This is a genomic window from Cryobacterium sp. PH31-L1 (assembly GCF_030063145.1).
Classification (GTDB): domain Bacteria; phylum Actinomycetota; class Actinomycetes; order Actinomycetales; family Microbacteriaceae; genus Cryobacterium.
Genome location: NZ_JASISM010000009.1, coordinates 1 through 55272 on the forward strand (window position 1 = coordinate 1; position 55272 = coordinate 55272).

Annotated in this window: 49 protein-coding genes and 2 pseudogenes; 24 read left to right on the forward strand and 27 right to left on the reverse strand. The window is 66.1% G+C overall.

Annotated features, from left to right (window positions below; translation table 11 throughout):
* Positions 1-321: 321 nt before the first annotated feature.
* A complete protein-coding gene (locus tag QMF22_RS15555; protein ID WP_283455267.1) occupies positions 322-1101 on the reverse strand; it encodes an SDR family NAD(P)-dependent oxidoreductase in 780 nt (259 codons plus the stop codon).
* A gap of 29 nt (positions 1102-1130) precedes the next feature.
* Between QMF22_RS15555 and QMF22_RS15560 the strand changes: the two genes are divergently transcribed.
* The 6 genes from QMF22_RS15560 to QMF22_RS15585 all read left to right on the forward strand — a co-directional run bounded on the left by QMF22_RS15560 (position 1131) and on the right by QMF22_RS15585 (position 8229).
* On the forward strand, positions 1131-2231 hold the full coding sequence (locus tag QMF22_RS15560) for an acyltransferase family protein (protein WP_283455269.1): 1101 nt from the start codon (positions 1131-1133) through the stop codon (positions 2229-2231).
* Positions 2232-2345: 114 nt separating this feature from the next.
* Positions 2346-3677, forward strand: a complete 1332-nt coding sequence (locus tag QMF22_RS15565) for a bifunctional o-acetylhomoserine/o-acetylserine sulfhydrylase (protein WP_283455271.1) — start codon at positions 2346-2348, stop codon at positions 3675-3677.
* 71 nt (positions 3678-3748) lie between these two features.
* Positions 3749-4951, forward strand: coding sequence for a homoserine O-acetyltransferase MetX (gene metX, locus QMF22_RS15570; protein WP_283455273.1), 1203 nt, complete (start codon positions 3749-3751; stop codon positions 4949-4951).
* Positions 4952-5023: 72 nt separating this feature from the next.
* Positions 5024-6193, forward strand: a complete 1170-nt coding sequence (locus QMF22_RS15575) for a sensor histidine kinase (protein WP_283455275.1) — start codon at positions 5024-5026, stop codon at positions 6191-6193.
* Complete coding sequence (locus QMF22_RS15580; RefSeq protein WP_283455277.1) at positions 6190-7527, forward strand: hypothetical protein; 1338 nt, start codon at positions 6190-6192, stop codon at positions 7525-7527. The genes QMF22_RS15575 and QMF22_RS15580 overlap by 4 nt, the downstream gene beginning before the upstream one ends.
* 45 nt (positions 7528-7572) lie before the next feature.
* Positions 7573-8229 carry a response regulator transcription factor gene (locus QMF22_RS15585; RefSeq protein WP_092111590.1) on the forward strand — a complete coding sequence of 219 codons (657 nt, stop codon included), beginning with the start codon at positions 7573-7575 and terminating at the stop codon, positions 8227-8229.
* A gap of 52 nt (positions 8230-8281) precedes the next feature.
* On the opposite strand, the gene QMF22_RS15590 is transcribed toward QMF22_RS15585, so the two are convergent.
* Both QMF22_RS15590 and QMF22_RS15595 read right to left on the reverse strand, forming a co-directional pair.
* Complete coding sequence (locus QMF22_RS15590; protein WP_283455282.1) at positions 8282-9559, reverse strand: MFS transporter; 1278 nt, start codon at positions 9557-9559, stop codon at positions 8282-8284.
* 38 nt (positions 9560-9597) lie between these two features.
* A pseudogene (locus QMF22_RS15595) lies at positions 9598-9771 on the reverse strand (thiamine-binding protein); the annotation flags it as partial.
* Positions 9772-9792: 21 nt separating this feature from the next.
* Here QMF22_RS15595 and QMF22_RS15600 point away from each other — a divergent pair.
* Complete coding sequence (locus tag QMF22_RS15600) at positions 9793-11232, forward strand: recombinase family protein (RefSeq protein WP_283455284.1); 1440 nt, start codon at positions 9793-9795, stop codon at positions 11230-11232.
* Between the two features lie 356 nt (positions 11233-11588).
* Here the strand turns inward: QMF22_RS15600 and QMF22_RS15605 are convergent, their stop codons facing one another.
* The gene (locus tag QMF22_RS15605; protein ID WP_283455286.1) at positions 11589-12302 is read right to left on the reverse strand and encodes a DUF2511 domain-containing protein; all 714 of its coding nucleotides are present in this window, start codon (positions 12300-12302) and stop codon (positions 11589-11591) included.
* A 113-nt stretch (positions 12303-12415) separates the two neighbouring features.
* On the opposite strand from QMF22_RS15605, the gene QMF22_RS15610 reads away from it, so the two are divergent.
* Both QMF22_RS15610 and QMF22_RS15615 read left to right on the forward strand, forming a co-directional pair.
* Positions 12416-13096, forward strand: coding sequence for a recombinase family protein (locus tag QMF22_RS15610; protein ID WP_283455289.1), 681 nt, complete (start codon positions 12416-12418; stop codon positions 13094-13096).
* 207 nt (positions 13097-13303) lie between these two features.
* The gene (locus tag QMF22_RS15615; RefSeq protein WP_283455291.1) at positions 13304-14008 is read left to right on the forward strand and encodes a hypothetical protein; all 705 of its coding nucleotides are present in this window, start codon (positions 13304-13306) and stop codon (positions 14006-14008) included.
* On the opposite strand, the gene QMF22_RS15620 is transcribed toward QMF22_RS15615, so the two are convergent.
* Both QMF22_RS15620 and QMF22_RS15625 read right to left on the reverse strand, forming a co-directional pair.
* Positions 13991-15016 carry a hypothetical protein gene (locus QMF22_RS15620; protein ID WP_283455293.1) on the reverse strand — a complete coding sequence of 342 codons (1026 nt, stop codon included), beginning with the start codon at positions 15014-15016 and terminating at the stop codon, positions 13991-13993. The genes QMF22_RS15615 and QMF22_RS15620 overlap by 18 nt on opposite strands.
* A gap of 122 nt (positions 15017-15138) precedes the next feature.
* Positions 15139-15981, reverse strand: coding sequence for a serine/threonine protein kinase (locus tag QMF22_RS15625; RefSeq protein WP_283455295.1), 843 nt, complete (start codon positions 15979-15981; stop codon positions 15139-15141).
* 227 nt (positions 15982-16208) lie between these two features.
* On the opposite strand from QMF22_RS15625, the gene QMF22_RS15630 reads away from it, so the two are divergent.
* Positions 16209-16514 carry a thiamine-binding protein gene (locus QMF22_RS15630; RefSeq protein ID WP_283455297.1) on the forward strand — a complete coding sequence of 102 codons (306 nt, stop codon included), beginning with the start codon at positions 16209-16211 and terminating at the stop codon, positions 16512-16514.
* A 47-nt stretch (positions 16515-16561) separates the two neighbouring features.
* Here QMF22_RS15630 and QMF22_RS15635 read toward each other — a convergent pair.
* Both QMF22_RS15635 and QMF22_RS15640 read right to left on the reverse strand, forming a co-directional pair.
* Positions 16562-16705 (reverse strand): annotated as a pseudogene (locus QMF22_RS15635) (thiamine-binding protein); the annotation flags it as partial.
* 9 nt (positions 16706-16714) lie between these two features.
* Positions 16715-17980: a glycosyltransferase 87 family protein gene (locus QMF22_RS15640; protein WP_283455300.1), complete on the reverse strand. Its 1266-nt coding sequence runs from the start codon at positions 17978-17980 to the stop codon at positions 16715-16717.
* Between the two features lie 57 nt (positions 17981-18037).
* On the opposite strand from QMF22_RS15640, the gene QMF22_RS15645 reads away from it, so the two are divergent.
* Positions 18038-18217 (forward strand): hypothetical protein, encoded by a 180-nt coding sequence (locus QMF22_RS15645; RefSeq protein ID WP_283455302.1) that lies wholly within the window; start codon positions 18038-18040, stop codon positions 18215-18217.
* Positions 18218-18311: 94 nt separating this feature from the next.
* Here QMF22_RS15645 and QMF22_RS15650 read toward each other — a convergent pair whose 3' ends face one another.
* The 5 genes from QMF22_RS15650 to guaB1 all read right to left on the reverse strand — a co-directional run bounded on the left by QMF22_RS15650 (position 18312) and on the right by guaB1 (position 23913).
* Positions 18312-19178, reverse strand: coding sequence for an ADP-dependent NAD(P)H-hydrate dehydratase (locus QMF22_RS15650; RefSeq protein ID WP_283455304.1), 867 nt, complete (start codon positions 19176-19178; stop codon positions 18312-18314).
* Between the two features lie 128 nt (positions 19179-19306).
* Positions 19307-19744, reverse strand: a complete 438-nt coding sequence (locus tag QMF22_RS15655; RefSeq protein WP_283455306.1) for a VOC family protein — start codon at positions 19742-19744, stop codon at positions 19307-19309.
* A gap of 152 nt (positions 19745-19896) precedes the next feature.
* Positions 19897-20973 carry a hemolysin family protein gene (locus tag QMF22_RS15660; protein ID WP_283455308.1) on the reverse strand — a complete coding sequence of 359 codons (1077 nt, stop codon included), beginning with the start codon at positions 20971-20973 and terminating at the stop codon, positions 19897-19899.
* Positions 20970-22307, reverse strand: a complete 1338-nt coding sequence (locus QMF22_RS15665) for a hemolysin family protein (RefSeq protein ID WP_283455383.1) — start codon at positions 22305-22307, stop codon at positions 20970-20972. Before QMF22_RS15665 ends, QMF22_RS15660 begins: the two co-directional genes overlap by 4 nt.
* A gap of 166 nt (positions 22308-22473) precedes the next feature.
* On the reverse strand, positions 22474-23913 hold the full coding sequence (gene guaB1 / locus QMF22_RS15670; protein ID WP_283455310.1) for a GMP reductase: 1440 nt from the start codon (positions 23911-23913) through the stop codon (positions 22474-22476).
* 181 nt (positions 23914-24094) lie between these two features.
* Between guaB1 and QMF22_RS15675 the strand changes: the two genes are divergently transcribed.
* A complete protein-coding gene (locus tag QMF22_RS15675; protein WP_283455312.1) occupies positions 24095-27895 on the forward strand; it encodes a multifunctional oxoglutarate decarboxylase/oxoglutarate dehydrogenase thiamine pyrophosphate-binding subunit/dihydrolipoyllysine-residue succinyltransferase subunit in 3801 nt (1266 codons plus the stop codon).
* A 180-nt stretch (positions 27896-28075) separates the two neighbouring features.
* A complete protein-coding gene (locus QMF22_RS15680; RefSeq protein ID WP_283455314.1) occupies positions 28076-28861 on the forward strand; it encodes a VOC family protein in 786 nt (261 codons plus the stop codon).
* Positions 28862-28867: 6 nt separating this feature from the next.
* On the opposite strand, the gene QMF22_RS15685 is transcribed toward QMF22_RS15680, so the two are convergent.
* Together QMF22_RS15685 and QMF22_RS15690 are read right to left on the reverse strand one after the other, a co-directional pair.
* Positions 28868-29110 carry a zf-HC2 domain-containing protein gene (locus tag QMF22_RS15685; RefSeq protein WP_105035826.1) on the reverse strand — a complete coding sequence of 81 codons (243 nt, stop codon included), beginning with the start codon at positions 29108-29110 and terminating at the stop codon, positions 28868-28870.
* Positions 29107-29787 (reverse strand): sigma-70 family RNA polymerase sigma factor, encoded by a 681-nt coding sequence (locus QMF22_RS15690; RefSeq protein ID WP_283455317.1) that lies wholly within the window; start codon positions 29785-29787, stop codon positions 29107-29109. The genes QMF22_RS15685 and QMF22_RS15690 overlap by 4 nt, the downstream gene beginning before the upstream one ends.
* Positions 29788-29892: 105 nt before the next feature.
* Between QMF22_RS15690 and aroA the strand changes: the two genes are divergently transcribed.
* The 3 genes from aroA to bcp are packed head-to-tail and all read left to right on the forward strand — an operon-like array spanning position 29893 to position 32902.
* Positions 29893-31254, forward strand: coding sequence for a 3-phosphoshikimate 1-carboxyvinyltransferase (gene aroA, locus QMF22_RS15695; protein ID WP_283455320.1), 1362 nt, complete (start codon positions 29893-29895; stop codon positions 31252-31254).
* Positions 31255-32397 (forward strand): ribosome small subunit-dependent GTPase A, encoded by a 1143-nt coding sequence (gene rsgA, locus QMF22_RS15700; RefSeq protein ID WP_283455322.1) that lies wholly within the window; start codon positions 31255-31257, stop codon positions 32395-32397.
* A gap of 25 nt (positions 32398-32422) precedes the next feature.
* Positions 32423-32902, forward strand: a complete 480-nt coding sequence (gene bcp, locus QMF22_RS15705; protein WP_283455323.1) for a thioredoxin-dependent thiol peroxidase — start codon at positions 32423-32425, stop codon at positions 32900-32902.
* 41 nt (positions 32903-32943) lie between these two features.
* On the opposite strand, the gene QMF22_RS15710 is transcribed toward bcp, so the two are convergent.
* Positions 32944-33327 carry a hypothetical protein gene (locus QMF22_RS15710; RefSeq protein WP_283455326.1) on the reverse strand — a complete coding sequence of 128 codons (384 nt, stop codon included), beginning with the start codon at positions 33325-33327 and terminating at the stop codon, positions 32944-32946.
* A gap of 259 nt (positions 33328-33586) precedes the next feature.
* Here QMF22_RS15710 and QMF22_RS15715 point away from each other — a divergent pair, with 259 nt between their 5' ends.
* Positions 33587-33835: a WhiB family transcriptional regulator gene (locus QMF22_RS15715; protein ID WP_035837005.1), complete on the forward strand. Its 249-nt coding sequence runs from the start codon at positions 33587-33589 to the stop codon at positions 33833-33835.
* A gap of 206 nt (positions 33836-34041) precedes the next feature.
* Here QMF22_RS15715 and QMF22_RS15720 read toward each other — a convergent pair whose 3' ends face one another.
* The 4 genes from QMF22_RS15720 to QMF22_RS15735 all read right to left on the reverse strand — a co-directional run bounded on the left by QMF22_RS15720 (position 34042) and on the right by QMF22_RS15735 (position 38149).
* Complete coding sequence (locus tag QMF22_RS15720; protein ID WP_283455347.1) at positions 34042-35535, reverse strand: sensor histidine kinase; 1494 nt, start codon at positions 35533-35535, stop codon at positions 34042-34044.
* A 28-nt stretch (positions 35536-35563) separates the two neighbouring features.
* Positions 35564-36826, reverse strand: a complete 1263-nt coding sequence (locus tag QMF22_RS15725; RefSeq protein WP_283455348.1) for a MinD/ParA family ATP-binding protein — start codon at positions 36824-36826, stop codon at positions 35564-35566.
* Positions 36826-37461 (reverse strand): hypothetical protein, encoded by a 636-nt coding sequence (locus QMF22_RS15730; protein WP_283455349.1) that lies wholly within the window; start codon positions 37459-37461, stop codon positions 36826-36828. The genes QMF22_RS15725 and QMF22_RS15730 overlap by 1 nt, the downstream gene beginning before the upstream one ends.
* An 88-nt stretch (positions 37462-37549) precedes the next feature.
* Entirely contained in the window at positions 37550-38149 is a 600-nt protein-coding gene (locus QMF22_RS15735; RefSeq protein ID WP_283455351.1) for a hypothetical protein, read from the reverse strand.
* 132 nt (positions 38150-38281) lie between these two features.
* On the opposite strand from QMF22_RS15735, the gene QMF22_RS15740 reads away from it, so the two are divergent.
* Positions 38282-38737 carry an Rv3235 family protein gene (locus QMF22_RS15740; RefSeq protein ID WP_283455353.1) on the forward strand — a complete coding sequence of 152 codons (456 nt, stop codon included), beginning with the start codon at positions 38282-38284 and terminating at the stop codon, positions 38735-38737.
* 83 nt (positions 38738-38820) lie between these two features.
* On the opposite strand, the gene secA is transcribed toward QMF22_RS15740, so the two are convergent.
* The 6 genes from secA to mtrA all read right to left on the reverse strand — a co-directional run bounded on the left by secA (position 38821) and on the right by mtrA (position 47442).
* Positions 38821-41628 carry a preprotein translocase subunit SecA gene (gene secA, locus QMF22_RS15745; protein WP_283455355.1) on the reverse strand — a complete coding sequence of 936 codons (2808 nt, stop codon included), beginning with the start codon at positions 41626-41628 and terminating at the stop codon, positions 38821-38823.
* 137 nt (positions 41629-41765) lie between these two features.
* Positions 41766-42470, reverse strand: coding sequence for a ribosome hibernation-promoting factor, HPF/YfiA family (gene hpf / locus QMF22_RS15750; protein WP_283455357.1), 705 nt, complete (start codon positions 42468-42470; stop codon positions 41766-41768).
* A gap of 122 nt (positions 42471-42592) precedes the next feature.
* Positions 42593-43282: a ComF family protein gene (locus QMF22_RS15755; RefSeq protein ID WP_283455359.1), complete on the reverse strand. Its 690-nt coding sequence runs from the start codon at positions 43280-43282 to the stop codon at positions 42593-42595.
* Between the two features lie 91 nt (positions 43283-43373).
* Positions 43374-45071: an LpqB family beta-propeller domain-containing protein gene (locus tag QMF22_RS15760; protein WP_283455361.1), complete on the reverse strand. Its 1698-nt coding sequence runs from the start codon at positions 45069-45071 to the stop codon at positions 43374-43376.
* Positions 45064-46704, reverse strand: a complete 1641-nt coding sequence (mtrB, locus tag QMF22_RS15765; protein WP_283455363.1) for an MtrAB system histidine kinase MtrB — start codon at positions 46702-46704, stop codon at positions 45064-45066. Before mtrB ends, QMF22_RS15760 begins: the two co-directional genes overlap by 8 nt.
* A 57-nt stretch (positions 46705-46761) precedes the next feature.
* Positions 46762-47442 (reverse strand): MtrAB system response regulator MtrA, encoded by a 681-nt coding sequence (gene mtrA / locus QMF22_RS15770; protein ID WP_283455365.1) that lies wholly within the window; start codon positions 47440-47442, stop codon positions 46762-46764.
* Between the two features lie 156 nt (positions 47443-47598).
* On the opposite strand from mtrA, the gene QMF22_RS15775 reads away from it, so the two are divergent.
* Genes QMF22_RS15775 through QMF22_RS15795 form a run of 5 tightly spaced genes read left to right on the forward strand, consistent with a single transcriptional unit; the run spans position 47599 to position 53081 of the window.
* Positions 47599-48765: a hypothetical protein gene (locus QMF22_RS15775; RefSeq protein ID WP_283455367.1), complete on the forward strand. Its 1167-nt coding sequence runs from the start codon at positions 47599-47601 to the stop codon at positions 48763-48765.
* Entirely contained in the window at positions 48762-49466 is a 705-nt protein-coding gene (locus QMF22_RS15780) for a DUF4129 domain-containing protein (protein ID WP_283455369.1), read from the forward strand. The genes QMF22_RS15775 and QMF22_RS15780 overlap by 4 nt, the downstream gene beginning before the upstream one ends.
* Positions 49466-50773: a DUF4350 domain-containing protein gene (locus QMF22_RS15785; protein WP_283455371.1), complete on the forward strand. Its 1308-nt coding sequence runs from the start codon at positions 49466-49468 to the stop codon at positions 50771-50773. The genes QMF22_RS15780 and QMF22_RS15785 overlap by 1 nt, the downstream gene beginning before the upstream one ends.
* Positions 50770-51771, forward strand: coding sequence for an AAA family ATPase (locus tag QMF22_RS15790; protein ID WP_283455373.1), 1002 nt, complete (start codon positions 50770-50772; stop codon positions 51769-51771). The genes QMF22_RS15785 and QMF22_RS15790 overlap by 4 nt, the downstream gene beginning before the upstream one ends.
* Before the next feature lie 2 nt (positions 51772-51773).
* Complete coding sequence (locus tag QMF22_RS15795) at positions 51774-53081, forward strand: DUF58 domain-containing protein (protein WP_283455375.1); 1308 nt, start codon at positions 51774-51776, stop codon at positions 53079-53081.
* A gap of 1 nt (position 53082) precedes the next feature.
* Here QMF22_RS15795 and QMF22_RS15800 read toward each other — a convergent pair whose 3' ends face one another.
* Positions 53083-54078 carry a stage II sporulation protein M gene (locus QMF22_RS15800; RefSeq protein ID WP_283455377.1) on the reverse strand — a complete coding sequence of 332 codons (996 nt, stop codon included), beginning with the start codon at positions 54076-54078 and terminating at the stop codon, positions 53083-53085.
* A gap of 17 nt (positions 54079-54095) precedes the next feature.
* On the opposite strand from QMF22_RS15800, the gene QMF22_RS15805 reads away from it, so the two are divergent.
* Entirely contained in the window at positions 54096-54950 is an 855-nt protein-coding gene (locus QMF22_RS15805) for an RDD family protein (protein ID WP_283455379.1), read from the forward strand.
* Positions 54951-55272: the final 322 nt, after the last annotated feature.

The window sequence follows — 55272 nt, forward strand, 5'->3', positions numbered from 1 at the left end:
CCCCCCCCCCCCCCCCCCCCCCCCCCCCCCCCCCCCCCCCCCCCCCCCCCCCCCCCCCCCCCCCCCCCCCCCCCCCCCCCCCCCCCCCCCCCCCCCCGCTTTTTAATGATCCGGCGACCACCGCGATCTACCCGGAGGATGTCGTCGGCAGCGTCAGAGGTGTATAAGAGACAGCGATGTTCGGTGCTGACGTGAACTTCGCGATCTTCCCACTGAGCAACCCCGGAACACCCCGATGTCTGAGCGAGGAGCGGATGACCCGCCGACGCCGCGGGACGCGCTGGTAGCCGCGGGACGCGCTGGTAGCCGCGGAACGCGCTGCTACTCGCGCACCGTCAGGGGGCCACGGGCGATCCGCGTCGGGGCCGCCTGGGCGACCGGCTTGATCACGATCAGGTCGAGGTTCACGTGCGCGGGGCGCTCAACACTCGACACGATCGTCTCGGCGATGTCCTCGGCCGAGAGCGGATCGGGAACGTTGTCGTAGGCCGCGAACGCCTTGTCGACGTCGCCGTCGAAGCGAACCAGACCGAACTCATCCGTTTTGACCATGCCCGGCGCGATCTCGATCACCCGAATCGGCTCCCCCGACAGCTCGAGACGCAACACCTCGGTCATCGCATGAGCGGCGAACTTGGCGGCGTTGTACCCGCCGCCACCGAGGTAGGCCACGTGCCCGGCAATCGACGTGACGGTCACGATGTCGGCCGACCCCGCGCCGGAGTCGATGCCGGCGCGCAGCAGCGGCAGGATGGCCGTGGTGACTCGCTTGACAGCGAGCACGTTGATCTCGAACATCCAGGACCAGTCGGCGATACTGCCGGCCTCGACGGTGTCGAGTCCCTTGGCGCCGCCCGCATTGTTGACCAGGGCGTGCACCGGGCCGGTCTCGGCCAAGTAGTCGCGCAGGGCATCGACATCCGCTTGCACCGTGAGGTCGGCGGTGAAGACATCCGCTCCCGTTTCTGAATGCAGCGCAGCGAGGCGGTCGGCTCGCCGCGCGACGCCCACCACATCCCAGCCTCGAAGCCGGAACAGACGAACTGTCGCCGCTCCTATTCCTGAACTTGCTCCGGTCACAACCACGCGTCGAGTACTCATTTGTCCATTCTGGCGGGAGAATGGATTCAATGAGCGCATTGGACCCGATCACCACTGACCCGCCGAAGCGTCGCCTTCCCCTCTGGGACAACGCTCGCTGGCTCGCGATCACCCTCGTTGTGGTCGGGCACGCCATTCTCAAACTCATCGGTGAAGCGGATGCCGCATACACGCTGTATCTGTTTATTTACGCCTTCCACGTTCCCGTTTTCGTCGCCGTGAGCGGCTACTTCGCGAAGTCGGGCCCGCCGGGCGCGAAGCAGATGCACCGGTTGCTCACCGACCTCGTCATTCCGTACATCATCTTCGAAACAGTCTGGACTTCAATCCGCTGGATTCTCGGCGGAAAATTCGTGCTCGATTACTCCACCGCGAGCTGGACGCTGTGGTTTCTGCTCGCGCTGCTGGTGTGGCGCATCGCGCTGCCCTACCTCGTGCTGCTGCGGTATCCCCTCACGATCAGCATCCTGATCTCGATCGGGGCCGGCTACATCTCCTCCATCGACGGAACCTTCACCCTGGCCCGCACGCTCGGGCTCCTTCCGTTTTTCGTGTTCGGCTGGAAGCTGCGCCAGTGGCTGCTGACCGATACCTGGCTGGAGTTGCGCACCGCCATGGTGTGGCGCTGGCGGGCCGGGGCGTTGGGATTGTTCGCCGTGCTGTACCTGCTGATCGCGCTCAACATCGATACCCTGCGCGCCCTGCAGGTGCGACGCTTCCTGCTGTACGACGAGTCGTATGCCACGTTCGACTATTCCTCGTGGTGGGCCGGCGGCATCCGCTTAGTCGTCATGGTGCTCGCCTTTGCCCTCATCATGGCGTTTCTGATGCTGATTCCGCGGCGCACCACCTGGTTCACCAGCCTCGGCAGCGCGACCATGTACATCTATCTCCTGCACACCTTTGTGCTCTACCCGCTGCGCGAGTCCGGCCTGCTCGACGGGCCCCAGCCCGGGTGGGTGCTGCCGGGCATGATCGTGCTCAGCGTGGCCATCGGGGTCGTGCTGTCGCTGCCCCCGGTGCGGAGGCTGTTCCGGCCATTGGTCGAGCCGCGGGCACGCTGGCTGTTCCGGCCGAGGGAAGCGACGCCGACCGGCACGATCGTGTTGCCGCAGCGCGATCGCACGTAGCCGCCCGTGAGAACATGACGTTGTGTTTCGCCCGCTCTTGCACGGCCATTCGGGCATCTTTATGCTCGGGGCCAGAGCGCTGGAGAGTCCGCGCTGAATGACCCGGAGGCTATCGTGACCGACAATTCTTCATCGTGGAAGTTTGAGACCAAGCAGGTTCACTCCGGCGCTCGTCCAGACCCGGTCACCAACGCGCGGGCCACTCCGATCTACCAGACCACCTCGTACGTGTTCAACAGTGCAGAGCACGCCCAGAACCTGTTCGCGCTGGCCGAGTTCGGCAACATCTACACCCGCATCCAGAACCCCACCCAGGCCGTCGTCGAGGAGCGCGTCGCGGCGCTCGAGGGCGGAACCGCGGCCCTGCTGCTGTCGAGCGGCCAGTCGGCATCCACTTTCGCGGTGTTGAACATTGCGCAGGCCGGCGACCACATCGTGTCGTCGAGCTCGATCTACGGCGGAACCTACAACCTGTTTAAGTACACGCTGGCCAAGCTGGGCATCGAAGTCACCTTCGTCGAAGACCAGGATGACGCAGCCGAATGGCAGCGCGCGGTGCGCCCGAACACCAAGCTGTTCTTCGCCGAGACCATCGGCAACCCGCGCATCAACGTTCTCGACATTTCCCTGGTAGCGGATGTCGCCCACGCCGCCGGTATTCCGCTGATCGTCGACAACACCATCGCCACCCCGTACTTGATTCGCCCGTTCGAGCATGGCGCCGACATCATCGTGCACTCGGCCACTAAGTTTCTCGGCGGCCACGGCACCATCATCGGCGGCGTGCTCGTTGACGGCGGCAAGTTCGAGTGGTCGAAGAACGTGGAGAAGTTCCCGGGCCTGACCGAACCCGACCCGTCGTACCACGGTGCCAGCTATACCACCGCGGTCGGCGACGGCATCGCCTACGTCATCAAGGCGCGCGTGCAGCTGCTGCGCGACCTCGGTAGTGCCATCGCCCCGGCGAGCGCCTGGCAGCTCATCCAGGGCATTGAGACGCTCAGCCTGCGCATCGAACGCCACGTGCAGAACGCCCAGGACATCGCCGAGTGGCTGGACAACCACGACGACATCGCCTCGGTGAACTATGCCGGACTGCCGTCGAGCCCCTGGTATGCCACCGCCAACAAGTACGCTCCGCTTGGTGTCGGTGCCGTGCTCTCGTTCGAACTCAAGGGCGGTGTCTCGGCCGGCCGCGCCCTGGTCGACAACCTGAGCCTGTTCAGCCATCTCGCCAACATCGGCGATGTGCGCTCCCTGGTGATCCACCCGGCGTCGACGACGCACGCGCAGCTCACCCCGGAGCAGCAGCTCACCGCCGGAGTCACTCCCGGCCTGGTGCGTCTCTCGGTGGGGATCGAGAACGTTGTCGACCTCAAGGCCGACCTCGAGGCCGGCCTGGCCGCTGCCCGCGCGGTCGTCAAGCGCGACCGCGCCGACGCCTAGAGACGATCCAGCCCGGGCGTACGACGTAACATGCGCCCGGGCGGTTCATTCGACCGACAGAATGGACCTGTATGGAATGGCAATCGTCAGCAGACACGGTCCCGTCGAGCTTCATCACCGAAGCCCAGGCGCGCTCGGTCCTTGGCAAACCCCCGGCGACCGGAGCCTGGCGCGACGGTGACCCGGTCGGCCACCGCCAGTTTCAAAACCTCGGCCCGCTCAGCTTCGAGGCCGGCGGCAGTCTGCCGGCCGCCCGCCTCGCCTACGAAACCTGGGGCGCCCTCAGCCCCGCCGCTGACAACGCCGTGCTCGTGCTGCACGCCCTCACCGGCGACAGCCACGTGGTCGGCGCTCCCGGCCCCGGTCAGGAGACCGGCGGTTGGTGGGACGGCATCGTCGGCCCCGGGCTGGCGATCGACACCGACCGGTGGTTCGTCGTGGCACCGAACATGCTCGGCGGCTGCCAGGGCAGCACCGGGCCGGCCTCGCTCGCGCCCGACGCGCTGGAGTGGGGCACCCGCTTTCCGTATCTGACCATTCGCGATCAGGTCAGCGCCCAGCGCATGTTCAGCGACCGGCTCGGCATCGACCGCTGGGCGGCCGTCATCGGCGGTTCCATGGGCGGCATGCACGCCCTCGAATGGGCGATCGAGACCCCGAACCGGGTCGAGCGCCTGATCATCCTGGCCGCGCCGCCCGTCACGACCGCCGACCAGATCGCCCTGAACTCGGTGCAGATCGAGGCCATCCGCACCGACCCGGCTTTTCGCGCCGGCAACTATTACGACGAAGCGGATGGCGACGGCCCGACCCGCGGGCTGGCCCTGGCCCGCAGAATGGCCCTGCTCAACTACCGAAGCCCGGCCGAACTGAACGCCCGCTTCGACCGGGGCTGGCAGAGCGGCATCAGTCCGCTCGGCGCCAACGGCCGCTTCGCCGTTGAGTCGTACCTCGACTTTCACGGCAACAAATTCACCCGACGCTTCGACGCCAACAGCTACATCGTGCTGGTCGAAGCAATGAACTCCCATGATGTCGGTCGCGGTCGCGGCGGCGTCGCGGCCGCCCTGGGCCGAATCACCGCCCGCTCGGTCGTCGTCGGAATCGACAGCGACCGTCTCTTTCCGGTCGATGGCCAGCGCACCATCGCCGCGCATCTGACCAACAATATTGATGGACCCACCGCGGTCGTGCTGGAATCCGGCTATGGTCACGATGGTTTCCTCATTGAGAACGAGGCAATCGGCGCCCAGATTCGACGGGTGCTGCACTAGGGCGAGTCCGCGCGTGTGTCGCCCGGTATGGTGCTGATAGAACACGTTCATTTCCAAACCGGACAGGCCCCCATGCAACGCATCCTCAAGGAGCGCGACCGCCTCCTGCGCAGAGCGGTGCAGGCGGCCGGGCTCGTGGGTACGGCCACGACGCTGGCCTGCCTTCTGGTGCCCGGCGGGCTGGAAGCAGACGCACGCCTCTGGTGTCTCGTGCTCGTGCTGTTTCTGGCCGCTGGACAATACCTGCTCGGCAGCACCGGGGCTCTGCGCTGGGCCGTTCTGACCTTGATCAGCGGGGAAGCGATCATACTCATCGTGGGCTTCGCCAACCATCCGGGTGTCCCACTGAACCTGATCGAGGAGAGCGTCATCGGCATGGTCTCCACCGCGCCGATGTGCGCGGTCGCGGCGATGCTGCTGACCAGCCCCCGCCGGATCCTTCTGCTCGTGGGGAGTTTCGCCGTGACCATCGCCAGTGTGGCCGTCGTGACCGTCGATGCGCCCGACCGCGCGGTGCTGCTGGCGCTGACCGTGAGCATGTGGCTGGCCTTCACTCTCGCTGCCTGGTGGATTGCGCAGAGCGTGCCCCGGGTGATGCACCGCATCGCCGCCATCGGTCGCGCCCACCGGGCCGAGCGTCACGCGAGCGAGCTGGAGGCGCAGCGCCGCCAGGATGCCCGCCTGCTGCACGATACGGTGCTCGCCACGCTCACCCTGTTGGCCCACTCCGGCGTGGGGGTGAGCCCGATGGCCCTGCAGAAGCAGGCCGGTGATGACGCCCGGCTGCTGCGCCAGCTGCGCCTCGGCGGTCTGCCGACGCCACGTCGCTCCGGGGTCTACAGCCTGGAACCGGCGTCGGTGCTCACCCTCGGCGACACCCTCGACGCCGTGCGCCAACGCTTTGAACGCATGGGCCTCACCGTCAACTGGCACGGAAGCGGGCAGGTGCAGCTCTCCAGTAGCGTCCTCGATTCCTTTCTGCTGGCTCTCTCTGAGTGCCTCGAAAACGTGCGCCGTCACTCCGGTGTCGACCACGCCGACGTGACTATAACGGATGACGCCAGCACCGTTCGCGCGATGGTCACCGATACCGGGGTCGGCTTCGACCTCGGCCAGGTGGGGTCGGAGCGCCTCGGCGTCGCCGAATCGGTGATTGCCCGGCTTCGGGACGTCGGCGGCAACGCTCGCCTGTTCTCCTCGCCCGGCGCCGGAACCACGGTCGTGCTCGAGGTTCCCAAGTGAGCCAGTTCAACGATACCGCCCCCATTGCCACCCACCCGCGGGCCCGCGGTGTGGGTTCGCGTCTGCTCGGCGGATCCTCCGAGCGCAGCTGGCCACCGGCATCCGCTGCGCATCGCACCCGAGCCGACCTGTTGCCGCTGCGATTTCCCCGCACGCTTCTGCGCGGAGACGGCCGCATCACCGTTTTCCGGTCGGACCAGAACGGTTTGGGCGCCCGTCACCTCGGTATCGGAATGAGCATCAGCGGAGCCTTCATCGCGCTGTTCCTGCTCGCGCGCCTGATCATTGAATGGAACCCGGCGCACGCGCCGGTGCTGAGCATTCTGGCCTGGGTCATTCTGCTGGTCACCGCGGTGGCCGTTCACCTCGCGGTGCACAAACTGGCCTCCCGCCTGCCGCTCTGGCTGTTCCTGGCCGCCCTCGGAGCCTGTGCGGTCGTGGTGGCCCTGGATCTCTCCGGAGCCTGGGGCGCGACCGGCGCGGGAGACTTCCCAACCGCAGCGCCCGCCGTCGGCGCGTTTCTGCTGTCGATCGTGACCCTGCGCGAGACCGGCGAGATCACGATGGCTACCGTGGCCCTCGGTCTGACGATGAGCGCGGCGACACTGTTCGAAACGCGCACTGACCTGCTCACCCTCGGCCCCGACATTCTCTCAATTGCTCTTGCGGTCGCGCCACCGTTGGTCGGTGCGAGCATCGTGCAGGCGTTTCGGCGCATGGTGCAGCGCGAACTCGATCTCGTTCTGGTGCAGAGCACGGTCTCCCAGCCGCGATTCGCGGTGGGGATGCTCGCCTCCGAGCAGCTGGCCCGGCTCGACCTCGACGCCGAGACCCTGCTCGACGACGTGGCCCAGGGCCGTACCGCACTGCCGCTGGCGCCCTCGACGGCGACCACTGCGGCCTCCCTGGCCACCCAACTGCGCTTGCACCTGATCGAGGGACGCACCGAAACCTGGCTGCACCACGCCATCACCGAGAGCGAATTTCTCGGCCCGGTCGTCGCGCTCAGCGATCCGGCCGGTCTCGCCGGACTGCTCTCGCCGCCGCAACGGGATGGGCTTCTGCTGACAATTTGGCTGCTGATCGGGGATACGGCCAGGTCGGGGGCATCCGTTTCGCTGCGCCTTGGACCGATTGCCCCCACACATGGGGCGGGTCAGCACCGCAAGGTGCGTTTTCCCATCGAGTTGACTACAACGGGGGTCGCCCGGCGGCGTGTCGATCCCGAAACGTGGCAGGCGATTCGTGCGGTCGGCCCACATGTGGACTCAAATCGGACCGGAAGCCTGCGGGTAGACATCGAGTGCAGTGTCGACAATCCCGCGGATGCCTAGTATTAGGGATTTAGGCGATAAGGTGCAACCAGTAGGAGGCAGAAAATGACGACAACAGACCGTCCCATCCGTTTAGCCCTGGTCGATGACCACAGGATGCTCCTGGGTGCCCTCACCGAGTGGATCCGCAGCGCCGCTGATGACATCGAGATGGTAGCGGCGGTGACCACCTGGCCCGAGCTGCTGACGCATCCCGAGTTTCCGGTGGATGTCGTGCTGCTCGACCTCGACCTCAAGGACAACATTCCGGTGTCCCTGAAAATCTCCACGCTCAAGACGACCGGCGTGAAGACGGTGCTCATGAGCACCTATTCCGAACCGGCCCTGGTGCGCGAAGCCCTCGCGGCGGGCGCACTCGGCTACCTTGTGAAGAGCGAGGAAGCCAGCATGATCGTCGACGCCATTCGCGCCGCCTACAACGGCAAGTCGTACATCTCGGCCGAGCTCGACTACGCGCTCAACTCCACTGAGAACGTCGAAGGCCCGCGCCTCAGCGCCCAGGAACGCCGGGTTATGGCGCTCTACGGTGCCGGCGAGCCGGTCAAGGCCGTCGCTTACCAGCTCGGCATCTCTGAGGAGACCGCCAAGAGCTACCTCAAGCGCATTCGCGAGAAGTACCGTCTCGCCGGATACGACGTCGGAACCAAGGTCGCGCTGCGCAAGCGAGCCATCCACGACGGCATCCTGCTGCAGACCGACTGATAGTTCGTCTGAAACCTGACCGGCCTTCTCGATGAGGGGCGGTCAGCGTTGTTTAACGCTTGCGGACCACCGGGATGAGTTGCGTTCCGTATGGCACGTGGTGGCCGAGCTGACGGCGCCGGCGGTCGATGGTGAAGGTGAGCAGGGTCAGCAGCACGCCCAGCCCGCTCAAAGTCACGCCGATCCACACCGGCGCGAGATAGCCGAACCCCGCCGCGATGGCCACACCACCGAGGGCCGCGCCGAGCGCGTTACCCACGTTGAGCGAGGAGTGGTTGAGCGCCGCCGCGAGGGACTGGCTCTCATGCGCAACATCCATCAGCCGGGCCTGAATGGTCGGTGACAAAGCGGATGCCGCCGCCCCCACCAGGAACACGCCCACCAGCAACCCGGCCAGGAATTGCGCCGACAGGCCGAGGGTGACGAGCGCCACAATGAGCACGCCGAACGAGATGTACATCGTGCGCCGCACGCTCCAGTCGGCCAGCGCTCCCCCGGCGAAGTTGCCGACCGTCATGCCGAGGCCGACCACCACCAGGATGAGGGGTACCGCCGCGGCGGGAAGCCCGGTGATTTCGATCACCAGCGGGGCGACGTAGGTGTACACGGCGAACAGTCCGCCGAAACCGATCGCACCGATCGACAGGGTGATCCACACCTGCAGTTTGCCGAACGCCCGCAGTTCGGCCCGCATGGTGGCCTTCGGGTTGCCGGTCTGAAACGGCACGAACACGGCGACGGCCGCGAAGGTGAGCGCGAAAATGGCGGCGACGACGAGGTAAGCGACGCGCCATCCGCTCATCTGGCCGATCCAGGTGATGGCCGGCACACCGATCACGTTGGAGATGGTGAGGCCGCTCAGCACGATCGCGATGCCACGGGCCCGCTTGCCCGGGCCCATCAGGTGGGCGGCGACGAGTGAGGCGATGCCAAAATAGGCGCCGTGCGGCAGTCCGGCCAGGAAGCGGGCCGCGAGCACGGTCTCAAAGGTCGGGAGCAGGGCCGAGGCGATGGTGCCGAGGGTGAATGCTGTCAGCAGCGCGAGCAGCAACTGCTTGCGCGGCCAGCGGGCCGCTGACGCCGCGATCGTCGGCGCGCCGACAACGACACCGAGGGCGTAGGCCGAGATGAGCCAGCCGGCCTGCGCGTTGGCGGCATCCGGTGCGGCCTGGTACAGGCCGGGCAGCAGATCGGCGGCGAGGTTCGGCAGCAGACCCATGGCGACGAATTCGGTCGCGCCGATGCCAAAACCACCCAGGGCGAGGGCCAACAGGGCAAGACGAATACGGGTCGACGACAGCTGCGTCGACCCGTCAGGAGTGAGGGGCATGCGTCAAGCCTAAGCCCGAGCGTGCTCGCACGAGAGAGCTACTCGTCGAGGGCGGCCTCGAGGCGCTCGAGCTTGCCGGTCAGCTCACCGCTGTGCCCGGGGCGGATGTCCGCCTTCAGCACCAGGGATACGCGCGGCCCGAAGGCGCCCACCGCCTCGGTCGCCGCCTTGATCACGGCAAAGACTTCGTCCCAGTCGCCCTCGATGGTGGAGTTAGGGGTTATCGTGGGCTCATGAGAGTTATTGGCTACACCCGCCTGTCGAGGGCCTCCCGGGAGGAAAGCACGTCAATCGTGCGACAGCGCGAGATCATTCGGAAAACGTGCGACGCCCGCGAGTTCGAGCTTGTCGATATTGTCGAAGACGTCGACGTCTCCGCAACGCGCTCCCGACTGGACCGGCCCGGCCTCAACGAGGTCCGCCGACGCATAGCCGCAGGCGAGGCTGATGCCGTCATGGTCTGGCGACTGGACCGGCTGGTCCGCTCGGTCGTCGACGTTGGCGTATTGCTCGACGACGGCCTCCAGATTATCTCGGCGACCGAGAACCTAGACACGACCTCAATTATGGGTCGGGCGATGATCGAGATTCTCCAAGTGTTCGCGAGCATGGAAGCTAAGACAATAGGTATCCGCGTCTCGGCGTCTCAAGCGCACCTGCGGCAGATCGGGCGCTGGCCCGGTGGCGTCCGCCCCTACGGCTACCGTTCAGTGCTTCACCCCGACGGAGTGGGTCGGGCACTGGAGCCCGACCCCGACGAGTCCGCCGTCGTCCGGCGAATGGCCGACGAGGTCCTCGGTGGGTCCTCCGTCTACGCCGTGGCTCAACGTTTAAACGTCGAGGGAATCGCTCCGCGCCGCTCGGAAACCTGGAGCCCCACGTCGATTCAGCGCATCCTCCGCTCCGACTCGGCTCTCGGGCGAGTGAAGATCAACGGCGAGCTACTGCGCGACGATGTGGGCCTCCCCGTCACCGCCTGGACGCCGCTACTGGCTCTCAGCGAAGTCGAGCGCCTCCGCGAAATCACAGATTGGACCCCCACGCCGGGACGATCAGCCGAAACAAAGGAGGGGCTTCGCAAGAGAGCCACGCGCCTACTATCTGGCCTACTCGCTTGCCCGGGCTGCGGCGGTCCCCTCGTAGTCAAAAGCCGAAAGGGCTCGACCGGCAAGCCAATCTATGCGTGCCAAGCCGCCGCCCGCGGCCAAGTCTGCTCGCGGGGCGTCGCGGTGGAGTGCGAGCGCGTCGAGGGCGAGGTCACGCGACAGTTCCTCGCCGTCGTCGGCACCTTTGGAGTCGTCGAGGCTCGTTCCTCAATTCGCGAGGTTGCGGGCCTAGCGGGCGTCGAGGAAGCGATCAGAGATACAACCGAACGCCTCCGCACGGCGGACGCCGACCTCCCTGTCCTATTCGAACGCCTGATGCTGCAACGCGCAGAGCGCGAGAGACTGGCAGCACTGCCCACGGAGCCAATCGTCGAAATGGTAGATACTGGCGAGACGTTCGCCGAAGCATGGGCGCGCGAGGACATTGCTGGTCGGCGGCGGGTTCTTCGCACCTCCGGCGTCGAGATCAATCTCGCCCCTGCCGCGCGCCGGGGCTATTGGGACCCGACTCGGGTAACCCTCGACTTCGCCGCCCAAGAGCGTGCTGCCGCCGAACGTGAACACTAGGCAGACCTCCGCAGGACGCTAAGCACTCCAACGTGCCCACGAGGAACGCCTCCATGGCTTCCGCAGGGCCTCACTGGGGGCGTAGAGCGACGTTCAGGCTTTCACTGTAGATATACACAGTGGAGCAACGGATGCCCCTATTGCCCGCGTGTGACCTCTCAAGCACAGAACGCCGCCGGTGACGCCGAATGGTGACGAAGTGACGGAACTTGCGTCACTTCCCTATTCCAGTATAAAGAGCTCTCTCTCTTCTAAAGAATAGTGAAGTGACGTTAGAACCGTCACTTCGTCACCGGAATGCACGCGAGCGCCCACGAGGTATGCGGCGAGCGCCGTCACCCGAGCTCAGCGTGCGCCTAGCAGAGCCCGAGGCCCGCGTCGATCACGGGGGAAATGTCCACTTTGAGTCCATCAACGTCGGGGTCCGCTGCCCAAATTGGCGAGATATCCGGCCAGTCCGTGTGGTCGCGTGCAGTGCCATTCACGGCGTACTCGGTCCCGTCCGGCGTGTCGAGAGTGACAAGCTGGAGAGACCGCCCGTCGACGGTTTTCTCTTCGCAGCGGACGACGACGTAGGGCGTAGTCAGCGGCCAGTCGTCGCCAAAGTCAGTACTGACGAGGAGGCCGGGGTCGTCCTCGACATTGGCGGGTACGTCGACCGGAGTGGCGGGTACGTCTGCGGCAGGAGCGTAGTCGGCGCAGATTCCTGTCTGCGGCTCGCCAAGATCGCCCCCGGGAGATGTAACGATTACGTAGCCAGCCACGGCTCCCGCGACAATTTCACCCGGCCCGCCGCCTGGCCCCCAATTCCGATCTACGCATACCTCTGTGCCGTCTACGACGACGCCGACAAAGGTCATGCCCTCCCAGATCGGCGCGTCAGGTAGCTCGTCCTTGACCAGCTGCTTGGCTTGGGCGATCCGTTCGGCGTCGCTGAGCGACGACGTCTCAACCGTTGGCGCCGCAGAAGCGCTCTCTGGCGCGGGCTCCGGAGAAGCCGAGCACCCTGCGAGCAGTACAACGGCGGCGAGCGCCCAAATGGATACTGCTGATCGGTTGACTATGGGCATGATCAGACCCTATCGAACCGCCAAGGCCGGGTGTTCGGGTGCCAAGTCGCTTGCACGTTTTGTCTTGGCCATACAGGTTTGCTTGCAAACGTGTATGACGTTAAGATTGTGGCATGACGAAAACGCCCGATCCCGCCCCTCTCGCGCTGCTCTACGTTCGGGTATCGACTGGCCGCCAGGCGAAGACCGGGCACAGCGTCGACAGCCAACCCGTTATCCTGCGCACCGCCGCCGAGAAGGCCGGATACGTCGTCGAGGTCATCACGGAGACAGGATCAGGGCGCAATGCTGCACGCCCGGCGCTCGCCGAGGCCATGAGCCGCCTGAAGTCCGGTAAAGCTCAAGCCCTCTATGCCGTTGATATTGACCGGCTCGCTCGAAGCACTCAGCATCTCCTCGAAATCGCTACCGCGTCAACCAAACAGGGGTGGCGGCTCGTGGTCACTACAACGGACGTTGACACCTCCACTCCCGCTGGGGTCATGTTTTTTACAATGTGCGCCGCGTTCGCTCAATATGAGTCGGGCATGATCTCGCAGCGCGTGAAGCGCCAACACGAAGCCCGCCGAGATCGGGGCGTCGTCTGGGGCAAGGATGAGGGTCGTCGTTCGGCGCTACCCGCCGCGACCGTGGCACGCATCCTCAGCCTCCGCGCCGAGGGCCGGACCTTGCAAGCTATCGCCGACGCGCTCACCGGCGATAACGTGCCCACGGCGGCGGGTGGCAGGTGGTATCCCTCCACCATTGTCAAGACGTTGAACAGCCCGGCCAACCGCCCACTTTTGGCCGCCTAGCGCCTTTTGGCCCAGCACTGCCTGCCCGTAGTGACTCCTGTGCCGTCAGGTGTTGGACAATCGTGGCGGCGAGAGTTCAGCGCCGATTCGAGGCTAATTGTCGTAGACTCACTACGAAATACAGGTACATCGAGCACGGATCGATGACCTCTCGCTGGCCCGAGCAAATTCCCAAAGAGAGAGAGTGCTGTGGTTCCTATGCTGGTCATGGACACAGCAGTTTCCCGCGCTGGACGCCGGTTCGAGCCGCAACAAGAACGCGAATTGCATGGAGCAGCGCTCTCCGCCGCAAAGTCACTTCCAAGTGCTCGTCGGGGTCTCACTGTCGTCCGCGAACTGAACGGCCCAATTGGAATTCCTGACTTTACAGCGCTCACCGGAGACCCGTCTCAAATACTTGAGCGCCACGCTGCACCGATCCCGCCGATAACCAATGAAATTGACGCCGGGATCGTGGCTGCTTTGAACGCCACCACAGGTCGGCCTGTTGAGTGGATTGCACGACAGCTAGGCTGGCCACCGACCACCGTGCAGCGTCGCATAGTCTCGCTCCTGCGGCTGGGTGCGATCAAGGGCGTCGGAAACCAACGATTCGTGCGTGATGCGCGATTGGGGACCTTAGGTCGGGTCTATGCCATCGAAGCAAAAGTAGACGACTGGACTTCGGCGCTGAAGCAGGTCCGCACTTATCGCGTTTGGGCGGATGCTTATGTGCTTGTTATGGGTCCGTTATCAGATCGAGTCTTGACGCGCCTCACCCCGGAGGTACGCCATGACCGGGGTGGTCTCGTGGTCGACGGCACCTGGGTGCTCAGACCGAGGCTCGGGCATGTTGCGCCCGCACGCCGGATACAAGCCGCCGAGGCCTTCGCAGCGTCAACGTTCGGCGGCGATCTACTTCCACCCCTCTGAGTGTCCGTATTTTCGAAGCCCCGCTTGCAGCGGGTCTATCCATTTGTCCGCATGGTTTCGAATTCCGGTTCGTGACGAAACGAGCGCCCAAGCCGCTTTCGCGCCGGAATACATGTCATCTAGCTTTAGATAACGGTCCTCGTACCCGCCCGCGGTTGCCAGGTCATGGACCGCGGACTGAAGCTGTGCAACATGGTGCTGGAAGGCTTCACCCGGGCCGGGTGCTGGAAGCCCGCCAAGCGATTGAGCGAGTCTTGGCGCTTGGGCAAGCAACAGCGCTCCCTCGTTGACACTCAACGTCCCTAGGAGGCCCTTGAGCGTTGGACGCGCGTACCACCGCGCTTGCCCGCCGGATTCCCGTGCTCCGTAGTCACCATAGCGACTCATTCTCTGTCGCTTGTCCCAGCCCGTTCCGACGGCGTAGGCTCCAGCGGCAACGGCAGGCAAGGCAGCGAAGTCGCCGTGTGAGACATAAACCTGGGCGTACTCGCTGAGTGCGCGAACGGTCCGACAGACCCCAGCAATCTCTTCAGCTGTAAAGCTCGGTGGCAGATCCTCGCCCGGGTGAGTGAAAGTAATAAACCATCCAGCAGGTTCGAGAGCGACGAGCGAGCCGATGTGGGCGTCGAGATCGCTCTTGCTTGCCCAGAAACTTCCACTCCCGGCAATGCTTAAAGTGACAGCTTCCCCGAGGTCACGACAATTTCGGGAGAGTTCGAGGGCCAGCGAACTGGTATTGCTCAACCCTGTGTGCAGCAGAACTGTGGGGGCAAGGAGAGGCGCCTCCAGCGTCTTTTGCATATGAAATACGCGACGAATATGTTCATCGCGGTAGGCGGGATCCGTAATATCACCTTGGGGACCGCCCCAAAGGCTATATCCCGAATAGTAGCGGTAGTCACCGACGCCGGGCATTTGTAGAGCATGTGTCATTGGGTCAAACCAGTAATCAACCCCTGCCTCACGAAGCTTTTCAGCTCGTTTCTCTATGCCAGGTTTAACTCCCACCCCGCCCCTATGCACGCGGGAGGTTGCCCAGGGAGTAAGTACAGCCCCTGACGAACTCCCCGCCTCGACGGCTTGGACCGTCCACGTATCGAGGGCGCGCGGACTATCTTCGATCATCGTCGTCACGAGATGTCGTCCAACGCGGCGGCCAGTCTCTCCCCATTCAAGTACCGCCGAGCCGGCTGCTTGTGAAGTGTTCGTCGAATGAGAGCAATAGCATCCGCGCTTAAATCTTCCCGCAAATCCCCTATGTCTGGGTATTCGCCATTGTGCAGACGATTAAAGTATTCTGGCTCGTCTCCGGCATAAGGAAAAGGGAGCCTGCCCGAGAGCGCGAAATACAACAGTGCGCCAATCTGAAAGACGTCTGAAGCAGGCATCGGCCCCCCACTGTAGCTATTCAGATGCTCTGGCGTGAGGAAATTATAGGTTCCTGGCTGCCCCGCAACAGTGAGCCCCGAACGCAACGTGTGCTTAGCAAACCCAAAGTCAAGAACTTTGTAGGCCCCGTTGCTCAACCTTCTTACATTGTTGGAGCTGAGATCGCGGTGGATCACGCCCTTGGCATGCCCTGCCGCGACGCCCAGGGCGACTTGCCTTGCCATATCCTTGGCCTGCTCCCATGGCCACGGAGTACCGAGGTATGCGGTGAGATCCTCCCCGTCTAGATATTCCTCCAGCCAGGCTGCTCCGCGAACTGGCGACCCCAACTCGACCAGGGGAGAGGCGACCTGAACGACATTTTCCACGTGGAGGTCTAGTAACAACGAAACTTCACGTTCCGCTCGCTTGAGGGTTTCAGGTGACGCGAAATCTACAGCGACGACCTTGAGGACAAACGGCTGATTATTGCGTTCAACGAACCTGACGGCCTTCTGTCCCCCCGCTGCCCCAATCACGCCTCTGTCGACGCATCCGAGAGCCGCAAGGGCTTCAACGACTAAATCTTCCCCGGCTACTGTCATGACCTGAATCTATTGGATTGAGGCACAGGAGCTTCACACAACACACCAACGACACCCACAGGGGGGGGGACCCCCGGGGTGGGCACCTTCCAATACCGTTACGGCATAGCGCCACGCTGTGCGCGTGGGTCTGGAGGATCGAGCCCTTTCCCCTTCGTCGACCCGGCGAGCGCCGCCGCCTGCATGCCGACGTGACGTTTCCTTCGAATCAGGGGCACAATGGGGGCATGTTAGTTGCCTTCTCAGTTGCCCCCAGCGGGACCGGGCGCGTCGACGGCTCCGTTCACGATGCCGTTGCCGCCGCCGTGCGCATTGTTCGAGAGTCCGGACTCCCCAACCACACAGACTCGATGTTTACGACCATCGAGGGTGACTGGCCCGAAGTGTTCGAAGTCATTCGTCGGGCGACCGAAGCAGTCGGCGAGTACGGCTCGCGGGTCTCGCTTGTGCTGAAGGCCGATATTCGACCCGGCTTCTCCGGGGAGATGACCGGGAAAATTGAACGCCTAGAGCAGGCTCTCGGCGAGAGCTAGCGCGTTTACACTGCCCCTCGGGTCATGTCCCCTAACGGCACCTATGCGCCCTCGATGGTGGTGAACATCGAGTCGGTGTGGTTGGGCAGGCCGGATTCGCGAACAACCCGCACTGCGGCGGCGACCGCGTCGTGCACGGACCCCTGTGAGTCGGCGGCGACGGACGGTGCAACGGAGAATGCGACGAGCATGGTGGCTCCCTAGAGGTAGTGGTGAGATTGGGCGATTTGATCAGCGGATGCGGGTTCGGCCAGAGCTGTGAGTCGGTACAGCTCCCAGAGCGCCCAGCCGAGCAGCACGAATTCGAGCAGGTTGCGCACGGTCAGGACGAACACCAGAAGCGGATTGGCCACAAGAAGCCAGTCATACAGGTAGGGGTAGACAACCTGGGTGAGGCCGGCGAGCGCGAGCCCGAGCAGCGCCGGTGTGCGCCAGGCCCGGCCGTTCAACACGAGACCCAGAATGATCGGTGCGGCCAGCCAGCTGATGAATTGCGGCGACCCCACCTTGTTGAACGCGATCAGGGTCACCGTCAGTGCGAGCGTCAGCGGCGGCAGCACCCCGAGCCAGCCCGCTCCCCGACGTTGGGCGCGCACGCCGAGGAGCAACACGGCAACGACGGCGAGCCCCAGCAGCGGGGTCATCAGGGCGCTCAGGGCGGTGGTGCCGGCGCCGGCCACCTGAAAGGTGAGAATCTGATGGTCGTAATAGACGAAACTGCCCGGCACACCGAGGGCGGCCTGCCAGAGCCAGGGCACGGCGACGGGCGATTCAATCTGGATCCCCCGGCCGGCCTGTTCGGCCACGAAACTGAGCACGTGGATTCCGTTGCCGCTGGACAGGCTGAGGGCTGCGGCCACGACGACGACCGCCGCGGTGACGGCGGCGGCGACCCCGAGCATCCGCCAGCGCAGTCTCGACGCCACGAACAGGGCGGCGAGCACAGCGACCGGCCAGATCTTGATCCAGGTCGCGATCGTGAGCAGGGCCGTGCCCCAGAACGGGCGGCGGCGCAGCCAGAGCAGGGACACGATGACGAGCGGCACCGTGATCGCGTCGATGCGCGCGAGCGCGATCGGGCCGAGCAGCGCCAGAAAGAGCAGCCACCACCAGGCCGCGGTGCGGTGTGCGCGCACGAGCACGGCGAAGGCCCCCGCGTTTAGCGCGGTCGCCAGCGCGAACCAGGTTGCGAGGTAGGCCGGGCCGCCGAAGGCGAACGCGGCGAGGATGGGCACGAGGGCGAGCAGCGGGTAGACGAAGTTCTCGGTGATTCCCACGATGCTTCCGGCGGCCGCGTTCTCGGCCCAGCCGCGGTAGACCACCTCGACGTCGCCGAGCGGATAGCCCGGCCCGAACACGGCCAGAAGAATCAGCAGCAGGTGCACGAGCGCGAAGGCCGACCACAGTGCGGCGAGCGGATGCCTCCGGGGTCCCGGACCGCTGCGGGTCTCGTCGTGAATTCGCACGCTTTACTTTCGCACAGCCAGCGGGCCGGGAGGCGGGACCAGCCGGGGGTATCCGTTATGTTTCGTCGAATTGACCGTCGGTCAGGCAGAAACAGCGACGTCAAGCTCGGCCGCCGTGCCTTTCGCCACCAGCAGACCGTGAGCGCGGTTCTGCTGGGCTATCTCAGCGCGCTGGTGTTCGCGGTGCTGCCCGGGGCGTTCGTCGTGCAGACGCCCGGCTGGAGCCGCGGGTGTTAGCCGTGCTGGTGCTGAAAATACGGGTGCTGCTCGTCGCCGCGGTTCTGTGCTCGTACTGAGCGTCGCGATCGGCGCGCAGCGGGTCGCTGCGCGCCTAGCGCGGGCCCGGGTCGATCCCGTGATCGAGCAGCGCGGCGACCGCCCGCGGCACGGCATCTGCAATGTCGAGCGCCGCGATCGGGCCGCCGGCGGAGGCCAGGATCGCGGCCTCGGCGTGCAGGAGGGCTGCGGTGGCGGCGAGGGGTGCGAGGGAGGCGGCATCCGTTTCGAGCTGGTCGGAGTGGGTGGCCAGGAGCGCACCGAGAATGCCGCCGAGCACGTCGCCGGAGCCGGCCGTGGCCAGCCAGGCCGGCCCGGTCGACACGGTCAGCCGGGCGCCCGACGGCGACGCGACGTGGGTGACGGCACCCTTGAGCAGCACCGTCACGTCGAACAGGCGCGCGGCGCGAATGGCCCACTCCCCGGGGTTCGCGGCGATCTGGGAGGCCGAACCGGGCTTGGCCTCGTCCGCGAGCATGGCGGCCAGCTCCCCGGCGTGCGGGGTGATCACGGTCGGGCCGATCGCCCGGGACACCAGGTCGAGGGCGCCGGCGTCGATGACGGTGGGCAGGCCCTCGGCGAGGGCTTCGGTCAGGGCGGTGGTGACGGCATTCGTTCTGGTGCTGCCATTGATGCCGGAGCCGAGCAGCCAGGCCTGCACCCGACCGGGCACGGTCACGATCTCCGGGCGGCGCTGCAACACGAGGGTGGCAGCGCGGCGCGGGCCGAGGTAGCGTGCCATGCCGAGGCCGGTGCGCACGGCCGCGTCGACGCCGAGCACCGCGGCACCCGGGTATTCCTTGGAGCCGGTGCGCACGCCGAGCACGCCGCGCGAATACTTGTCGTCGCCGGCCTGGGGCCGGTAGACCCAGTCGCGGGCCTGTTCGGCCTCCCATTCAAGCCAGCCGCGCGGTTTCACCATGCCTCAACGATAGGTCGTTTTCGGTCTGCTTGCGGGCCCACCGCCCGGACGTCACTGTACCCCGCCCGGCCCTTCGCCGTGCCGCCCCGCCGCCATTGGCGACCGCCACGGCACGGGCGATGGGCGGGTCAGTCGCTGATCGTGGAGCTCTGCGAGCCTTCCCGCTCCCGCGCTTCGCTTCGGCCGAAGGCAACGGTCTGCGACACGCAGATGATGTTGCCCTCGGTGTCCTTGAACCAGGCCGCGCGATCCTCCTTGGTCGTGGCGATGCCGTTCTCAGTCTTCAACCCCGGAAAATCGTATTCCTCAAACGTGACGCCCCGGCCGCGCAGCACGGCAACCTCGGCTTCGATGTCGTCGGTGTCGAAACCGATCGCGGTGTTGGCCGCGGTGCCGGCATTCTCGGTTTGGTACACCATGATGGCGGCGCCCTTCGGGGTGCGGTAGAGCAACCCCTCCACGCGTTCCTCCTCGGGCTCCATGCCGAGCACGTCCTTGTAGAAGCGCCGGGCCCGCGCCAGATCGCGCGCGGGAAGCACCGAGTAGGTTTCCGATTGGCTTAACATGAGCTTTCCCTTTCTGCACTTTCCTAGGTGAATGTGCATTTTTCAGGGAACACTTTACGCCCGCGTCGGCGTCTTGGCGAGGAGGGAGCGGCATCCGCTTGCCGTTGGCGCGCGCACGCCTGAGCGGACGGGGCCCGGTCCAGCAGCAGGGGCTAGTCGCGGCGGGTGGCGTCCTGCACTTCGCCGACCAGCTCCTCGATGATGTCCTCTAGAAAGAGCACCCCGGTGGTCTCGCCCTCGGCGGTGAAGGACCGTGCAAGGTGCGCGCCCGAACGCCGCATGGTGGCGAGGGCGTCTTCGAGGTCGGTGTCTTCGAAGATCGAGATCAGGGCACGGATGCGCTTGGCCGGGATCCTTCCCGCGTAACTGTCCGGCACGGCCAGCATTGCCGCATCGGCCGACGCCGAGGCAACATCGAGGTCGAGCACGTCCTTCAAGTGCACGTAGCCGGTTAGATACCCCTCAGTATCGGCGAGCACGTAGCGGGAGAATCCGTGGCGCGTCACGGCCTTCTCGACGTCGGCCGGCGTGGCCGATTCCGGCAAACTGACCAGCTTGCCGAGAGAGACCGCCACATCGCGCACCTTGAGGTTGGTGAACTCGAACGCGGCGCTGAGCGCTCCGGTTCCGTCGCTCAGCACGCCCTCGCGGGTGGACTGGGTGACGATCGTGGCAACCTCGTCGAGGGTATACGCGCTCGTCGCCTCGCTCTTCGGCTGCACTCCGAACAGGCGCAACACACCGTTGGCACAAGCGTTCAGTGTCACGATGAGCGGCTTGAACACGCGGGCCACGAACACCAGCGGCGGCGCGAGCAGCAGCACGGCGCGGTCCGGCACCGAAAAGGACAGGTTCTTCGGCACCATCTCACCGAACACAACGTGCAGGTAGGAGACCAGCAGCAGCGCAACGACGAACGCAATAGTGCCGATTGCGCCGTCCGGCAGACCGGTCAGGCCGAGCGGCACCTCGAGCAGATGGTGGATGGCCGGCTCTGACACGTTCAAAATGAGCAGCGAGCACACCGTGATGCCCAGCTGCGAGGTCGCGAGCATCAGTGTCGCGTGTTCCATCGCCCACAGCGCGGTCTTCGCGCTGCGCTTGCCCGCTTCGGCGAGCGGTTCGATCTGCGAGCGACGCGCTGAGATGACGGCGAATTCCGCCCCGACGAAGAAGGCGTTGGCGGCAAGCAGCACGACCAACCAGGCAAGTCCAGCCCAGTCGCTCATTTGTCGCTCACCTTATTTCGATCGGATTTGGTGTCAACGGCCAGGGCGGGTTTCGGCACAGCCTCCGGAGTGAAACGCAGCCGGTCGATACGGCGCCCCTCCAGCCGCTCAACGGTGAGGAAGCCGCCGTTGACCGGCACCCGATCACCGATCACCGGCAGCCGGCCCAGCTCACTCATGACGAAACCGGCCACGGTCTCGTACGGGCCCTGCTCCGGCACGACCACGCTCGTGCGTTCGAGAAGTTCGTCTGGCCGGAGCATGCCGGGAAAGGTCAGGGAGTCAGGCGAGCGCACGACGCCGGCGCGAGCCCGATCGTGCTCGTCGGCCACCTCGCCGACCAGTTCCTCGACCAGGTCTTCGAGGGTGACGACACCGGCGGTTCCGCCGTACTCGTCGACGACGATCGCCATCTGGTAGCCGCGGCCGCGCAGCTCGCCGAGCAGGTCATCGAGCTTCATGGTCTCCGGCACGCGAACCGGGTCGGTCTGCAGGGCCGACACCGGGACATCCGCTCGGCGGGCGCGCGGCACAGCAACGGCCTGCTTGACGTGCACGATGCCCACGACATCGTCGACGCTTTCGTCGACGACCGGAAACCGCGAGTAGCCGGTGGAGCGGGCGAGGTCTATGACGGCCTGCGCCGAATCGGTGCGGTGGATGCTCGCCACCCGCGGACGCGGCGACATGACGTCGGAGGCATCGTGTCCGGAGAACAGCAGCGTGCGGTGCAGCAGGGTCGCGGTGTCTTTCTCGAGCAGTCCGGCGCTGGCCGAACGGCGCACCAACGAGGAGAGTTCCTCGGCGGTGCGGGCGCCGGAAAGTTCTTCTTTAGGCTCGATACCGATGGCGCGCAGCAGACCGTTGGCGCTGTTGTTCAACAGCAGCACGGCCGGTTTGAACACCGTCGTGAACACTGTCTGAAACGGGATCACCAGGCGCGCGGTCTGAATGGGCAGGGCCAGCGCGAAGTTCTTCGGAACCAACTCGCCGATGACCATCGACACCAGAGTCGCGGTGACTATGGCGATCGTGGTGCCGAACACCGGAACCACATCGATGGGAAGCCCGATCGCGGTGAGCGGGCCGCGCAGCAGTGACGACAGGGCCGGCTCGATCGTGTAACCGGTGAGCAGGGTGGTAAGGGTGATGCCCAGCTGCGCGCTCGAGAGGTGCGTCGAGGTGATTTTCAGCGCGGAGATAGTCAGGGCGAGGCGGGTCTCCCCGCGATCCTGTCGCGCTTCGAGGTCGGCGCGGTCGAGATTCACCAGGGCGAACTCACTGGCGACGAAAAGGCCCGTTCCGACGGTGAGGATGAGGCCGAACCCGAGCATGATCAGCTCAGACACAGGCAACACCGCCAGCTCCTAGCGGCGAGGGTTTATCAGAGGAGGGTTCAGCGGTGGGAGGGTCATCCATTATTCCTCCGAGTATACCGGGCACTTCTGACACGCGCCCGGCGACAAAATGGATGCTGCCCCCGCGAAATACCGCCGGCCGCTACCAGGACACGGGCAGCGCCTTGCCCTCTTCGTAGCCGGCCGCCGACTGAATGCCCACGAGCGCTTTCTCGTGAAATTCGGCCACGGTGGTGGCCCCGGCGTAGGTGAACGAGGAGCGCACACCCGAGGTGATCATATCGAGCAGGTCCTCGATCGACGGCCGCAGCGGATCAAGGTAGATCTTCGAGCTCGAGATTCCCTCGGCGAACAGAGTCTTGCGGGCGAGATCGTAGGCGTCGAGCCGTTCAAACCGGGCCTGTACGGCCTTGGTCGAGGCCATTCCCCAGCTTTCCTTATACAGCGCGCCACTGGCATCCGCATTGAGTGTGCCCGGCGCTTCGGTGGTGCCGGCGAACCAGGAACCGATCATGACGGATGCTGCGCCGGCGGCCAGCGCCAGCGCCACGTCCCGCGGGTAGCGCACCCCACCGTCGGCCCAGACGTGAGCGCCGAGTTCGCGGGCAGCGGTGGCCGTTTCGAGCACGGCCGAGAACTGGGGCCGACCGACGGCGGTCATCATGCGGGTGGTGCACATGGCGCCGGGACCGACGCCGACCTTGACGATGGTGGCGCCGGCGCCGACCAGGTCTCTCACGGCGTCCTTGGTCACGACGTTGCCGGCCACGATCGGCAGTCCGAGGTTCAGGTCGGCGACGATGCCGAGCGCGCGCAGCATGCCGTCCTGGTGGCCGTGGGCGGTGTCGATCACCAGAATGTCGACACCGGCGGCGGCGAGCGCGCGGGCTTTCGCGGCGACGTCACCGTTGATCCCGATCGCCGCAGCCACCTTGAGCCGTCCGTGGGCATCGAGGGTGCTCTGGTACAGCGTGGAGCGCAGGGCGCTCTTGCGACTGAGGGTTCCGACCACGATGCCGTGGTGCAGTACCGGGGCGAAGTCGATGTCGGCCTCGGTCATCAGGTCGAACGCGCGACGCGGCCCGTCGACGTCATCGGCGTCGAGCGCGGTCAGTTCACCGTGCAGCAGATCGCCGAGGCGAGCGTCAGGCAGCGCGGTGGCCAGTCGGCTGGCCGCGATGCAGCCGAGGTAGTCCCCGGTACCCGAGTGGATCACGATTCCCTGCCCGGGAACGGCCGGAACCTGCCGCAATGCCCGCTCGACGGTGTCGTCGGGCGCGAACACGAACGGCGTGTCGAAACGAACCGATTGGTCTTTTACCCAGCGGATGGCCGCGTCCAGGTCCTGCAGGTGCATGTCCTGCGGCAGCACCCCGAGCCCGCCGCGCCGCGCCAGCGAGGCCGCCAGACGCGGTCCGGTGACCGAGTTCATATTGGCCGAGACGATAGGTATCGAGGCACCTGTGCCATCATTCGGGGCCAGCGAGACATCCAACCGACTGGTGACGGCCGACTGGCCGGGCACCAGGAACACGTCAGAGTAGGTCAAATCGTGGCTGGGCGTCGTTCCATAGAACTGCATACCAAGAACGCTAGCCGCTCAATGGGGTGTTAATGGCCCGGCGGGATGGGATTAGGCTAGATAGGCAGACTGACCTGGCGGTCGACATCGTCAGCGACAGACTCACTGAAAACGCAGATTGACCCGGCGATTGACCCGCCGAGGGCATCCAAATTCAAAGCAGAGAGTGGGCGATCCCACGGTGTCAAGCCAGGTAACCGGTGGAGCTTCTGACGAGACAACGTCAGGCGAATTCGGAGCAAACGAGTGGCTCGTTGACGAATTGTACGAACGGTATTTGATCGACAAGCAGTCGGTGGATGAATCGTGGTGGCCGGTGCTCGAGAGCTACCACCAGACGGCGAACTCGCCGGCAGCATCTGTTGCCTCCGCCGCAGCGGAAGCTGCCATCGCCCCGGCGCCGGCCGAACCAGCGCCCGCTGCTCCGGCGGCCGCAACGACCGCCGCACCGGTGGCGCAGACCGCGCCCGGTTCCGCCGCTCCGGTTCCCGTCACCGAGAACCAGCCGACGGCCCGCACCACTTCGAGCGCCCCGAAGCCGGCCCCGGTTCCGGCCGACGCTCCCGTGACCAGCCCGCAGGCCGTCGTTCCCGACGCGTCGGAGCCGGTCAAGCAAGACAAGGTCTCGCCGCTACGCGGCATGGCGAAGTCGCTCGCGACCAACATGGTCACCAGCCTCACCGTGCCGACCGCAACGAGCGTTCGCACCATTCCGGCCAAGCTGCTCATCGACAACCGCATCGTCATGAACAACCACATGAAGCGAGCTCGCGGCGGCAAGGTCTCCTTCACCCACCTGATCGGTTGGGCGCTGATTCGCGCGCTCAAGATGTTCCCCAGCCAGAACGTCTACTACGACGAGGTCGACGGCAAGCCCTCGGTCGTCGCCCCCGCCCACGTCGGCATGGGACTGGCCATCGATATGCCCAAACCCGACGGCACCCGCGCCCTGCTGGTTCCGGCCATCAAACGCGCTGACACGATGACGTTCGGCGAGTACCTCGCCGCCTACGAAGACCTCGTCACCCGCGCACGCCAGAACAAGCTCACCGCCGACGACTTCGCCGGAGCGACCCTGTCGCTGACCAACCCGGGCGGCATCGGCACCGTGCACTCGGTGCCCCGCCTGATGAAGGGCCAGGGCTGCATCATCGGAGCCGGCGCCCTCGACTACCCGGCCGAGTTCCAAGGTTCGAGCGTGAAGACGCTCACCGGCCTGGCCATCTCCAAGACCATCACCCTGACCAGCACCTACGACCACCGCGTCATCCAGGGTGCCGGTTCGGGCGAATTCCTCAAGATCGTGCACGAACTGCTCATCGGCCAGCACAACTTCTACGAAGAGATCTTCTCGGCCCTGCGCATCCCGTACGACCCGATCCACTGGGCACCGGACATCAGTGTCGACCTCGCCAGCGCCGTCGACAAGACCGCACGCGTGCAGGAACTGATCAACTCGTTCCGCGTTCGCGGCCACCTGATGGCCGACATCGACCCGCTCGAGTACTCGCAGCGCAGTCACCCCGACCTCGACATCGCCAACCATGGCCTCACTTTCTGGGACCTCGACCGGTCCTTCGTGACCGGCGGTTTCGGATCCCAGCGCCAGATGCTCCTGCGCGACATCCTCGGTGTGCTGCGCGACTCGTACTGCCGCACCACGGGCATCGAGTACATGCACATTCAGGACCCGGCGCAGCGCAAGTGGGTGCAGGAGAAGATCGAGAAATCCTACGTCAAGCCCACCCACCACGAGCAGATGCGCATTCTCGCCAAGCTCAACGAGGCCGAAGCGTTCGAGACGTTCCTGCAGACCAAGTACGTCGGTCAGAAGCGGTTCAGCCTCGAGGGCGGCGAGTGCACCATTCCGCTGCTCGACACCATTTTGCAGGGCGCCGCCGAGCAGGGCCTCGACGAGGTCGCGATCGGAATGGCCCACCGCGGCCGCCTGAACGTGCTCACCAACATCGCCGGCAAGACCTACGGCGAGATCTTCCGCGAGTTCGAGGGCACGCAGGACCCGCGCACCGTGCACGGCTCCGGTGACGTGAAGTACCACCTCGGCACCATGGGAACCTTCCGCGGTGAAGACGGCGCCGAGATTCCGGTGTCCCTCGCCGCTAACCCCTCACACCTCGAGGCCGGCGACGGCGTGCTCGAGGGCATTGTGCGGGCCAAGCAGGACCGCAAGCCGATCGGCACCTTCTCCACCCTGCCCATCCTCATTCACGGGGACGCCGCGATGGCCGGCCAGGGTGTCGTGCTGGAAACCCTGCAGATGAGCCAGCTGCGCGGCTACCGCACCGGCGGTACCGTGCACATCGTGGTCAACAACCAGCTCGGCTTCACGACGCTGCCGCAGGATGCCCGCACGAGCGTCTACGCGACCGATGTCGCCAAGACCATTCAGGCGCCGATCTTTCATGTCAACGGGGATGACCCGGAGGCCGTGGTTCGGGCTGGCGAGCTCGCGTTCGCCTACCGCCAGGAGTTCAAGAAGGATGTCGTCGTCGACCTCATCTGCTACCGCCGGCGTGGCCACAACGAGGGCGACGATCCCTCGATGACCCAGCCGCTGATGTACAACTTGGTCGAAGCCAAGCGCAGTGTGCGCAAGCTCTACACCGAAGCGCTCGTCGGCCGTGGTGACATTACAGAGGAAGAATACGAAGCCGCCCACCGCGACTTCCAGGACCGCCTCGAGCGCGCCTTCATGGAGACGCACGCCGCGCAGACCGCGTCGATTCCGATCATCACCCCGGAGATGGCCGCCGCGGCCAAGGCCGAGTCCGAAGCCCAGGCCCGCGAGGACGCCGCAGGCGAACCGGAGACGACCGGTGTTCCCGAAAGCGTCATCCAGCTCATCGGCGACGCGTTCAACAATAAGCCTGCCGGTTTCACCGTGCACAACAAGCTGCAGCAGCTTCTGCAGAAGCGCCTCGACATGAGCCGCAACGGCAACATCGATTGGAGCTTCGGCGAACTGCTCGCCTTGGGCTCTCTGCTGGTCGAGGGCACCCCGGTGCGTTTCGCCGGACAGGATGCCCGCCGCGGCACGTTCGTGCAGCGTCACGCCGTTCTGCACGACCGGGTGAACGGCCAGGAATGGCTGCCGCTGGCCAACCTCAAGGACAACCAGGCCCGGTTCTGGATCTACGACTCGCTGCTGAGCGAATACGCCGCCATGGGCTTCGAGTACGGCTACTCGGTGGAACGCGCCGATGCCCTCGTTCTCTGGGAAGCGCAGTTCGGTGACTTCGCCAACGGCGCGCAGACCATCATCGACCAGTTCGTCTCCTCCGCCGAGCAGAAGTGGGGCCAGCGGTCATCCGTTGTGCTGCTGCTGCCGCACGGTTACGAGGGTCAGGGGCCCGACCACTCGTCGGCCCGGATCGAGCGTTTCCTGCAGCTGTGTGCCGAAGAGAACATGACCGTGGCGCGCCCGTCGACGCCGGCGTCGTACTTCCACCTGCTGCGCCGCCAGGCGTACATGCGCCCGCGCCGCCCGCTGATCGTGTTCACGCCCAAGTCGATGCTCCGCCTGCGCGGCGCGACCAGCGCCGTGGCCGAGCTCACCAGCGGCAAGTTCGAGACGGTCATCGACGATGCACGCGTGACCGATAAGAACGCCGTGAAGCGGGTTCTGTTCATGGCGGGCAAGATCTACTACGACCTGCTGAACGAACTCGAGAAGAACCCGAACCCCGAGATCGCTCTCGTGCGTGTCGAGCAGTACTACCCGCTGCCGGCCGCTGAGCTGAAGAACGTGGCCGCCCAGTACCCGAATGCCGAACTGGCCTGGGTGCAGGACGAGCCGGAGAATCAAGGAGCCTGGCCGTTCTTCTACCTGGAGACCAACAAGCTCGGCCCGCGCGCGATGCGGCTGTTCTCCCGCCCCGCGTCGGCCTCGCCGGCCGCCGGGTCGGCCAAGCGTCACGCGATCGAGCAGGCCAAGCTGCAGCGCGACGCACTGACGCTGTAACGGTCACAGCAACGTAGGTAGCAGTGGAGGGTGACGTTGTCACCCTCCACTGCTGTTTCCGCAGCTGTCTGCGGTCGCCGATGGAAGCATCCGCTTGCCGCGTTCGAGCGGATGCGGGTCGGCTGACGTTGCGCGAGTGCTCCGACGGTTCTAGGCTCGCAGTCGACCCGAGGAGAGATCATGCCCCTTCGCACCGAAAACCGGCTCGGGGAGCCGTGCTGGATCGACCTTGTGACGCGCGATCCGGCCACGTCGATCGCGTTCTACGCCGCGCTGCTCGGCTGGCGGGCTGTCGAGACCGGGGCTGGGAGCGGGCGGTACACGATGTTCTTTCACGGCGATGCCGCCATCGCGGGTTTGACCGCCCAGGATCCGTCCAACGGCAACCGGGACTTCTGGACGACCTTTCTCGCGGTCGACAGCGTTGCCGAGACGGTTCGGGCGGCGCAGGCTGCGGGGGCCGCCGTGCTCGCCCCGCCGCAGGCCGTCGGTGACCAGGGAGAGCTGGCCGTGCTGACAGACCCGGCCGGCGCGGCCGTCGGTGTCTGGGGGGCCGCCGGCCACCGGGGCTTCGGCGCCGACAATGAGATTGGGACGCCGGTCTGGCACGAGCTGATCACCCGCGATTTCGCAGCGGCGATCGCCTTCTACGAGGAGGTTTTCGGCTGGACGCCGATTCCGCGCAGCGACACAACCGACTTTCGGTACAGCACCTTCGGCCACGACGAATCGATGACCGGCGGGGTGTACGACGCCGACGCCATGCTGCCGCCGGGGGTGCCGTCGCACTGGCAGGTGTATCTAGGTGTCGCAGACGTGCGGGCATCCGCGGCACGGGTGACGGAGCTCGGTGGCACGGTGCTGCGGGATCCATGGGATTCCGACTTCGGAACCTTCGCGCAGATAGCGGATGCGACCGGTGCCGTCTTCCTACTCGGGCAGGTCCAACCGTCGCCCGGTGCCTGAAACGCTCTAGTGTGAGGCCTGCAGCGCGCGGAGCTTCAGCAGAACCTGATCGCGCAGGTCTTCCGGCGCGGTCTCCTTGCAGGCGCGCTGCATGACATCGGTCAGCGTGCGACCGACCAGGTGCTCGCTGCTGCAGTCGGGGCAACTCGCGAGGTGCTCCCGAATATCGGCCGCATCATTCTTGCGAAGTTCGTTGTGCAGGTATTCCTCGAGTTCGGCTTTGGCCTTCTCGCAACCGCAATCGGTCATTTGTCTGCGCTCCTGGATGTTTTCTGGCCCTGACCCATACCCAGCCCGCGCTCAGCCGCGTAGCCGGCCAAAAGCTCGCGTAGGAGTCGCCGGCCACGGTGCAGGCGGCTCATCACGGTGCCAATGGGGGTTTTCATGATTTCGGCGATCTCCTGGTAGGAGAACCCTTCGACGTCGGCGAAGTACACGGCGAGTCGGAAGTCTTCGGGAATGGACTGCAGGGCATCTTTCACGGCACTGTCCGGCAGGTGATCGATGGCCTCAGCCTCGGCCGAACGCCCCGACATGGCGGTGGTGGATTCGGCGCCGCCGAGCTGCCAGTCTTCAAGCTCATCGATGGTGCCCTGGTAGGGCTCGCGCTGCTTCTTGCGGTACTGGTTGATGAACGTGTTGGTCAGAATACGGTACAGCCACGCCTTGAGATTGGTGCCCTGCTCGTACTGCGCGAACGCGGCGAAGGCCTTCACGAAGGTCTCCTGCACGAGGTCCTGCGCGTCGGAGGGGTTGCGCGTCATGCGCATGGCGGCCGCGTAGAGCTGGTCGAGAAAAGGCAACGCCTGCTCTTCGAATAGTCCGCGGGTCTGCTCGCGCAGTTCGGCCTTGGTCGGAGCAAGGGTTGTGAGTTCTGTGTCGCTGCTGGAAAGGTCTTCCGCGGAAACGGGCGTGTCTGAAGTCATCACGGGCAATTCTAAGCTGTTACCCACAGCCAGGGGTCGTTCCAACAGCATTGACACCGTTACGGATCTCCCTCAGATTGTTATCACCGACTATTCTGATAACCGATGTTGATCTCGAGATATTCCAAGCCGGAGTTCGATCCGTACGGCGACAATTCGCCGACCGAAGAGGATGCCTGGTGGCCCGCGCCGACCACGGACGCGCCGCTGCAGGCGGTGCTGGCCCTGCCGGGCTCGAAATCGCTGACCAACCGGGAGCTGGTCGCATCCGCTCTGGCCAGCGAACCATCGCTGTTGCGGTCGCCGCTGCACTCGCGGGACAGCGACCTCATGGTCAACGCGCTCCGCCAGCTCGGCGCCACGATCGAGGCCGTTCCCGGCGCCGGAGCGTTCGGCACCGACCTGCGCGTGACCCCGCCGGCCGAACTGCTCGGCTCCACCACGATCGACTGCGGGCTGGCCGGCACCGTGATGCGTTTTCTGCCGCCACTGGCCGCCCTCGCCCTCGGCCCGACCACCTTCGACGGTGATGCCGGTGCACGCCGCCGCCCGATGGGGCCCATCATCGGCGCCCTGCGCGACCTCGGCGGCGATATCAACGACGGCGGCTTGCGTGCCCTGCCGTTCACCGTGCACGGCCGTGGAGCGGTCGAAGGCGGCGCGGCGACCATCGACGCCGGAACGTCCAGCCAGTTCGTGTCCGGGCTGCTGCTGGCCGGCGCCCGCTTCGAGCACGGACTGCACCTGACCCACTCGGGCGAACGATTGCCGAGCCTGCCACACATCGAGATGACCATCGAGGTGCTGCGCGCCCGCGGAGTCGTCGTTTCTACGCCTTCTGTCGGCGAATGGAACATCGAGCCCGGGCCGATCGCCGGCCGCACCGTCGACATCGAACCCGACCTCTCCAACGCTGCACCGTTCCTGTGCGCGGCCCTCGTGGCCGGCGGCAGCGTCACCATCACCGGCTGGCCGGCTCACACCACCCAGGTCGGCGCCGATCTGGAGCAGCTGCTTCCGTTGTTCGGTGCCAGCGTCACCCGGGTCGGCGACCGCCTCACCGTCACCGGCGGCGAGCGCATTGTCGGCGTCAAGCTGGATCTCTCGACCGGCGGCGAGCTCGCCTGTACCCTCGTGGCCTTGGCTGCCCTGGCCGAGACTCCCAGCACTATCACCGGTATCGGGCACATTCGCAACCACGAAACCGACCGTCTCGCCGCGCTCGCGACCGAGATCAACCGGCTCGGCGGCCAGGTCACCGAACTCCCCGACGGCCTCAGGATTGAGCCGGCCCCCCTGCACGGCGGCCAGTGGCTCAGCTACGACGACCACCGCATGGCCACCGCCGGGGCACTGATCGGCCTGCGAATTAAGGGCGTCGACGTTGAGAACATCGGCACGACCGCCAAGACCCTCCCCCAGTTTCCCGAACTGTGGCACGCGATGCTCACCGAAGCGGCGCTGTAAATGACAGTGGAGCCGCCCGCTGGCGACCCCACCCGGGATGACGATCGTGACCGGCCTGACGCCTTGGTCGACACCGACGATCTCGCCGGCGATCCCGGCGACACCTGGTGGGCCTCCGCCGACGACGACGAGCCCGAGTTCGACGAGTCGAGCGTGCGCGTGCGTCCCGGCCGCAAGGGCTCTAAACCGCGCTCGAAGACCCGCCCGAGCCACGAGAATGCCCTGACCGGACGCATCCTCTCCGTCGATCGCGGACGCTACACGGTCATGCTCGACGAGAATCTGCCCACCGAACGGCGCATCACGACCGCCCGGGCGAGCGAGCTGCGCAAGAAGGCCGTCGTCAACGGCGACCGGGTCGACATCGTTGGCGACACTACCGGTGCCGAGGGCAGCCTGGCGCGCATCGTGCGGATCGTGCCCCGCGACACCCTGCTGCGGCGCAGCGCCGACGATACCGACGCCGTCGAGCGTGTGATTGTGGCCAACGCCGACCAGATGCTGATCGTGGTGGCGGCGGCCAACCCGGAGCCGCGCATCCGCTTGGTGGATCGCTATCTGGTCGCGGCCTACGACGCCGGCGTGAAGCCCATCCTGTGCATCACAAAGACCGACCTTGCCGACCCGGCCGCTTTTCTGGCCAATTTCGCCGGCCTCGACCTGCCCGTCTTCCAGAGCGGAGAGGGCGGCATGCCGATCGCGGAGATCTCGGCGGCGCTCGTCGGCCACGACACCGTCTTCGTCGGACACTCGGGTGTGGGTAAGTCCACTCTTGTGAACGCCCTCGTTCCCGGCACCAACCGGGCTATCGGCGTCGTCAACACCGTCACCGGTCGCGGCCGCCACACGTCGTCGTCGACCGTGTCACTGCGCCTGCACACGGATGCCGGCCGCGGCTGGGTCATCGACACCCCCGGCGTGCGGTCCTTCGGACTGGGGCACATCAACACCGATAACATTTTGAAAGCCTTCACCGACCTCGCCACGATTGCCGAGCGTTGCCCGCGCGGCTGCACGCACCTGCCCGGATCGCCGGACTGCGCCATCATCGAGGCCGTCGAGGCTGGCGAGCTCGGCGAGACCGGCCAGGTGCGCCTGGATTCCCTGCAGCGCCTGCTCGCCACCTTCGCGCCCGCCCGCTGAGGTACGACATCGATACGATGGAGGCATGACGGATTCAGCACGCCTCGCAGTCGGCGACACGGCCCCCCAGTTCACCCTGACCGACCAGGATGGGGCATCCGTTTCACTGGCGGACTTCGCCGGCAGCAAGGTCGTCGTGTACTTCTACCCGGCCGCGATGACCCCCGGCTGCACCACCCAGGCCTGCGACTTTCGCGATAACCTCGGGTCGCTCAAATCAGCCGGCTACCAGGTGCTCGGCCTGTCGAAGGATTCCCCGGCCAAGCTCAAGAAGTTCCAAGAGCACGACGCGGTGAATTTTCCGCTGCTCAGCGACACCGACCTTGAGGTGCACCGTGCCTATGGTGCCTGGGGAGAGAAGAACCTCTACGGCAAGCTCGTGACCGGCGTGCTGCGGTCGACCTTAGTGCTCGATGAGGCCGGAATCATCACCCACGCCCTCTACAACGTGAAGGCCACCGGCCACGTCGCGAGCCTGCGCAAGAAGCTCGGCATCGACGCCTGATCTGGTCGTCACAGCCAGAGGCTGCTGCAGCCTGAGCGGCGTCAGTCGGTTTTGGGCTCGGGTTCGTGACTGGTGGCGGCGACCACACGCGGGTTGAACACCAGCACGAGCACGACGATCGAAGGGGCCAGCAGCGCCCAGCCGACGTCGGGTCGGGCGTAGATGCCCTGAAAACAGCCGATAGCGATCATGACTTGCACGAGCTGCCAGGTCACGGCGGCGCCGCGAATCCACGGACGGCGGCGGAGCGCCCCGACGGTGATCGCGCTGACCCATACGGCAGCGACCACGGTGAGGGCTAACAGGGCCAGCGAGGCTCCGACGGAGTTCGGGGTGGCTATGAGCAGTTCGAGCACCCACCAGGCGCTGAAGGCCCACAGGGCGAGCGCTTCCACGGCGAGGAGCGCAATCAAAACCCCCAACATTGGGGCGCGTCGAAGTGCCCGGAGGTCAATCCAGGCTGGGCGCCCTGCACCAGAGCCGCTGTTCACAGCGAAAAGCCATACAAAACTATTGATTTGATACCTCTATTATGGGACGATATTTGAGGCCCGGTTGACGCTCACAGGGACGTGAGCTGTTTCAACGCGGTTATCGCGCAGATCCCACTTTCCTGCAACCGGCCATCACCCCTGCAACTCTGGCCAATCGGCCGTGCACCCATGTATTAAAAGGAGCATCCCTATGGACTGGCGCGATAAAGCTGCCTGCCTCACCGCTGACCCGGAACTTTTCTTTCCGGTCGGCAACACTGGACCCGCTGTGGACCAGATCGAGAAGGCAAAGTCGGTGTGCGCCCGATGCAACGTCACCGAGGTGTGCCTCCAGTACGCACTCGAGACCGGACAGGACTCGGGAGTCTGGGGTGGCCTGAGCGAAGACGAGCGCCGTGCACTCAAGCGTCGTGCCGCACGAGCCCGCCGCGCTTCCTAGCGAGCCAGCACAACCACAGAACGCGAGCCTGCGCCGCCCGGAATCCCCGGGGGCTGCGGGCTCGCTTTTTTGTGCCCGCCGCCCCCGGGATGGAGGAAGCGGCGGCAGCAGGTTGTCCGCGGGGTTGCGAGTTTTGAGCGATGAGCGGATGACCTGGTGACGCCGCGGGCCGCAAGCGCAGAAACCCGCGCAGCCAAGCGTCGGGGCTAGCCCTCCTGCATGAAGCGCAGGGGGATCTCGATGGTAACCTCGGTGCCGCTGCCCATCATGGTGTGCCAGTCGATGGTGCCGCCCAGCTCGCCCTGAATGAGGGTGCGCACGATCTGTGTGCCGAGCCCGGAGCCGACCTTGCCCTCCGGAAGCCCGGCACCGGTGTCGCGCACCATCACGGTGAGAGTCTCGTCGCTGCGCTGCGCCTCGATCGAGACCTCGCCCTCCCGTCCGGCGAGGCCGTGCTCCACCGCGTTGGTAACGAGCTCCGTGAGTACGAGCGCGAGCGGCGTCGCGTACGCACTCGGCAGGGTTCCGAAGCTGCCGAACGACTTCGGATGCACCGTGGTGTTGTGAGCGGATGCCACCTCCACCGTCAACAGCAGCACGCGTTCGAAGACGGCGTCGAAGTCGACGATCTGGCTGAGCCCCTCCGACAGGGTGTCGTGCACAACGGCGATGGCCGCGACCCGCCGCATCGCCTGGGTCAGCGCCTCGCGCGCCCGGTCGGATTGGGTACGCCGGGCCTGGATGCGCAGCAGCGAGGCCACGGTCTGCAGGTTGTTCTTCACCCGGTGGTGAATCTCCCGGATCGTGGCGTCCTTGGTGATCAGCTCACGTTCCTGGTGCCGCAGCTCGGTCACGTCCCTGGACAAAATGATCGCGCCGATGCGTTCGCCCCGGTTGCGAATGGGAATGGCGCGGAGCGACACCGTCACCCCGCGCGCCTCGATGTCGGTGCGCCAGGGCGCCCGCCCGGTCACGACGAGCGGCAGGGACTCATCGACTACGGCGGTGCCGGTGAGCAGGCTCGTAGCGACCTCGGCGAGCGACTCTCCCTCGAGTTCCTCCGCGAAACCCATGCGGTTGAACGCGGAGAGCGCGTTCGGGCTGGCAAAGGTGGTGAGGCCGTCGACATCGAGCCGCAACAGGCCGTCCGACGCGCGCGGCGCGCCACGGCGCGGCCCGGTCGGGGCACCGAGGTCGGGAAAATCGCCAGAGGCGATCATGGCGAACAGGTCGTTCGCGCATTCGTTGAAGGTGAGTTCCTGACGGCTCGGCGTGCGTGCTTCACTCAGGTTGGTGTGGCGGGTGAGCACCGCAACCGGAGCAGCGGTCACTTCAGCACCGGTCGTGCTCAGCCGGCGCAACACCGGGATGGCCCGTACCCGGGTGGGAGTCTCCTCGTACCAGTCCGGAGCGTCGCGGTCGACGATCTTCGCCGTCTCAAAGGCTTCAGTGACCTGGTTGCGCCACTCCGCCTTGATGTGCTGGCCCACGAAGTCCCGGTAAAACAGCGTGGCGGCGCTCGACGGGCGCGCGTGTGCGACAGCGACGAAACTGTCAGAGGTCGTCGGAACCCACACGACGATATCCGCGAAGGCGAGGTCGGCCAACAGTTGGCCATCCGCGACCAGCATGTGCAGCCAGTCCACATCTTCCGCGCTGCTGCGGCCCTGGGCAAGTACGAGATCACTGAGCGTCGACACTCTCCATAGCCTAGGTGTATCCGGCGGGTTACGTGGCCGGGGCGGCCTTTCGGCCGGGCAGTCTGACCCGCCGCAGCATCCGCTCTGATTCTCTGGCTGGAACCACGATGAGGTTCTCCAGTACAAAACGACGGATGCTCGCGCGCGCCGGGGACTTCGGGCTTGCGTCCCGCAGGGTGCGGCCGGTCAACACCGCGACGTCCAGTGCCCCCTGATCGTGCGGCACCAGAATCGGCGATTCGATGCCGCCAAAGCGCAACAGCATTGCCACGACCTGCCCGCGCGGATTCAGCCCGACCGCGCTCGCCCGCACCTGGTTCATCACGACGCTGACCGTGCTGCTGCCGATCACCTCGGTGAGGTCGCTCCAGGCGCGCAGAAACCGGGCCATCCCCACCGGGTCGGCCAGCCCACAGGCGACGACATGGTCGGCCACCCGCAGGGCCGTGACGGTGGCCGCGTTGCGCCGGGGCGCCAACATGTCGCTGGTCAGCTCTTCATCGCTTTCCAGACTGAACCCGGTGTCCAGCACGACGTAGTCCACCCAGTGCCGCAACGCGTCGATGGTGCGGGTGACCCGTTCGGTCGAGAGTTCCGGCCAGCGCGACGGCCGGCCGAGGCCGGTGAGTACCCAGAAGGCACCCTGGGGCGAGTTGTAGCGCTGCGCGATACGTTCGAGCTCTGATTGGTTCAAACTGTCGCTGCCGGCCAGACGGCAGGCGGCGGCGAACCCCGGCGCCTCGTCGAGCATGCCCAGGCTCGGAGCGATCGAGGCGCTGTAGGTATCGACGTCGGCCAACACGACGGTGTGACCGGCCGCTGCGATTTCCGCCGCGATGTTGATGGCGAGCGTGGTGCGCCCCGGCGCGCCGGCCGGGCCCCACACTGCGATCACCGAGCCGGTATTGAGTGCGCCGCCGGTGAAATGCCGCTCCCCCACCCGCAACGGAACGACAACCCCCGACACGAGCAAATCTTCAATCTCCGACCAGTCGCAGGGTATCGCGACAGTTTCGTAGAGGCCGAGGCTGCCGGCGTGCCTCCGCTCCAGTTCCGTCGACGTCAGGGCGACGACGCGAATGCCGCGCTCATCGCAGGCGGCAATCAGTTGTCCGGTCAGGGATTCCCGGCGGGCGCTGACGACCACGACGTGGGGCTGCCCGTGCGACAGCGTCTCGAGAAACTCCCGAGCGGTATCCACGCGGGTGACCACGCTGTGCCCACAATCAACGATGTCGGCCAGCATGCGCTGCTCGGTCGCGCGGTCCAGCACCAGCGCGAGCCGGGCCATCAGGGCGCCACCGGGGTGTTCACGGGCACGATCGCGAGAGCATCGCCATTCATGATGGCCTCGAGCACCGCGCCCACGTTGGCCTTCGGCACCAGCATCTCCACGGATTGCCCGCTCGAGGCGGCAATGATGCCGGTCGGCTCGACGATCCGCACGACGACAGCCTGCCCCACGAGAATCGTCGGCGGCGCGTACTCACTCGGCCCGGTCGCCCGCGCTGACCAGATGTCGACGACCGAACCGGCCGCAATCGAGGCAGCCAGTCGACCCGGAACGTCGACGACGACACTGGTCACATCGCTTCCCGACGATTCCCCGACCGCCGACCGGGCCACCAGTTCACCGGTCAAAATCGTCTGCGTGACGAGCAGCCTACCCTTCCAGCCGGTCGACGGAACCAGATACAGGTCGGCCGCGCCGCCGAGCTGCACCCGAGTTTCAACGAGGTCGACCGCCCTCAGCCGGTCACCGACGGTCAATGTGTGCCGTGCGGTATAGACCGCCGTGGTGCGATCAGTGCCGGCGACAATCGCGCCGACCCCCGCTATCGAAGCAGCGACCAGCACCAGCCCGATGATGAATCGGGGGTCAACCCAGAAGCGGCGACGCGTGCGTGTGGGACGGGGTGTTTTCATCCGTTACCTCGCTTCTCAGAATCGATTCCGATGGTGCGTTGGCCCTATCGTGCCCGACTTCGCCAAGTGGTGAAGAAGTTATCCACAGCTAGCAGAGCCGAACCACATGAATCTGCCAGAACGGCACGAGACGGTAGTGCAGAATCTCCGGCGCGCGGCGCAACGTTCCGAGCGGATGCACCGCCAGATCGAGATGGTCACGCGCCACCCGGTCGATGGTGCCGGCCAGGACACCACCGCGGGTGTCGAGTTCCACGAAGCGCCGCCGTCGGCACAGGTCCCGCAGCACGAAGGGAAAACCGACGCGTTCGATGAGCTTTCCGGTGGATTCTGACTCGACCGCGAGGGAGGCCAGGCTCTGCTCCGCGCTGAGCACCACACCGGCCACGGCCGAGAGCGGGATCACGCACTGAACCCGCCCATTGGCGGTGCCGGGCCGGTCCGCCGCGAGCCAGTCCCGGCCCAGCGTTGTCGGTCGAACCGAGAGGGTCTCACCGGACACCAGCACGATGCGCAGCTGCAGTGTGCCTCCGGGGCCGGCCGACCGCACCACGTTACTCAATCGGGTGCGCAGGGAGAGCTTTTCCAAGCGCGTGCGTTCCTCCTGCAGGCGCAGGTCATTGGCCTCGGCGTGCAGCTCGCGTTCGAGTTGCCCTTCGAGGTCGTCAAACAGATCATCCCAGCGCACACGTTGAAAGTAGCCGACGCCGAGCATTCTTGCTCGGGTTGTGCACAGGCTCTTTAAGCGCTCGACAGTGCAGCGATCAAGCTGATTAGGTTTTGCGCCACAAGAGTTGCACGTTCGACATCAGGAGGAACAATGACGTCACCTGGTTCCGGGTCTGCCCGTCTGCAGGCCACACCGGTGGAGCCCCACGTCGACCAGCGCGGAGTCAGCCCGCGCGGTGCCGGCCCGAGACCAATCGGAGCAGCGCACGAGCACGACACAGACCAGCTCCTGCGCGCTCTCGCACTGCGGGCCATCGAGGTCATCGCCGGAGCCAGAGACCTCGAACAGCTCGCGCGATGGGTCACCGACGACGTCTACGCCCATCTTCACATCCGTGTGACGATCGCCTCTCGTGCCAGAGCCATCACCGGAATCGTCGCGGAGCGACCGAGACTATGGATCGATCACGTCAAAACCTGGCCGACCGAGACCGGCGGCTTCAACGCGGTGATCCTGGTGTACGACAAACGCCGAGCACACGTCGTCTCGGTACAACTGGAAGCCCTGGATCAGCGCTGGAGAGCTACGGTACTCGTCGTCCTGTGAGGCCAGGCAGCCCGACGGATGCCCCATCCAGCACATCGATGCGCGCCCCCGGAAGGGCGCGCATCGATGTGCTGGCCTGGGGTCTAGCTGTTCTTCTTACCCTGCGAGCGGCGTTCGGCCCGGTTCACCGGGGCGGCACCCTCGGCTTTCTGCCCGAACGCTCCGCGCTGGGGCGGACCGGCCGCATCGGCTGGTTCGTCGTCGCTCGCCGCGACGGTCGCCGAGCGCCGGGCCCGGTCAGTGGCGGCCTGTTGAATCTGGCCGCGCTGGTTGCGCACCTCGACTCCGCCGGAGTCACTCGGTGCGGTGTAGCTGAGCTTCTCCTCCGGAGCATCAGCCGGGGTGAGACCCTTGGCGGCGACGACGGGCCCGGAGACAGCACCGGCCCCAGCAGTCACCTCAACGTCGAGGTTGAACAGGAATCCGACGGTCTCCTCGCGAATCTGACCCATCATCTGCTGGAACATGGCGAAACCTTCGCGCTGGTATTCCACCAGCGGGTCGCGCTGGGCCATGGCGCGCAGTCCGATACCGTCTTTCAGGTAGTCCATCTCGTAGAGGTGGTCCCGCCAGCGACGGTCGATCACCGAGAGCACGACACGGCGCTCCAGCTCGCGCATGGCCGGGGCTCCGAGGCTCTCTTCCCGGCGCGAATAGGCCAGCTTGGCGTCGGAGAGGATCTCCCGACGCATGAAGTCGCGGTTGATCTTGCCCTTGTCGCCGGCCTCGGAGACGACCTCATCGATGGTCAGTCCCACCGGGTACAGCGTCCCCAGTTCGGTCCACATGGCGTCGAAGTCCCAGTCGTCGCCATTGCCGTCTCCGGCATGAACATCGAGCACCTCGTCGATGACGTTGGTGAGGAAAGTCTGGGTACGTTCGTGCAGGTCGTCACCCTCGAGAATGTGGCGACGATCGCCGTAGATGGCCTCACGCTGACGGTTGAGCACGTCGTCGTACTTGAGCACGTTCTTGCGAATCTCGGCGTTGCGGCCCTCGACCTGCGACTGCGCGCTGCGGATGGCGCGGCTGACCACCTTGGATTCGATCGCCATGTCGTCTGGCACGCCCTGGCGGCCCATGAGAGCCTCGGCGGCACCGGCGTTGAACAGGCGCATGAGGTCGTCGGTGAGCGAAAGGTAGAAGCGGCTCTCGCCCGGGTCGCCCTGACGTCCGCTGCGTCCGCGCAGCTGGTTGTCAATGCGGCGTGATTCGTGACGTTCCGTACCGAGTACGTAAAGTCCGCCGGCGGCGATCACCTTCTCGGCCTCTTCGGTGACGTTGGCCTTGACCGCGGTGAACACGTCGTCCCAGGCGAGTTCGTACTCGTCGGGGGTTTCGACCGGGCTGAGTCCCTTGGCGTTCATCTCGGCAACGGCGAGGAATTCGGCGTTGCCGCCGAGCATCACGTCGGTACCACGACCGGCCATGTTGGTGGCGACGGTCACCGAACCGAGACGACCGGCCTGCGCGACGATCGCAGCTTCACGGGCGTGGTTCTTGGCGTTGAGTACCTCGTGCCGCACGCCCTTCTTGGCGAGCAGACGCGACAGGTACTCGCTTTTCTCAACGCTGGTCGTGCCGACCAGCACGGGCTGTCCGGCTTCGTGGCGTTCGACGATGTCTTCGACGACCTGACGAAACTTGGACTCTTCGTTCTTGTAAATCAGGTCGGACTGGTCGATGCGCTGCATCGGCTTGTTGGTAGGGATGGCCACCACGCCGAGCTTGTAGGTGCTCATGAACTCGGCGGCTTCGGTCTCGGCCGTTCCCGTCATTCCAGAGATCTTCGAGTACAGGCGGAAGTAGTTCTGCAGGGTGACCGTGGCCAGGGTCTGGTTCTCGGCCTTGACCGCGACCCCCTCCTTGGCCTCGATCGCCTGGTGGATGCCCTCGTTGTAGCGGCGTCCCATGAGGATACGGCCGGTGTGCTCGTCGACGATGAGAACCTCGCCGTTCATGACGACGTAGTCCTTGTCCTTCTTGAACAGGGCATTCGCCTTGATGGCGTTGTTCAAGAAGGAGATGAGCGGCGTGTTGGCCGATTCGTAGAGGTTGTCGATGCCGAGGTAGTCCTCGACCTTTTCGATGCCGGGTTCGAGCACACCGATGGTGCGCTTCTTCTCGTCGACCTCGAAGTCTTCGTCGGCAATGAGACGCTTGGCCAGGCTGGCGAACTCGTTGAACCAGCGGTTTGCTTCACCGGATGCCGGCCCCGAGATGATCAGCGGCGTACGGGCCTCATCGATGAGGATCGAGTCGACCTCGTCGACGATGGCGAAGTAGTGGCCGCGCTGCACCATATCGCTGGCCTGCCACGCCATGTTGTCACGCAGGTAGTCGAAACCGAACTCGTTGTTGGTGCCATAGGTGATGTCGGCGGCATACATTTCGCGACGCTGCGCCGGAGTCTGACCGGAGAGGATGCATCCGGTCGTCATGCCGAGGGCGCGGAAAACTCGCCCCATGAGCTCACTCTGGTAGCTCGCGAGGTAGTCGTTGACCGTGATGACGTGCACGCCGCGGCTGCTGATCGCGTTGAGATAGGCCGCGGTGGTGGCGACGAGGGTCTTGCCCTCACCGGTCTTCATCTCGGCGATGTTGCCGAGATGCAGGGCTGCTCCGCCCATGAGCTGAACGTCGAAGTGACGCAGGCCGAGGGTGCGCGTGCTGGCCTCGCGTACGGCGGCGAAGGCCTCCGGCAGCAGGTCATCGAGCGATTCGCCGTTGGAATACCGTTCCCGCAGGGTGACGGTTTCGTTTTTCAGCTCGTCGTCGGTGAGCTCATGGAAGTCTTCTTCCAGCGCGTTGATGGCTTTCGCATAGTTTTCCAGGCGGCGCAGAACGCGGCCTTCACCAACACGAAGAACCTTTTCAAGAATTGACGCCACGAATGTACTCCACTAGTCAAACGGTGCAGGCTCGCACTGCGGCAGCCCAATCGGACTGCTGCAGCACAAGCCTGCACCTCTCGTCTGGCAGATGCCAGAGCACCGACCTGGTCGGCGGCTAAGGCAATGCTAGTTGGTCAGTTGGCACGCCCGCTGGCAACGGGCACAGCCTCCTGCAACTCGCTCGACGAACCGTCGAGCTCAATGACCCCGTAGTCCCAGCCCTTGCGGCGGTAGACCACGCTCGGACGCTTCGTCTCGATGTCCTGGAACAGGTAGAAGTCGTGGCCGACGAGCTCCATGAAGTAGAGGGCATCATCGACGGACATGGGCGCAGCGGCGAACACCTTGCGACGTATCACGACGGGGCAGTATTCCTCCTCGGCGGAGGCCTCTGGGACATCCGCTTGCACGATCGGGATCGCGCCGGTGCGCACCCGCTCGAGCGTTTCCGGGTTGGCCGGGGTGATGTCGATGACGCTGAATCCCACAGCGGATGCCTCGTGCAGCGAGGTGGGGCGGTGGGCGCCGCCGCGGTGCACCTTCTTGCGGTCTTTCGCGCGACGAACGCGTTCGAGCAGACGACCCAGCGCCACGTCGAAGGCGGCGTACTTGTCGGATCCGTCTGCTTCGGCCCGCACCAGCGGACCCTTGCCGATCAGGGTGAGTTCGACCCGGTCGTTGCCGACGGCAGCGCCGTTCTTCTCGTGGTGGCGGCTGACCTTGATCTCGAGCGCGAGGGCCTTCTCGGCGAGGAGGGCAATTTTCTCGGCCTTCTCCGTCGCGTAATCCCGGAAGCGATCAGTGATCCCAAGGTTGCGTCCGACGATGTTAGTTTCCATGACGACCTCCAGTTTGGCGGACCGCCCGACAACTGGGCGATCATTGCGCGCCTTTGTCTCCACCGTAGCCGTGACGGTCAGATAAGTCACAGTATTTGTCGATGAGTTTGCTCAGAGCTCCACTACCGGTGCAGCAGACGCCGTGTTTCCGCCAGTGTGGCCAAACCGACGACGCTACCGCCCGCAGCGAACACGGCGCGCCGCGCCTCAAGCAGGGTCGCGCCGGTCGTCACAATATCGTCGACGAGGATCACCGACACCCCGTCGAGCGGATGCCGGGCGACAAGACTGTTGCTCTTGTTCGCGGCCCGAGCCGCCCGGCCGAGGCCCACCTGGTCGAGAGCGTCGGTGCGCTGCACTAGCGCCGGGGACGGGTGCAGGCCGGCCCGGTGCAGCAGGGCATCGACCGGGTGGTAGCCGCGAACGCGCCAGGCCAGACGGGACGACGGAATGGTGACCAGGTGGATGTCGCGCGGGGTCCCGCGCTGATTCGGCTCGTTCAGGCTCGGAACGGCGGCGAGCGCGGCCACGATGGCCGCTCGCAGCGGCGCGGCGAGCGCGGCGGCGGCATCCGTTCGACCGCCGTCTTTGTAGGCGGCGATCACGTGGCGAGCAGGACCCGCATAGGTCAGAGCGGCCCAGATGAGGGCGTCGTCGCGAGTGACCGCGTGCACGGAGGGCGCCAGGGCCAGCCGACAGCTCGCGCACAGGGCACGGTCGACGGCACCGCAGCCGCTGCACTCGGTCGGCAGCAGCGTGGCCCAGGCGTCGCGGCTGGCAGCGGCCAGTCGATCGCGCAGTTGTTGACTCATGGCCTCAGTGTGCCGACGGGATGACAGTGGGGATTGCGCGACTTTGCCAGCGGTGCACAAACGGGCCGGGACGCCCGCTGGGGAGGAGAAGCTAGCCGCCGAGGCCCTGCTGGGTGGCGAGCAGGGTCACGTCTCCGATGCGGGCCTGCCAGCCCGCTCCGCGTTGCACCTCGAGGCTGCCGGTGCCGGTGAGGGCGCGCAGGTCACGCACCGAGTTGCTGCCGACGATGAACCGGCTGCTGACCGGGGATTCCAGAGCGGTACTGACGCCGCCGATCTCTTGGGCGACGATGCGGGCCTCGCCACTGGGCAGCAGGCTGAGCGATGCGACGGTCAACTCGTTGATCCAGGTGGCGTCGAGGCCGACCCCGCCGCCCGATGCCAGCAGCACGGGCGCGCCGATGCCGGTCGGTACAGCGCCGGTGCGGATGATGGAGGCGACCACGAATCGGGTCTCGGAACCGGTGCCGAGCAGCGCGATCAGTCGGGCGCCGTCTCTGGACACCTTCAGCGACGAGATCGACGTGGCCTCCGGCCACGGCGTCGGCACTACGGTCGCCTCCCCCGACGGGCCGTAGACGACCAGTGCGCTCGGATCGTTGGCCGGCACTGACCAGACGAAGCGGTCGTTATCGATCGAGGGTGCGAGCAGTCCTGCACGCGTGTCGATCAGTTGGGGGTCGTCGTCGGCCCGCACGAGGTAGACGCCGTCGTTGGCCAGTACAGCAGCCGATCCCTGCCCCGAAGCGAGCGTCACCGCGGTCGGGGCCAGCCGGGCGATGGTGTCAGATAAACCGTCGATCGGGGTGACGCTCTGCCCGGTCGCCGCGAGAAAACCGAACTCGTCGCCACGCAGCACGAGCGCCCTGGCATCCACGCGCGGATCGACGAGCGGAGCGCCGGACTCCAGATCATTGATGGCCTGGGAGTTCTGGTCGATGGTGATTTCGACGGTCAGGCCCGTCGGCAGGCTGGCCGCCAGTTGGGCCTTCATGCGCTGCAGGGTCTGCCGATCGGCGTTGAGGGCTTCGCTGTTCAGATCGACCATGGCCTGCCGCCCGACGATCTGCACGGCGTCGGCGGTGAGCTTGGAACCTTCCGGAAACGCCGTGGCCACGGCACCGGTCAGCCAGGCGCTCGGTCCGTTCAGGACGGCATTGACCAGTTTGGTCGGAGCGGATGCCCCGCGCGGAAACCAACGCAGATCTGGAACCAGAAACCGAAATCCCGGGTCGTAGAAGTAGACCGGCTCGGCGCTGAACACATCATTGAAGGTGTTCTCATCGATCACGGTGCCGTTCGGGGCCGCGCTGATGCGCCACTGGCCACCGATCTGCGCAAACTCGTAGCGCAACGGCACCGGGCTCGCGTCGACCTCGCGGTATTCCCCGGACTGGTCTACTTCGGCGATCGGCGTGACGGCTACGAGGGTGGTGGCGTCGTCGATGACCGTCAGGGTGCGCCCCGAACCGTTGTCGACGGTGACGCCCGCCGCGGGATCCCAACTGGATTGAAACGCCGGAGCCAGAAACTGGCGGGCGATGTCGTAGTTGTTCTCCGGGCTGGAGGAGGCGTCGATGAAGCCGCGCAGGATGGACTCGGTCGAGGCATCCTTTTGCGGCAGTGCGGGCAGAAAGACCGGTGCCGGGTTGTCGTCGGGCGCGAGGTCATTGCCGGCATGCACCACGCCGTCGCGCGGTATGCCGGTGCAGCCGCCGAGACCGACGGCGAGACTGACCGCCACGAGCAGCGCCGGAACGACGCGCCAGGCCGAACTGCGACTACTCACGCTGGCCTCCGCCGATTCCGGGCACATGCCCGATTTCGCCGAGCGCGGCCGTGGCGTCGTCGGGCGGCAGCGGGATTGGGGACGATTCGAGGATGGCGCCGGCCGTGCGCGGCAGAGTCAATCGAAAACACGACCCATCGCCGGGGCTCGACCAGACCTGCAGCCAGCCCTTGTGTACGCTCGCGTCTTCGCGTGAGATGGCCAGCCCCAGTCCGGTCCCGCCGATCGTGCGTTGGCGTGAGGGATCAGCACGCCAAAACCGGTCGAACACGTGCGCGACCTCGGCCTGGCTCATGCCGAGCCCGTAGTCACGCACGGCGAGCGCCACCGCATTCGCGTCGCTGTCGACGGACACCACGACGGGTTTGCCCTCACCGTGCTCGATGGCGTTGCCGATGAGGTTGTGAAGTACCCGACGGATGCGCCGCGGATCGACGTCGGCGTTCAGGTACCCGCCCGGCGCGACCAGTCGCAGGTCGCTGCCCTTGGTCTCGGCGAGGGAACGCAGGCTGTCGATGGCATCCTCGGCGAGGTAGACCAGATTGGTCGGTTCGCTCTCCAGCTCCACCGATCCGGCGTCGTAGCGGCTGATTTCGAGAAGATCGCTCAGCAGCAGCTCGAACCGTTCGACCTGGGTGTGCAGCAGCTCGGCGGTGCGGCCGGTGGCCGGTGGAAAAGTCGCCCGCTGGTCGTACAGCACATCGCCGGCCAAGCGGATGGTCGTGAGCGGCGTTCGCAACTCGTGCGAGACATCCGATACAAAGCGTTGTTGCACTTCGGACAGGTCGGCCAGCTCACGAATCTGGCTCTGCAGACTGTCGGCCATGCCGTTGAACGAACGGGCGAGCGTGGCGATGACGTCTTCACCCTTCTCGGGAATACGTACTTCGAGGTCACCGGAGGCTAGCTTCTGGCTCGTCTCGGCGGCCACCCGCAGCGGCGTGACGACGAAGCGTACGACGATCCACGATACGGCCCCGATCAGAAGCACGAGGGCAACACCGGCCACCCCGAGGGTCTGCTGCACGAACAGCAGCGTCGCTTCGGCATCCTGCAGGCTGTACGCGATGTACAGCTCGTAGCGGCCAGCCACCGGCACCGTGATCTGCGACCCGACGACGATGCCGGGAATTGTCGTGGCATCCTCACCGGTCAGGGTGACCGACTGCCAGAACTGGTCGCCGTCGTTGGCCTGCACCTCGGTGCGCAGGTCGGTGCCGATCACACCGGTGGATTGCCCGAACGTCGAGGAGTCGAGCGGTGCGACGGTCGACGGATCTTGCCCAGGCACCCGCAACACGGCGACCAGCCGACTCGAGGAAGCGGCCGAGATCGAGGTGCGGGCCGAACTGAGCAGGTTCTGCACCTGCACCCGGTCGGTGGCGTCGGAGGAGTCGAAGAGGCTTTGCGCGGCGCTGGTGGCACGGTCGGATTCGAACAGCACCTGACTGAGCCGCGACTGAAACAGGTCGTTGCCGATGCTGACCGACATGTACACGCCCACCACCAGAATCGCCAGCCCGGACAGCGCGACCGAGATCGTCACCGTACGAAATTGCAGAGAGGAACGCCACGACGCGCGCAACAGCCTCGGCCAGTTGCGCGGCCTCCTCCAATAGGTCAGCTGTGGCACGGTTTGAGAAACCGTTTCTGAGGGAATCGCCGGGCGCACATGGGCGGTCGTGGTTCTCTAGCTGACCGTGCCGGCGCGATAGCCGACACCACGCACCGTCATGACGATCTTAGGATTGTCGGGATCATGCTCGACCTTGGCGCGCAGCCGCTGCACGTGCACGTTCACCAGCCGGGTGTCCGCCTTGTAGTGGTAGCCCCAAACCTGTTCCAGCAGCATCTCGCGGGTGAACACCTGCTGGGGTTTGGAAGCCAGGGCCAGCAGCAGGTCGAATTCGAGCGGGGTCAGGTTGATCGCGGCCGCTCCGCGGGTCACTTCGTGGCCGACCGCGTTCACCACGAGGTCACCGATGTGCAGCGCGAGGGCGCCGTCGACGGCGGGCGGGCGCAGGCGCGTGCGAATTCGGGCGACCAGTTCTTTGGGGTTGAACGGTTTCACCATGTAGTCGTCGGCGCCGGACTCGAGCCCTTTGACCACGTCGGTGGTGTCGGACCGCGCGGTGAGCATGATGATCGGGACCCCGGATTCTGCGCGGATCAGCCGGCACACTTCGATCCCGTCGAGGCCGGGCAGCATGAGGTCGAGCAGCACCAGGTCGGGCTTCTCGGTGCGAAACGTCTCGAGGGCGAGCGATCCATCGGCGCAGAATCCCGGGTTGAAGCCTTCGCCGTGCAAAACGATGCCGATCATTTCGGACAGGGCGGTATCGTCATCGATAACCAAAATGCGTGCAGTCATGGGTCTCTTTCCAGAACGTCAGTCACGTGTGTTCTGATGTGGTTCGCTCAGCAGATTGCCCGATGAGTAGGGCAAAGTCTGGCATAAGAGTAGCTGAGCGCGCTGACAGAGTGCCTGCGAGCGCATTTCTTGATCGACCTGTGCCAGCATTGAATGGTGACAGACCCCTGGCAGGCCCCCGACGCCCCCATTCCACCGCGCTACGGGCAGTTCGCGCCGCCCGTCTCGCCCGATCAGAGCGCGCCGCATCCGTACGGCTCGTCCCCGGGCGGCACCCCCGGGCAGGGCTGGGCGCCGCCGCCCAAGCCGGGCCTGATTCCGCTGCGACCGATTGGATTCGGTACGCTGCTCGGCGCGTCGTTCCAGGTCTTGCGCCGCAATCCGAAGGCCACCTTCGGCAGCGGTCTGATCGTGCAGACCGTGATCATGCTCGTCACCGTGGTCGTTGTCGGGCTCGTCACGTTCTGGGCCATCGACCGCATCGACAGTGCTCCGCTCGACCAAAAGGATGCCGTCACCGCCGGCTCGTTACTGGCCGGCGCGCTGTCCGCCATCATCCCGATCGCTCTGTCGCTCATCGCTTCGGCCCTGCTGCAGGCCGTCATCGTGCTCGAAGTGGCCCGCGCGACTCTCGGCGAGAAACTACGGCTCGGCGCACTGTGGCGCACAGCGGCGACCCGTCTCTGGCCGCTGGCGCTGTGGACGCTGCTGCTGACCGCCGCGCTGTTCATAGGCGTGGCCGTGATCGCCGGCATTGTCGTGCTGCTGATCAGCGTCGGCGGCACCGCCGGATTCGTGGCCGGTGTTCTGGTCGGCATCTTCGGTGGCCTGCTGCTCGCGGCCGTGAGCGCGTTCCTGTACGCCAAAACCAGTGTCGTGCCGAGCCTTATCGTGCTGGAGAAACTGGGCGTGCGGGCATCCGTTGTTCGATCCTGGTCACTCACTCGCGGGTACTTCTGGCGCACCCTGGGCATACTGCTGCTGATCGGCCTGATCGTGCAGGTGATCACCCAGATCATCACCACGCCGGTGTCACTGCTCATGGGAATCGGTGCCGCGCTGGTCGACCCGAACGGGGCGTTCACCGACGAGACGACCTACATCATCACCGCTCTCAGCCTGATCATCGCTATTCCGGTGGCCGCGGTGGCGGCCGTCGTGCAGTCGGCGGCCATTGCGCTGATCTACCTCGACCTGCGCATGCGCAAGGAGGGGCTCGACCTCGAGCTGGCCCGCTACGTGGAATCGGCGGCGCAGGGCGGCGACGTTCCCGACCCGTACCTGGTACCGACGGCTCCCGGCACGGGGTATCCGGCGGCATGACCGCATTGGGCCTGGCGCACCTCGGAGCAGTGGTCGACCGGACCACGTTCGGCGTGCCGCGTGACGTTCCAGTGGTCCCCGACGCGCCAGAGGCCCGCCAGTGGTTGCGCGAGGAACTCGCCAAAGCCCCGTATGCCGCGGCCCGGCCCACCTGGTTCGACCGGGCATCTCAGGCTTTTCTTGATTGGCTCCAGTCCCTGACTATCAGCGGCGACGGCAATTTGAAAGACTGGCTGCCGATTGTCGAGGTCGTGCTGGTGCTCGCTGCGCTGGTGGCCGGCTGGCTACTGTTCGGCGCTCCCAGGCTGGCCAGGCGACGCCGCGCCGCTCTCGACCTGTTCGGCACGATCGACCAGCGCAGCAGCGCCGAGATGCGCACGGCCGCCGAGGCAGCGGCGAGGTCGGGCGACTGGAGCCTCGCCTGCGAGGAGATTTTTCGCGCCCTGGCCCGCGGCCTCGCCGAACGCACGGTGCTCACTGTCTCGCCCGGCACGACCGCGCACGATTTCGCTGCCCGAGCCCGGCTGGCCTTTCCGGCGAGCGGTCCGGCCCTGGCTCTCGCCGCCGACACCTTCGACCGGGTGCGCTACCTGGAACAGGCCGGCACCGAGCCCGACTTTAGCGCTCTGGCCGCGCTCGAGGCCGAGTTGCGCTCTGCGTTGCCCGTCGTGTGGGTCCCACTGGCCGAGGCGGGTCTTTGATGAGCGCGACTCTGACTTCTCCAGCGGATGCGGCAGTGCCAGACCCCCGCGCCGGTGGCGGCCCTGCGAGCGCCACGACCGTGGCCACGCCGACCCTGCGCGCGCTGCTTCGCCGCTCCTCATTTTGGATGATCGCCGCCGCCGGCATCGTGGCCATCGCCATCATCGCCGTGCTCGTCTCGGGTGGCAGCCAGGCTGCCGGCCGGGCACTGGCCGGGGACAACGCGGCTCCGGCCGGGTCGATGGCCCTGGTCGAAGTGCTTCGCCAGCAGGGCGTCACCGTGATCCTGGCCGAGTCCCTGGCCGAAGTGCGCGGAGCGGTCGGCGCGGATTCCACCGTGCTGCTCTATGACGAGAACAGCTACCTCGACCGGTCGCAGCTGAGCGAACTCGGCGACCTCGCCAAGCGCACGGTGGTCGTGGCACCGGATTTTCTGGCCCTGCAGGCGCTGGCGCCCACCGTGGGTTTCGGCGGTGTCTCCGATGCGGAGACGCTGACGGCTGACTGCTCGGTTCCGGCCGCAAACCGAGCCGGGGAGCTGGTGCCGGGAGGTGACACCCTGTCGATTCCGCCGGGTGAGCATCCGCTGGTCACCGGCTGCTTTCGAAGCGGCACCGACACCTTCTCGCTGGTGCGGGTGCAGAACGAGCACACCGGCGGCCTCGTCTCGCTCGTTCCCGACCCTCGCGTGTTCAATAACGAGAACGTGACCGGCTACGGCAATGCGGCGCTCGCCCTCGGCCTGCTCGGGCCGGGTGACTCGCTGGTCTGGTACCTGCCGACCCTGGCCGACCTGCCCCGCACCGGGCCACCCTCGCTGGCCGAGCTAACCCCCGGCTGGGTGACCCCGGTGCTCGTGCTGCTCGCGCTCGTCGGCGTCGCCGCTGCCCTCTGGCGCGGCCGGCGATTCGGGCCGCTCGTAGCCGAAAACCTGCCGGTCACGGTGAAGGCGAGCGAGACCATGGAGGGTCGCGCCCGACTCTATGCGCGCAGCAACGCCCGCCTGCGGGCGATCGACGCCCTGCGCGTGGGCGCCGTGCAACGTCTGGCCCGAACCGTCGGCCTCGGCCGGCTCGCCCACCTGGACGAGATCATCGGCACGGTGGCACTTATCACCGGCCGCGCCCCCGACGAGGTTCGCCGGGTTCTCGTGGGGGCGATCCCCATCTCCGATGCCCAGCTGATCGAGCTCGGAGGCGCCCTGCATACCCTCGAAACGGCGACCAGCCAGGCCGTGCGGGCCGGGGCGCCGGCATCCGCCTCTTCTGAAATCTTCACCCCTCCAGCCGAGAGAATGGACCCATGACGACTCCCACTGATCAGATCGACACCGCGCCAACCAACGCAGCGGATGCCGCCGCGCTGCGGGCCGCCCTCAACCGGGTGCGCACCGAGGTCGGCAAGGCCGTCGTCGGGCAGGACGGCGCGGTCACCGGGCTGATCATCGCGCTGCTTGCGCGCGGCCACGTGCTGCTCGAGGGAGTGCCGGGCGTGGCGAAAACCCTGCTCGTGCGCACCCTCAGCCACGCGCTGAGCCTCGACACCAAACGAATCCAGTTCACGCCCGACCTGATGCCTGGCGACGTGACCGGGTCGCTCATTTACGACGCCCGGGCCGGTGAATTCGAGTTTCGGCAGGGTCCGGTATTCACGAACATCTGCCTCGCCGACGAGATCAACCGCACGCCGCCGAAAACGCAGTCCGCGCTGCTCGAGGCGATGGAGGAACGTCAGGTCAGCGTCGACGGCGAATCGCTCAAGTTGCCGGAGCCATTCATCGTGGCGGCGACCATGAACCCGATCGAATACGAGGGCACCTATACGCTGCCCGAGGCGCAGCTCGACCGGTTTCTACTCAAGCTCGTGCTCGAGGTGCCGCAGCGAGTCGACGAGATCGAGGTGCTGCGCCGCCACGCGGCCGGCTTCAACCCCCGCGATCTCGCCGGTGCCGGTGTGAGCGCGGTGCTCGGCGCGGCCGAACTCGCCGCGGCCCAGGCGGCCGTCGCTCGCGTCGGATCGAGCGCCGATGTGCTCGCCTACATCGTGGACCTGGCCCGCGCCACCCGCACGAGCCCCTCGGTCAGGCTCGGCGTCAGCCCCCGCGGCACGACCGCCCTGCTGGCCTCCACCAAGGCGTGGGCTTGGCTGAGCGGATACGACTCGATCACCCCCGACCACGTGCAGGCCATGGCGCTGCCGGTCTGGCGGCACCGTGTGCAGCTGCGCCCCGAAGCCGAACTGGAGGGCGTCTCGGTCGATGCCATTCTGCGCGGAGTGCTGCAGCAGGTTCAGGTTCCGATCTAACGATGACGCTCAGCGGACGGTTCGTTCTTCTCCTCGCCCTCGGCGCGGTGCCCATCGTGCTGTTCGGGCCCTCGGTGGAGGCGGCGGCCGGCGTGCTCGCCCTCTGGCTGGTCTTCGTGCTTCTGCTCGGCGGTCTCGACCTGGCGCTGGCGGCGTCGCCGCGCGCCGTCTCGGTAGAGCGGATGCTGCCCGCCCGCGTTCGCCTCGGCGAATCGGTCACCAGCGAGTTGTACCTGACCAATACCGGGCGGCGGCGCCTGAATGCCGTGGTGCGGGATGCCTGGCAGCCGTCGGCAGGTGCCGGCCTCGTGCGCGGTTGGGTGGTGATTCCGGCCGGCGAACGCCGCCTCATGTCGGTCAGGCTCACTCCGTTTCGGCGGGGGGAGCGCCGGGTTGAACAGGTGACGGTGCGCTCCCTCGGGCCGCTGGGTTTGTGGAACCGTCAGGCGACGCTGAACGCGCCGGGGCGCATCCGTGTTCTGCCGCCGTTTCACGCTCGCAAACACCTGCCCTCCCGCATCGCACGGCTCAAGGAGCTCGACGGACGCACGAGTGTGATGGTGCGCGGGCAGGGTACCGAGTTCGACTCACTGCGCGAATATGTGCGCGGTGACGATGTGCGCTCAATCGACTGGCGGGCCACGGCGAGGCGCAACGACGTCATGGTGCGCACCTGGCGGCCGGAGCGCGACCGCCGCGTCGTCATTCTGCTCGACACCGGCCGCACTTCGGCGGCCCGCGTCGACAACGAACCCCGGCTGGACACCGCCTTCGAGGCGGCTCTGCTGGTCGCAGCCCTCACCTCAGTGGCCGGCGACCGGGTGGACTTTCTGGCCTTCGACCGCCGGGTGCGCGGCCGGGTGCAGGGCGCGACCGGCGCGGCCCTGCTGTCGCAGATGGTCGATTCAATGGCGCTGATCGACCCTGAACTCATTGAAATGGACTGGGCAGCGGTTCCCGGCCAGGTGCGCGCGGTCACGAGCCAGCATGCCCTGGTCGTGCTGCTCACCTCCATCGACGCCGCGGGAGCGTCGACCGGGCTGCTGTCGGTGCTGCCGCAGCTCACCAAGCGGCACACCGTGGTCGTGGCCTCCGTGCTCGACCCGGCTACCGTGCTCGCGGCGGCCACCCGCGGTGGACGCGACGAGATCTACCGCGCGTCGGCCGCTGAGCGGGCCCTGCTCGACGTGGCGCGCGTGTCGGCCGCCATCCGCCAGCTGGGAGCGGATGTCGTCACCGCCTCCCCCGCGCAGCTCCCGCCGGCCCTCGCTGACCGCTACATCGCGTTGAAAGCGGCCGGGCGGCTCTGACTCACGCGCTGTAAATGCGCGTACTCCCCGCCTCGAATTCGCTGAGGTCGCCGGTTTCCCCCGCCCTGCTTGCGCGCCCGCCGACTACGATCATGTAGAACAGGAACGCGCCGAGCGCCACCGCTCCGATGCCGATCTTGATCGGCCACGGCCACGGCTGCGAGGTGACGAAGCCCTCAATAATGCCCGAAACCAGCAGCACGAACACCAGTCCGATCGCCACGGTGAACAGCGCTCGCCCGTCTTCGGCGAGTGCCTGACCTCGGGTGCGGGCGCCGGGGGCGATCCACGCCCAAAAGATGAGCAGTCCACCGGCAGCCGCAACGAAGATCGCCGTGAGTTCGAGCAGCCCGTGCGGAGCAATGTAGAGAAGGAAAACGTCGCCCTTGTCATAGGCGAACATGATGGCGGCCGTGGTGCCAAGGTTCATGGCGTTCTGCAGAATGATGAAGGGCACGTAGACCCCGGTGATGCCGAAGGCGATGCACTGCGCTGCAATCCAGGCGTTATTGGTTGAGACGAATCCGGCGAAGGATGCCGCCGGATTCGCGGAGTAATACCCCACGAAGTCCTCATTGGCCAGTTGCGCGAGTTGCGCCTCCGTTCCCAGGTTGGCCAAGACCCTTGGATCGTTGTAGGCCCACACGGCGTATAGTCCAGCGACGACGAACGTGACCACGGCGACCGCGAGGGTGACCCAGCGCAGCCGATACAGGGCCGCGGGGAGCTGGAGAACGAAAAACCGGGGAAGCTGCGCCAACACGTTGACGCTCACGCCGGTGAAACGCAGCCGGGCGCGGGACAGGCCGACCGACAGTCGGTCGCCTTCCAGGGTCGAGCCAGCGGCCGACTTGATCGCGGAGAGCTGAGTGGCCCCGGCCTGATAGCGCTCGATGAGTTCATCGGATTGGGCACCGGTCAGCCCCCGCCGGGCACCGAGCTCGGTCAGGCGGTCCCAGTCGGCGCGGTGCGCGGCAGTATATGCGTCTAGATCCATCTGGTTCAATAGTAGACATGAAGGAGACCGCGCGTCCCACCGACCGTGCCGCTGATTTTGACCGTGACGCCGAACTCGTCACCGGCGAGGCGGTCGCGCTCGACGTGCGGCCGGCCAGCGTCATTTTGCGCGGCGCCGGGGCAATCATCGACGCGATCGCGTATCTGGCCCTGTACCTGCTGATCCTCCTGGGCTTCTACCTGAGTTTCGCGGTCTATACCGACGCCGCACTCACCCAGGCACTGAACGTTGTCGCCCTCGTCTTCTCGCTCGTGGTCGTGCCGGTCTTGGTCGAAACCCTCACCCACGGCCGCTCGCTCGGCAAGTTGGCCATCGGCGCCCGCATCGTACGAGACGATGGCGGAGCCATCTCCCTACGGCACGCGTTCATTCGTGCCCTGACCGGTGTGCTCGAGATCATTATGACCGTCGGAGGTCTGGCCGCCATCACAGCGCTGCTCAATGGGCGTTCCAAGCGGCTCGGCGACCTGCTGGCCGGTACCTACAGCCAGCACGAACGTGTGCCGCGCAACAAAGAGGTCCCGCGCGCCCTGCCCGAAGCGCTGGCCCCCTGGGCGCAGACCGTCGATATCGCGCGCCTGCCGGATCGGCTGGCGCGTCGTGTCGCCCAGTACCTGCGCCAGTCCTCCCACCACACACCCCAGACCCGCGAGCACCTGGCCCAGTCCCTCGCCGCCGAGGTCGCCCCCTTCGTCTCGCCTCTGCCCGACGCTCCGGCCGAGTACTTCCTCGTCGGCGTAGCCGCCGTCCGCCGCGAACGTGAATTCACCGCCCTCGTCCTCGAACGCGAGCGTCTCGCCCGCCTGGCCCCAGTCCTGACCGGCCTCCCCCACGGCTTTCCCAACCGCTAGCTAAACAGCGGCGGGACGCCTTCTTCTGTTCCTTACTGAGAGCCAATGCAAAAGCTGCTGGATACAGCTTGCGGATGGTCGCCCTCGTAGACAGCCACAGTCCCGCAGGGCAAGCTGCCCGTTGCCCGTTGCCAAACAGTCGCCCTCACCGCAGCGGCTGCACGTTGCCGCTCCCGCAAAGTTCAGACTGGGGGCGGGGTGTCGGGATATTCGCGGGGTGCCGAGTTTTCGGGGTGTTTTGCGGGTCTCCGCATGCTTTTCGCGGAGGCCCGCAAAACACCCCGAATGTTTGAGCTGAGGAGCGAGTGTCCCGTCGCTCCGC

Excerpts from the sequence above, each read along its gene's own strand:
- QMF22_RS15605 (WP_283455286.1), bottom strand. The coding sequence starts at position 12,302 with ATGCCCATAGTCAACCGATCAGCAGTATCCATTTGGGCGCTCGCCGCC.
- QMF22_RS15600 (WP_283455284.1), top strand. The coding sequence starts at position 9,793 with ATGAGAGTTATTGGCTACACCCGCCTGTCGAGGGCCTCCCGGGAGGAA.
- QMF22_RS15680 (WP_283455314.1), top strand. The coding sequence starts at position 28,076 with ATGCCCCTTCGCACCGAAAACCGGCTCGGGGAGCCGTGCTGGATCGAC.
- QMF22_RS15585 (WP_092111590.1), top strand. The coding sequence starts at position 7,573 with ATGACGACAACAGACCGTCCCATCCGTTTAGCCCTGGTCGATGACCAC.
- QMF22_RS15685 (WP_105035826.1), bottom strand. The coding sequence starts at position 29,110 with ATGACCGATTGCGGTTGCGAGAAGGCCAAAGCCGAACTCGAGGAATAC.
- hpf (WP_283455357.1), bottom strand. The coding sequence starts at position 42,470 with ATGGAAACTAACATCGTCGGACGCAACCTTGGGATCACTGATCGCTTC.
- mtrA (WP_283455365.1), bottom strand. The coding sequence starts at position 47,442 with ATGACTGCACGCATTTTGGTTATCGATGACGATACCGCCCTGTCCGAA.
- QMF22_RS15715 (WP_035837005.1), top strand. The coding sequence starts at position 33,587 with ATGGACTGGCGCGATAAAGCTGCCTGCCTCACCGCTGACCCGGAACTT.
- QMF22_RS15710 (WP_283455326.1), bottom strand. The coding sequence starts at position 33,327 with ATGTTGGGGGTTTTGATTGCGCTCCTCGCCGTGGAAGCGCTCGCCCTG.
- QMF22_RS15610 (WP_283455289.1), top strand. The coding sequence starts at position 12,416 with ATGACGAAAACGCCCGATCCCGCCCCTCTCGCGCTGCTCTACGTTCGG.
- QMF22_RS15660 (WP_283455308.1), bottom strand. The coding sequence starts at position 20,973 with ATGAGCGACTGGGCTGGACTTGCCTGGTTGGTCGTGCTGCTTGCCGCC.
- QMF22_RS15795 (WP_283455375.1), top strand. The coding sequence starts at position 51,774 with ATGACGCTCAGCGGACGGTTCGTTCTTCTCCTCGCCCTCGGCGCGGTG.
- QMF22_RS15575 (WP_283455275.1), top strand. The coding sequence starts at position 5,024 with ATGCAACGCATCCTCAAGGAGCGCGACCGCCTCCTGCGCAGAGCGGTG.
- QMF22_RS15690 (WP_283455317.1), bottom strand. The coding sequence starts at position 29,787 with ATGACTTCAGACACGCCCGTTTCCGCGGAAGACCTTTCCAGCAGCGAC.
- QMF22_RS15755 (WP_283455359.1), bottom strand. The coding sequence starts at position 43,282 with ATGAGTCAACAACTGCGCGATCGACTGGCCGCTGCCAGCCGCGACGCC.
- QMF22_RS15800 (WP_283455377.1), bottom strand. The coding sequence starts at position 54,078 with ATGGATCTAGACGCATATACTGCCGCGCACCGCGCCGACTGGGACCGC.
- QMF22_RS15555 (WP_283455267.1), bottom strand. The coding sequence starts at position 1,101 with ATGAGTACTCGACGCGTGGTTGTGACCGGAGCAAGTTCAGGAATAGGA.
- QMF22_RS15615 (WP_283455291.1), top strand. The coding sequence starts at position 13,304 with ATGGACACAGCAGTTTCCCGCGCTGGACGCCGGTTCGAGCCGCAACAA.
- QMF22_RS15630 (WP_283455297.1), top strand. The coding sequence starts at position 16,209 with ATGTTAGTTGCCTTCTCAGTTGCCCCCAGCGGGACCGGGCGCGTCGAC.
- QMF22_RS15805 (WP_283455379.1), top strand. The coding sequence starts at position 54,096 with ATGAAGGAGACCGCGCGTCCCACCGACCGTGCCGCTGATTTTGACCGT.
- bcp (WP_283455323.1), top strand. The coding sequence starts at position 32,423 with ATGACGGATTCAGCACGCCTCGCAGTCGGCGACACGGCCCCCCAGTTC.
- QMF22_RS15780 (WP_283455369.1), top strand. The coding sequence starts at position 48,762 with ATGACCGCATTGGGCCTGGCGCACCTCGGAGCAGTGGTCGACCGGACC.
- QMF22_RS15730 (WP_283455349.1), bottom strand. The coding sequence starts at position 37,461 with ATGAAAACACCCCGTCCCACACGCACGCGTCGCCGCTTCTGGGTTGAC.
- QMF22_RS15740 (WP_283455353.1), top strand. The coding sequence starts at position 38,282 with ATGACGTCACCTGGTTCCGGGTCTGCCCGTCTGCAGGCCACACCGGTG.
- QMF22_RS15665 (WP_283455383.1), bottom strand. The coding sequence starts at position 22,307 with ATGCTCGGGTTCGGCCTCATCCTCACCGTCGGAACGGGCCTTTTCGTC.
- QMF22_RS15655 (WP_283455306.1), bottom strand. The coding sequence starts at position 19,744 with ATGTTAAGCCAATCGGAAACCTACTCGGTGCTTCCCGCGCGCGATCTG.
- guaB1 (WP_283455310.1), bottom strand. The coding sequence starts at position 23,913 with ATGCAGTTCTATGGAACGACGCCCAGCCACGATTTGACCTACTCTGAC.
- QMF22_RS15560 (WP_283455269.1), top strand. The coding sequence starts at position 1,131 with ATGAGCGCATTGGACCCGATCACCACTGACCCGCCGAAGCGTCGCCTT.
- QMF22_RS15625 (WP_283455295.1), bottom strand. The coding sequence starts at position 15,981 with ATGACAGTAGCCGGGGAAGATTTAGTCGTTGAAGCCCTTGCGGCTCTC.
- QMF22_RS15590 (WP_283455282.1), bottom strand. The coding sequence starts at position 9,559 with ATGCCCCTCACTCCTGACGGGTCGACGCAGCTGTCGTCGACCCGTATT.
- QMF22_RS15790 (WP_283455373.1), top strand. The coding sequence starts at position 50,770 with ATGACGACTCCCACTGATCAGATCGACACCGCGCCAACCAACGCAGCG.
- QMF22_RS15785 (WP_283455371.1), top strand. The coding sequence starts at position 49,466 with ATGAGCGCGACTCTGACTTCTCCAGCGGATGCGGCAGTGCCAGACCCC.
- QMF22_RS15725 (WP_283455348.1), bottom strand. The coding sequence starts at position 36,826 with ATGGCCCGGCTCGCGCTGGTGCTGGACCGCGCGACCGAGCAGCGCATG.
- metX (WP_283455273.1), top strand. The coding sequence starts at position 3,749 with ATGGAATGGCAATCGTCAGCAGACACGGTCCCGTCGAGCTTCATCACC.
- QMF22_RS15645 (WP_283455302.1), top strand. The coding sequence starts at position 18,038 with ATGTTTCGTCGAATTGACCGTCGGTCAGGCAGAAACAGCGACGTCAAG.
- QMF22_RS15650 (WP_283455304.1), bottom strand. The coding sequence starts at position 19,178 with ATGGTGAAACCGCGCGGCTGGCTTGAATGGGAGGCCGAACAGGCCCGC.
- aroA (WP_283455320.1), top strand. The coding sequence starts at position 29,893 with ATGTTGATCTCGAGATATTCCAAGCCGGAGTTCGATCCGTACGGCGAC.
- rsgA (WP_283455322.1), top strand. The coding sequence starts at position 31,255 with ATGACAGTGGAGCCGCCCGCTGGCGACCCCACCCGGGATGACGATCGT.